The following is a 57,671-nucleotide window of genomic DNA, read 5'->3' as shown; positions in this document are numbered from 1 at the left end:
TTACCGGGTTCGTCCGTTGCCGTTAACGTCAATAACCTGTTTGACCGTGAATACGTTTCCAGCTGCTACAGCGAATACGCTTGCTACTGGGGCGCAGAGCGTCAGGTTGTTGCAACTGCAACGTTCCGTTTCTAACCACCTCCAGGGCGCGGACTTTCCGCGCCCTTTAACATGTTGACGGTTATGCAGGACAACACAACTCATTCTGATACGACCTTTTCTCTCGAACAGGTCGTTTTTCGCGTTCCTGGGCGTACGCTTCTCCATCCACTTTCCTTAACCTTTCCTGCGGGTAAAGTGACCGGACTTATTGGTCATAACGGTTCAGGCAAATCTACGCTGCTGAAAATGCTGGGCCGCCATCAGCCGCCGTCCGAAGGGGAAATCCTGCTGGACAACCAGCCGCTGGCGAGCTGGAACAGTAAAGCGTTTGCCCGCAAAGTCGCCTATCTGCCGCAGCAACTGCCGCCGGCGGAAGGGATGACGGTGCGCGAGTTGGTGGCGATTGGTCGTTACCCGTGGCATGGTGCGTTGGGGCGTTTTGGCGTGGCCGATCGTGAAAAGGTCGATGAAGCCATTGCGCTCGTGGGCTTGAAACCACTAGCACAGCGCTTGGTCGACAGTCTCTCCGGCGGCGAACGTCAGCGCGCATGGATAGCGATGCTGGTGGCGCAGGACAGCCGTTGTCTGCTGCTGGATGAGCCGACCTCAGCGCTGGATATCGCGCACCAAGTTGACGTGCTGGCGCTGGTGCACCGTTTAAGCGAACAACGTGGTCTGACGGTGATTGCCGTGCTGCATGATATCAACATGGCGGCGCGCTACTGCGACTATCTGGTGGCGCTGCGCGGCGGAGAAATGATCGCCCAAGGCACGCCAAATGAACTGATGCGCAGTGAGACGCTGGAAAAAATCTACGGCATCCCTATGGGCATCCTGCCTCATCCAGCCGGTGCCGCACCGGTAAGTTTTGTCTATTGATGACCGCTTCAAATCTGATTAGCCGCCGCCGTTTATTGACGGCGATGGCGCTCTCACCGCTGCTGTGGCAGATGCAAAAAGCGCAGGCTGCGCCTGTTAGCGCCGAACGAATTGTGGCGCTGGAGTGGCTGCCCGTCGAGCTGATGCTGGCGCTGGGCGTCACGCCTTATGGTGTGGCGGATATTCCCAACTACCGGATGTGGGTCAACGAACCGGTGCTGCCGGACTCGGTGATCGATGTCGGGCTGCGTACCGAACCGAACCTTGAACTGCTGACGCAGATGAAGCCATCGATGCTTGTCTGGTCGGCAGGCTATGGCCCTTCGCCGGAAATACTGGCAAAAATCGCCCCTGGCCGGAGTTTTGCCTTCAGCGACGGCAAACAGCCGCTGGCTCAGGCGCGTCGCTCTTTGTTGGACATGGCCGCGATGCTCGACAAAGAGGCGGTGGCGCAGCGTCACTTAGTGGAGTTTGATGGTTTTATCGACTCCCTGAAACCGCGCTTTAAAAACCGGGGCGACCGCCCGCTGCTGATGGTGTCGCTGCTAGACCCGCGCCACATGCTGGTGTTCGGCCCTAACTGCCTGTTCCAAGAAGTGCTCGACAGGCTGGGTGTGAAAAATGCCTGGCAGGGCGAAACCAATTTCTGGGGCAGTACGGTGGTCGGGATCGATCGCTTAGCGGCATTTAAAGACGTTGATGTCCTGTGCTTTGAGCATGGTAACGAAGCCGGTATGCGCCAGCTTACCGCAACGCCGCTGTGGCAGGCGATGCCGTTTGTTCGCGCTAACCGCATCCAGGTTGTCCCGGCGGTTTGGTTCTATGGCGCGACGCTGTCGGCGATGAATTTTGCCCGTATTTTAGATAATGCTCTGGGAGGCAAGGCGTGAAAGCAAAACTGTCGCCATTTGCCGCCATCTTACTGTTCGCACTGTTCGTTGCCGCGCTCGCGTTGACTTGGTTTAACTTCTCTATCGCGCTGCCCAATAACCTGTGGTTTAAGGCAATGCGTCAACCGAATATCGATGCCATCGATCAGATGCTGTTCCACTACAGCCTGCTACCGCGCTTGGCGGTTTCGCTGTTGGTTGGCGCAGGTTTGGGGCTGGTGGGCGTGCTATTCCAGCAGGTGCTGCGGAACCCATTGGCGGAGCCGACTACGCTTGGCGTGGCAACCGGCGCGCAGCTTGGGATGACCGTGACCACGCTGTGGGCGGTGCCGGGGGTACTGACCCCACAGTTCGCGGCGCTAGCGGGAGCCTGTATCGTGGGCGCGCTGGTGTTTGGCGTAGCGTGGGGCAAACGTGTCTCGCCGGTGACCCTGATTTTGGCGGGTCTGGTTGTTAGCCTCTACTGCGGTGCCATCAACCAACTGATGGTGCTGTTCCATCATGACCAGTTGCAAAGCATGTTTTTGTGGAGCACCGGGACGCTAACGCAGACCGACTGGAGCGTAGTCCAGCGCCTGTGGCCGCAGCTGCTGGGCGGCGTGATGTTGACGCTGCTACTGCTGCGCCCATTGACTCTGATGGGACTGGATGACGGCGTAGCCCGTAACCTTGGGCTGGCGCTATCTCTGGCGCGTCTGGGGGCGCTGACGCTGGCGATTGTCATCAGCGCCTTCCTTGTCAATGCGGTTGGGATCATCGGTTTTATCGGCCTGTTTGCGCCGCTGCTGGCGAAAATGCTCGGCGCGCGACGCCTGCTATCGCGCTTGCTGCTGGCGCCGTTGATTGGCGCGCTGATCCTGTGGCTATCCGATCAGCTGATCCTCTGGCTGACTCGCGTATGGATGGAAGTCTCTACCGGTTCGATCACCGCGCTGATTGGCGCGCCGCTGCTATTGTGGTTGCTGCCACGCTTGCGCAGCATGAGCGCACCGTCAATGAACACCAGCGAAAGCGTTGCCAACGAGCGCCATCACGTTCAATGGTTTGCACTGGGTGGGCTGATTATTTTGCTCACGGCGGTCTTTGTCGCGATGGCACTGGGACGCGATGCGCAAGGCTGGCATTGGGCTACCGGCTCTCTGCTCGATGAACTGTTGCAATGGCGCTGGCCGCGTATCGCCTCGGCGCTGATTGCTGGGGTGATGCTGGCGGTAGCAGGCTGCATCATTCAACGTTTAACCGGCAACCCGATGGCGAGCCCTGAAGTGCTGGGGATAAGCTCCGGTGCTGCATTTGGCGTGGTGCTGATGCTATTTATCGTTCCGGGCAATGCCTTTGGCTGGCTGCTGCCCGCCGGGAGCGTTGGTGCGGCGGTGACGCTTATCGTTATCCTGATTGCCGCAGGGCGCGGCGGATTTTCACCGCAGAGAATGCTGTTGGCGGGGATGGCGCTGAGCACGGCCTTTACCATGCTATTGATGATGCTGCAGGCCAGCGGGGATCCGCGAATGGCTCAGATCCTGACGTGGATTTCCGGCTCGACCTATAATGCGACCGGCAAGCAGGTTGCGCAGTCAGCGGTGGCGATGGTTGTGCTGGTGATGTTGGTCCCGCTGTGTCGTCGCTGGCTCACCATTTTGCCGCTCGGCGGCGAAACCGCGCGTTCAATTGGCATGGCGCTGACACCTGCGCGCGTGGGCCTGCTGCTGCTGGCGGCCTGTCTGACGGCGGCGGCCACTTTGACCATCGGGCCGTTAAGCTTCGTAGGGCTTATGGCACCGCATATCGCGCGGATGATGGGCTTCCGTCGGACGATGCCGCATATTGTGATTTCGGCACTGATCGGCGGGTTGCTGCTGGTCTTTGCCGACTGGTGCGGCCGAATGCTGATGTTCCCGTATCAGATCCCCGCAGGGCTGCTGTCGACCTTTATCGGCGCACCGTACTTTATCTATCTGCTAAGAAAGCAGAGCCGATAAAAAAGCCGGATAGCATTTGCGCTTATCCGGCCTTTGAAAAGGGCACCTATGTAGGCCGGGTAAGGCGAAGTCGCCCCCCGGCATTGGTGCCAGACTTACAGCTTAGCGAACACCCGACGCGCTGCGTCGATGGTGTTATTGATATCATCTTCGCTGTGGGCAATTGACATAAAGCCCGCCTCAAACGCCGATGGCGCAAGGTAAACGCCTTCATCAAGCATCAGGTGGAAGAAACGCTTAAAGCGTTCGACATCGCACTTCAGCACATCTTGATAGCAGGTCACTTCTTTCGCATCGGTGAAGAAAATGCCGAACATGCCGCCGACGTTGTTCACCACCAGTGGAATGCCCGTTTCGTTTGCTGCGTCCAGCAGCCCTTGCGCTAGTTGATTGGTCAATTCGGTCAGGGTTTCATGAACCCCTGGCTGGGCGACTTCGGTTAGACAGGCGAAGCCTGCGGCCATGGCGATAGGGTTACCGGAAAGCGTACCAGCCTGGTATACCGGGCCGGTCGGAGCCAGCGCGTCCATGACGTCGCGGCGGCCACCGAATGCGCCAACCGGCATCCCGCCGCCAATGATTTTGCCAAGGCAGGTTAAATCCGGTTCTACGCCGTAGTAATCCTGTGCACCGGCCAGTGCGACACGGAAGCCGGTCATCACTTCGTCAATAATCAGCAGCGCGCCGAATTCATCACACAATTCGCGCAGGCCCGGCAGGAAATCTGGCTGCGGCGGGATGCAGTTCATGTTACCGGCAACCGGCTCAACGATGATGCAAGCGACTTCCTGTGGGAACTGTTCGAACGCGGCGCGGACGGACGCCAGATCGTTGTAGGTGCAGGTAAGGGTATGTTTGGCAAAATCGGCCGGCACACCTGGCGAGTTTGGCTGGCCGAGGGTCAGCGCACCGGAACCGGCTTTGACCAGCAGGCAGTCCGCGTGACCGTGGTAGCACCCTTCAAATTTGATGATTTTATCGCGGCCGGTAAAGCCACGTGCTAGGCGAATTGCGCTCATGGTCGCTTCGGTGCCCGAGTTAACCATACGCACCATGTCCATGGTTGGCACCAGTTCGGTAACCAGTTTCGCCATGGTGACTTCCATCTCAGTTGGCGCGCCGAAGCTCAAGCCACGCTCTGCAGCCTCAATCACCGCATTACGAATAGCAGGGTGGTTGTGACCCAGAACCATCGGCCCCCAAGAACCGACATAATCGATATAGGCTTTGCCATCGACATCATACAGATACGCGCCATCCGCACGTTCGATAAACAGCGGCGTTCCGCCAACGCCGGTGAAGGCACGTACCGGCGAGTTCACGCCGCCGGGAATCAGTTCACGCGCAGCGCTATAGAGATTTTCAGATTTGCTCATTGCCAGGTTCCTGGTAGGTGAAAAAAGTTTTGCCCGTTATTCTAAGTTATTACGTGGAGGTTATGAAATTTTTGGCCATTTGGGCGTGAAGGGGATGCGGGAACGACCCGCATTATGAGCGGGTTGAGTTTTGTCTTAGTGGGAAAATACGTGTGTTAATGATGGCAATATTGACCTCGCAGGGGGTGCCATCGTCCAGATAAACGGTTTCGTCAATTTCCATAACGGCATCATTTTCTTTCAGATTCAGCAGACTCATGATGTCTTCATCGACCAGATTTATCGAGGTTAAATTCTGATCCCGACGCTGGACTTTTTTCCCGGTAATACTTTCGATATAGCTGTATTTGGATATTTCGAGCTGACTTAATTCCATACTGGTGAACATATTGACCGGTAGATGGATATGCTCCAGCGCCACGGGGATATCGTCAAAGCACATCAGGCGTAGGATTTTATATATCTGGTCGCTATTTTTGATGCGTAATGACTGCGCCATTTCGGGCGTGGGAACTTTCATTATGCTGAATTTTATGACTTTTCTGACACCTTTATGGCCGTTCTTTTGCGCCTGGAAATCAAAAGGTGAAAGCGCGTGGAATCGTCCCAAGTGATTACTTTTACCGATTGAGCCCACGAATAAACCTGAGCCTTTCACACGATAAATGCGCTGCTGCTCAATGAGCAGACGTGTGGCTTCGCGCACCGTTGCCCGCGTGATGCCGATATTTTTGGCAATCGCAATCTCGGTGTCCAGTTTATCCCCGGGTAAAAGGTTGTCCGTCTTTATTTTCCTGAGAATGTAATCGACTACCTCTTTTTGCTTCTCTGTGATGCCATCAACCATCGACTTTCTTCCTAACCAATGTGAGCGCTAGCGCTACGGAGTCCTGTTTACAGATATGCCTTACTTTGTTTTCCGCCTACCAGACAGTTCACGTCATATTGTGAGCAAGTTAACGAATTTGATCGAACAAACCCGGCATCTCGATAAAAACCATTTTTGCATATTGTATCTGGACACGTCTATGTGCATCATCAAGATGACTAGACAAGTGAAACATGTATAGACTTGTTTTTTCTAGGCGTAAGAATGCAGGGTGAAGTGAAGATAGATATTCATTTCATTGTATTTTAACGACTATTTATTACTTCTTTGCCGAGTTGGATGTTAGTGGCGTTGATGGGCGTGTCCGAACGATACAACGATAAAAATAAACGATGAGCGCGACATGTCTGTTCATGCTGGGCTGGTGGAAAATCCAGAAACGTTATTCTTGAATGCATAATCTAGGGTAAGAGAGAGACGTATGATCAACAGAAAGCTAGCGAATGCCATTAGGATCCTGAGCATTGATGCGATCCAGAAAGCCAACTCAGGCCACCCGGGTGCACCAATGGGAATGGCTGATATTGCTGAGGTTGTATGGCGTCGCCACCTGCGCCATAACCCGAAAAATCCGCAATGGCCCAACCGCGATCGCTATGTGCAGTCAAACGGTCATGGCTCAATGCTGGTCTACTCTCTGCTGCACCTGACGGGTTACGACCTCGGCATGGATGATATTCGTGATTTCCGCCAGCTGCACTCCCGCACCCCAGGCCACCCAGAGTATGGCTACACCCCCGGTGTTGAAACGACGACCGGCCCACTGGGGCAGGGCGTGGCAAATGCGGTAGGAATGGCGATTGCCGAAAAAGCGCTAGCTGCAGAATTTAATAAGCCGGGCTTTGATATCGTTGACCACCACACTTGGCTATTTCTCGGTGACGGCTGCCTGATGGAAGGCATCTCTCATGAGGCATGTAGTCTTGCTGGAACGTTGGCGCTGGGCAACCTGATTGCCGTTTGGGACGATAACGGCATCTCTATTGACGGTCATGTGGAAGGGTGGTTTGCAGAAGATACCGCCGCACGTTATCGCGCCTACGGCTGGCATGTGATTGAAGGCATTGATGGTCACGATCCGCAGGCCGTAGATGCTGCGGTACAGGAAGCCAAAAGCGTTACCGACAAGCCTAGCCTCCTGTGCTGCAAAACCATTATCGGTTTCGGTTCGCCGAATAAAGCTGATAGCCATGAATGCCATGGCTCGGCGCTGGGCGCTGATGAAGTTGCTCGGGTTCGTGAGCAGCTGCAGTGGCCGTACCCGCCATTCGAAATTCCGGCCGATATTTACGCGGCCTGGGATGCCACAGAAAAAGGCGCGCAGTATCAGCAGGAGTGGGACGCTCTGTTTGCCGCTTATGCGCAGCAGTGGCCGGCGCTGGCAGCCGAGTTTACCCGTCGGATGAAAGGCGATCTCCCGGCCGAGTGGTCGGCGAATATGCAGCAGTATGTGCATGAGTTACAGGCCAATCCGGTGGCACTGGCTACGCGCCAGGTCAGCCAAAACTGTTTGAATTTCTTCGCGGATATGCTGCCGGAACTGATGGGCGGCTCGGCGGATCTTTCCCCGTCTAACCTGACCCGACACCAGAAGTCCGTGGATTTTTCCGCCACAAACGCAGGTGGAAACTATATCTCCTATGGCGTGCGTGAGTTTGGTATGTCAGCCATCATGAATGGTTTGGCACTACATGGCGGGTTTATCCCCTACGGCGGCACGTTCCTGATGTTTATGGAGTACGCACGCAACGCGCTGCGAATGGCGGCGTTGATGAAAATCCGTTCCGTATTTGTCTATACCCACGACACGATAGGTCTTGGTGAAGATGGCCCAACGCACCAGCCTGTTGAACAGCTGGCCTCGCTGCGCCTGACGCCAAATATGGAAACCTGGCGCGGATGCGATCAGGTTGAGGTTGCAGTCTCTTGGCAGCAGGCAATCGAACGCAAAGATGGGCCATCCGCGCTCGTGCTTACTCGCCAGCCACTTGCACAACAGCCCCGCAGTGACGCGCAGCTCAACAATATTTCCCGCGGTGGATATGTGTTAGTGGACTGCGAAGGGACGCCAGAATTGATTTTGATATCAGCAGGCTCAGAAATTGAACTGGCGGTTGCCGCCGCCCAGACATTACGGCAGGAAGGCCGCCGCGTCCGCGTTGTCTCCATGCCATGCACTGAACGCTTTGATAATCAGGATGAGGCATATAAAGAAGCCGTTCTGCCAAAACACGTTCGCTGCCGTTTGGCGATTGAAGCCAGCATTGAAGGGTTCTGGCAACGCTACACCGGATTGGATGGCAAAGTTATCGGCATGAGCTCATTTGGTGAGTCGGCGCCGGCTAGCGTGCTGTTCAAATACTTTGGTTTTACGAAAGAGAATGTGACTGAAACTGCGCGTAGCATGCTTTAGTCGCCACTTTTTTATCATTGAGAACGACAGGTAATATCCATGCCAACATTATCTAACTGGCTGAATAAAAATAAAATTCAGTATGTGGAATCCGTTGCTGACTGGAAAGAAGCGATTCAGATTGCGGCCCGTCCGCTGCTGGATGAAGGCGCAATTTCAGCAGATTACGTTGATACGATAATCAAACAGAAAGAAGAGATCGGGCCGTACTTCGTGATTGCGCCACGTATTGCGATGCCGCATACGCGTCCAGAACACGGTGCAAAAGCACTGGGGCTATCGATTGTGAAGCTGGGGCAGGCGGTCGAATTCAACTCTGAAGAAAACGATCCGGTTGATGCGATTTTTATGTTCTCGGCGCCTGACAGCAACAGCCATATTGAAATGATATCTCAGCTCGCTGAAGTGCTCTGTGATGATGAAGTCATGCAGAGAATCTTCAATAGCCAAAGTTCAGAAGCGTTACAGGGCATCTTGCTCGGTGAAACATCAGCTTCTTGTTAAATATACCCTAATCGAAAAATATGAGGTCAATTATGAAAATTATGGCGGTATGTGGTTCAGGTCTGGGTAGCAGCTTTATGATGGAAATGAACATCAAGAAAGTGCTCAAAAAAATTAATGTCACCGCTGACGTTGAACATTCGGATTTAGGCTCAGTGACGCCCGATCTCGCGGACGTATTTGTCATGGCGAAAGACATCGCTTTCAGCGCAAATTTGCCGGCGGATAAAGTTATTATTATCAATAACATTATTGACTTAAATGAAGTTGAACAAAAAATAAAAGACTACTTCGACCAGCAATAATCAAGTGGGCAAGAAAATACCCTGCGACAGAGGTTAATATGTTTGTTCAAAACTTTTTACAGCTTATTGTTGATATCCTGAAGGTGCCATCAATCCTTGTCGGGTTGGTTGCGTTGTTTGGTTTGGTTGCCCAAAAAAAATCATTCCCCGATGTGATTAAGGGCACCGTTAAAACGATTTTGGGTTTTTTGGTGCTATCCGGGGGCGCTATGGTCCTGGTTGGCTCGTTATCACCATTAGGTGATATCTTTAAGCAAGCCTTTGATGTGCAGGGTATTATCCCAAACAATGAAGCAATGGTTTCCATTGCGCTGGAAAAATATGGTGCACCGACAACGCTTATCATGGCCTTTGGCATGGTGGCGAACATTGTGGTTGCCCGGTTTACCCGTCTTAAATATATCTACCTCTCCGGACATGTGACTTTCTACATGGCCTGTATGGTGGCGATTATTCTTTCTGTCGCCGGTTTCGAGGGCGTGCAGCTTATTTATACCGGTTCACTCGCACTGGGTATGCTGATGGCGTTTTTCCCAGCCATTGCGCAGCCTTACATGCGTAAAATTATTGGTGGTGACCAGGTTGCGCTGGCGCATACCGGTACCATTGGCTATGTCCTTTCCGGTTGGATTGGCTCTAAGGTTGGTAAAGGTTCCAAATCTACCGAAGAAATGAACATGCCTAAGAACCTGAGCTTCTTACGCGACAGCACCATTTCTATCTCGCTGACCATGATGATCATCTATTTGATTCTTTCAGTGTCCGCCGGTAAAGAGTACGTCGAAAGCAATTTCAGCCATGGTCAAAACTACCTCGTTTATTCGTTTATTCAGGCAATTACGTTTGCGGCTGGGGTATTCATTATCCTTCAAGGGGTTCGCTTAATTCTTGCTGAAATCGTTCCTGCATTTACCGGTTTCTCTGAGCGCTTGGTGCCTAACGCTAGGCCGGCACTCGATTGCCCAATCGTCTTCCCGTACGCCCCTAACGCGGTATTGGTCGGATTTATCTCCAGCTTTATCGGCGGGTTGGTCGGTTTGTTTATCCTTGGACAGCTCAAATGGGTGCTGATCCTGCCAGGCGTTGTGCCTCACTTCTTCTGCGGTGCAACGGCAGGGGTGTTTGGTAATGCGACTGGGGGTAAACGCGGCGCTATCATCGGCGCATTCGCCCACGGTATTTTGATTACCTTCTTGCCTGTCGCGCTTATTCCTGTGCTCGGCGCGCTTGGGTTAACCAACACCACGTTCTCCGATACCGATTTTGGCGTCGTCGGCATTATCCTTGGCAACATGGCGCGCTTTATGACGCCAGGCACGATAACCATGACCATTACCGGCATCTTTGCTCTCCTTGTTATCTACAACTTCCTTGGCAAAAAGAAAGTTGCGGTAGAAGAGTAATGATTGAGTCGAAATAAAACATGCCTCCTTCATGGGGGCATGTTCAATATAAACGCCCGTCTAGTCAGGTGCAGGGATCGGATTATGTGGATGTTAACCGGTCTGTTTCTTTCATTGATCTTCTGCACCGCCTTCTATTTCTTCACGCTAACCGATGTTGAACTAAAATTTTACCCCGGTGCAACAAAGCATCACTGAGGCATTTTTTTCGCGACGCCGCGCGCATGTGTGGTTAAAATGCCCTCCCTTCCCATTTGTATTACCAATTAGTGATGACGTGATGAAAGCAGAAATAACTCCTTTGGAGGCACAACGGATCGTTCATTTACGCCGCCGCGATGTGGTGCGCAAATTATTGAACCGGGATAAGACGCCGCTGATGGTGCTGCTGGCGGCCGCCGTGGTGGGTTCCCTCGTGGGATTTGTCGGCGTGGCGTTTGAACATGCGGTGAACTGGGTGCAAAACGCGCGTATCGGGACGCTGGCGCAGGTGGCTAACCACTGGTTTATTGTGTGGCCGTTGGCATTTATTTTGTCCGCCCTGCTGGCGATGGTGGGCTACTGGCTGGTGCGTCGCTTTGCGCCAGAAGCCGGTGGATCGGGTATTCCAGAAATTGAAGGTGCGCTCGAAGAACTCCGCCCAGTGCGCTGGTGGCGGGTGTTGCCGGTGAAGTTCGTTGGCGGTATGGGGACGCTAGGCGCGGGGATGGTGCTGGGGCGTGAAGGGCCAACGGTACAAATCGGCGGCAATATTGGACGCATGGTGGGAGATATCTTCCGTCAACGTGGCGAAGAGTCCCGGCATACGCTGCTGGCGACCGGTGCGGCGGCGGGCCTTTCGGCGGCCTTTAACGCACCGCTGGCGGGCATTTTGTTTATCATTGAAGAGATGCGCCCGCAGTTCCGCTATAGCCTTATCTCTATTAAAGCGGTGTTCGTGGGCGTGATTATGTCGAGCATTGTATTTCGCATCTTCAATGGCGAAACGCCGGTGATTGAAGTCGGAAAGCTGACTAACGCTCCAGTGAACACGCTGTGGCTCTATCTGGTGCTGGGGATTATCTTCGGCTGTGTCGGCCCGTTATTTAATACGTTAGTGCTGAAAACCCAAGATATGTTCTTTCGTATTCACGGCGGAGATATCAAAAAATGGGTGCTGATTGGCGGCCTGATCGGCGGCGGTTGCGGTATTCTTGGGCTGATTCAGCCAGCAGCATCGGGCGGTGGGTTTAGCCTGATCCCGATTGCAGCGGCCGGTAACTACACCGTCGGTGCTCTGCTATTTTTGTTTGTTGCGCGTGTCGTGACCACGCTGCTGTGCTTCTCCTCGGGGGCTCCCGGCGGGATTTTTGCGCCGATGCTGGCGCTGGGTACGCTGCTGGGTACGGCATTTGGGATGGCGGCGATGAATCTTTTCCCGGCCTACCATCTGGAAGCGGGAACCTTTGCCATTGCCGGAATGGGGGCTCTGCTGGCCGCTTCCGTTCGCGCCCCGCTGACGGGAATCGTATTGGTGCTGGAAATGACCGATAATTATCAGCTCATTTTGCCAATGATTATTACCGGACTCGGTGCCACGCTATTAGCCCAGTTCCTCGGTGGACAGCCGCTCTACGCCACGATCCTAGCGCGAACCCTGGCAAAGCAGGAGGCTGAACAAGAGGCGAAAGCACAGCGGTCGGCTCCGGAGAATACTTGAACGATTTACTCGGGTATTAGATAATGACACAAAGAGTCGGGTGAATATTAGCCTGAACCTGCAGTATTAATGGGAGCAAAAAATGAGTGATGACGTAGTGCTGCCGCTGGAGTTTACCGACGCCGCAGCCAAAAAAGTAAAAGTCCTGATCGCGGATGAAGAAAATCCAAACCTGAAACTGCGCGTGTATATTACGGGCGGCGGCTGCAGCGGCTTCCAGTATGGTTTCACCTTTGATGACCAGGTAAACGACGGTGATATGACCATTGAAAGACAGGGCGTAGGCCTGGTGGTCGATCCGATGAGCTTGCAATATCTGGTCGGCGGTTCTGTGGATTATACCGAAGGGCTGGAAGGTTCTCGCTTTGTCGTGACCAACCCGAACGCGACCAGCACCTGTGGTTGTGGTTCTTCGTTCAGCATCTGATTGCTGTTCCTGATGCCGGATGGCGGCATAAATGCCTTATCCGGCCTACGGGAGTGTGCAGTTTGTAGGCCCGATAAGCGCCGCGCCATCGGGCATTACTCCACGCTATTTCCCCTGTTCGTCCAGCGCGAAGGTCGGCAGCTTCAGGTGCCAGCGAATCGCCGCCAGACGAATAGCCAGCGTCACCACCATTCCCATCATACTGGCATTTTCCAAAGGCATGCCGAAGGTATAGTAGGCCGTTGCGTGGACAATCCCGCCCACAATACAGGCTGTGGCATAGATTTCAGTGCGCAGGATCATCGGTACTTCACGTGCCAGCACGTCACGAATAATCCCGCCGCCGACGCCGGTTACCACGCCCATACATATCGCAACCAGTGGCCCTGAGTGGGCGATAAACGCTTTATTGACGCCAATACCGACAAAGACCGCCAGCCCGACGGCGTCCAGAACCGGCAAAACCCATTTAGGTAAACGGCGCGGCTGACGCACCAGTACGATAGTCAGCATACAGGTGACCATTGCCACCACCAGATCCGTAGGGTCTTTTACCCAAAATACCGGGCCGTTGGCCAGCGCCATATCGCGGATGGTGCCGCCACCCACCGCAGTAACCACCCCGAGCACCAAAACACCGAACGGATCCATACGCAGCTTACCCGCAAGCAAAACGCCGGAAACCGCGAAAACCATGGTGCCTACAATATCCAGCCAATAAACAAGCATGACCAATTATCCAATTAATGAACCTGCGCGAGTGCAGTACAGAGTTGTTTTGCGGCGAGGATAATACGTGGGCTTGCCCGTTCAAACCAGTCACTATTGAGAGGAATGATGGGGATTGTGAGCTGGCTGGCCCAGTAGTGCTGTATTTTCGGAATTTGACTCTCGTCGCCGGCGGCAACGATGACCTGCGGCTTACGCATCAGCACTTGTTCACGGCTAACCTGCGGCCAAGCAACGCGGCTGTCGGCGAAGATATTTTCACCGCCGCAAACTTCCAGCACCTGATTTTGAATCGCGCTTTTGTTACTGGTGAAAATGGGGTTAAAACCAAACTGCATAAACACCCGTTTTTTCGGCGCGTTTGCGTACTGCGCTTTTAGCTGTTGGTAGTCATGAAGCAGAGCTGCCGCCGCTTGTTCGGCTTTCTCGGGCGTCGGACTCCATTTCGCCAGTTGGTGCAGCGTGGCGGCAATCTCTTCAATACTGTGGGTATCAACCCATAAAACGGTGATCCCCAGCGTGCGCAGCTGGTTCACTTGGCGCTCGGCGTTACCTTCTTTCCATGCCAATACTAGGTCGGGATGCAGCGCGACAATACGTTCCAGATTGATCCCCTGCCATGAGGAAACCTGTTCAATCTCTTTGGCTTCGGCGGGATAGTCAGACCAGGCGCTGACACCAATAGGAGTGATGCCGGCAGCGAAGGCCAGTTCGGTATTCGCGGGGGAGAGGGAAATAACCCGCGGCGCAGCGGAAAGCCACGCCGGGGCACTAAGCAGCAGGGCGAATAGCCCGGTTATCAGCCGCTTAGCCACGCGCCAGCTTCTGCACCAGCGTTTCTACCATCAGGGTCGATTGCTTCGCCGCAACCGCCAAGAACTCGTCAAAGCTCAGATGGGACTGCTGATCGGCCACGTCGGAAATAGCGCGTACAACCACAAACGGAACGGCAAAGCTATGGCAAACGTGGGCAATCGCCGTCGCTTCCATTTCTACCGCAATGGCCTGCGGGAAGTTGCTACGGATTTTTGCCAGACCTACGGAACCGTTGATGAAGGCATCGCCGCTAACAATCAGGCCGCGCACAGCGTTCAAATCGAGGGATTTAATGCATTCTTCGGCGGCAGCAATCAGCTTATCATCCGCTTTGAAGGCCGCTGGACAACCTGCCATCTGGCCGATTTCATAGCCAAACGCGGTGACGTCTGCGTCGTGATAGCGCGCTTCGTCGGAGACGACGATATCGCCCACTTTCAGAGTTGGTGCGAGGCCGCCTGCGGAACCGGTATTAATGATGACATCCGGCTGGCAGCGTTCCAGCAGCAGGGCCGCGCCCATTGCAGCGGCGACTTTACCAATGCCGGATTTCAGTAACGCGACGTCAACGCCATTCAGCTGGCCGGTGTAGATTTCACTGCCGCCAATGGTGATGGTCTGACGATTTTCGATTTTGTCACGCAGCAGCGTAACTTCTTCTTCCATTGCGCCAATAATGCCGATTTTCATAGATTTACTCGCGATATGCCATGTTTAAAGGCATAGTCTATCATGCGGTTCAGGGGAAGCGCATTGCTTGCAATAAAGAGCTCGTGACGGAGAAGCTATGGCTACGATTGATTTTCGCAATAAAATTAACTGGCGTCGGCGCTATCGTTCACCGCAGGGCGTCAGTTCTGAACATGAGATCCTGCGTATTTTCGAAAGCGATCGTGGACGTATTATTAACTCTCCGGCGATTCGCCGACTGCAGCAAAAAACGCAGGTTTTCCCGCTTGAGCGCAACGCGGCAGTGCGCACGCGCCTGACACATTCAATGGAAGTACAGCAGGTTGGGCGCTACATCGCCAAAGAGATCATTAGCCGCCTAAAAGAGCAAAAGCTGCTCGGAACCTATGGGCTGGACGAACTCACCGGCCCGTTTGAAAGTATTGTTGAGATGGCGTGCCTGATGCACGACATTGGTAACCCGCCGTTTGGTCATTTTGGTGAAGCGGCAATTAACGACTGGTTCAGTCAACGGCTGGCGCCGAAAGATGCTCGCCAGCAGCCGCAAAGCCATGACCGCTGTGATGTCATCGCCCTGCAGCTGCGGGAAGGCGAAGAAGCGCTCAACGTGCTGCGCAGTAAGGTTCGCCAGGATTTGTGCCATTTTGAGGGCAATGCGCAGGGCATCCGCCTGGTGCATACCTTGATGCGTATGAACCTAACCTGGGCGCAGGTGGGATGCATTTTAAAATATACCCGCCCGGCGTGGTGGGCGAACGACGTGCCGAAAACACACAGCTATTTAATGAAAAAACCGGGCTATTATCTGGCCGAAGAGCACTATATTGAGCGCTTACGTAAAGAACTGGATTTGGCCCCTTACAATCGCTTCCCATTAACTTGGATTATGGAGGCGGCCGACGATATTTCTTATTGCGTTGCCGATCTTGAGGATGCGGTAGAAAAAAGAATATTCAGCGTTGAGCAGCTTTACCAACATTTATATGAAGCATGGCCTGAGCATACTAAAGGTTCGCTGTTTTCACAGGTCGTGGAAAACGCTTGGGATAAATCTCGTGCTAATTCGTTAAGTCGAAGCGCGGAAGATCAGTTTTTCATGTATTTGCGGGTAAATACATTAAATAAACTGGTGCCTTATGCGGCCCAGCGATTTATAGATAATCTACCGCAAGTTTACGATGGTGATTTTAACCATGCGCTGCTGGAAGATGAAAGTAGCTACAGCAAACTACTTGCCTTATACAAAAATGTGGCAAGGAAACATGTGTTTAGCCATCCTGAAGTTGAGCAGTTGGAATTACAGGGTTATCGGGTGATTGGTGGCCTGTTGGATATTTATTCACCACTGTTAAAATTATCGCTGAGTGAATTTAGTGAGCTGGTGGAACAGGAGAGAGTGCGTCATCTACCAATAGAATCGCGGCTTTTTTGCAAGCTCTCAACACGTCATCGTTTGGCATACGTTGAGGCGGTTAATAAAATTTCGCGTGCATCCGTGGAATTTCCGGTAATGGAATATTATTATCGCTGTCGCCTGATTCAGGACTATATCAGCGGTATGACCGATCTCTACGCGTGGGATGAATATCGACGGTTGATGGCGGTGGAATAATCAGAAGTTTTGTAAAGATGCTCAATAAATTTTTACTTTTCCCATGTGTAGTTGCAGGGAACTTAGTGCCATAAAGTGAATCTGATTAGTCACGAACATCGTAACTTTGCGTAATCTGAAATTGAGATTGAAACACATGAAAAAAACCACGTTAGCAATGAGTGCACTGGCTCTTAGTTTAAGTCTGGCTCTGTCTCCGTTGTCCGCTAGCGCGGCCGAGACGGCATCTTCCACTGCATCCGCAGCGCAACCTATGCCAAGCCTAGCGCCGATGCTGGAAAAGGTTATGCCATCTGTCGTCAGCATTAATGTTGAAGGCAGCACAACGGTAAATACCCCGCGTATGGGGCGTAACTTCCAGCAGTTCTTTGGTGACAATTCGCCGTTCTGCCAGGATGGTTCTCCGTTCCAGAGCTCACCTTTCTGTCAGGGTGGCGCGGGTCCAAACGGCGGTAATGGCGGCGATCAACAGCAGCAACAGAAATTTATGGCGCTGGGTTCCGGCGTGGTGATTGACGCGGCCAAAGGTTACGTCGTGACCAACAACCACGTGGTGGATAACGCCAGCGTCATTAAAGTACAGCTTAGCGATGGCCGTAAGTTTGATGCGAAAGTAGTGGGTAAAGACCCGCGCTCTGATATCGCGCTGATTCAGATTCAGGACCCCAAAAACCTAACCGCGATTAAGCTGGCGGATTCCGATGCCCTGCGCGTTGGTGACTATACTGTGGCTATCGGTAACCCGTTTGGTCTGGGTGAAACCGTGACCTCGGGTATTGTGTCGGCGCTTGGCCGTAGCGGTCTGAATCTGGAAAACTACGAGAACTTTATTCAGACTGATGCCGCGATTAACCGTGGTAACTCAGGCGGCGCGTTGGTTAACCTGAACGGTGAGCTTATCGGGATCAACACCGCGATCCTCGCACCGGACGGTGGCAACATCGGTATCGGTTTTGCTATCCCAAGTAACATGATGAAAAACCTCACCGACCAGATGGTGAAATTCGGCCAAGTTAAGCGCGGTGAGCTGGGCATTATGGGGACCGAGTTGAACTCTGAACTGGCGAAAGCCATGAAGGTTGATGCTCAGCGTGGCGCCTTCGTAAGCCAGGTCATGCCGAATTCCTCTGCGGCGAAAGCGGGCATTAAAGCCGGTGACGTGATTACCGCCCTGAACGGTAAACCGATCAGCAGCTTTGCCGCCCTGCGTGCGCAGGTTGGTACAATGCCAATTGGCAGCAAAATCAGCCTCGGCCTACAGCGTGATGGCAAACCGCTGACGGTCGAAATTGAACTGCAGCAGAGTAGCCAGAATCAGGTGGATTCCAGCTCTATCTTCAGCGGTATTGAAGGTGCTGAGATGAGCAATAAAGGCCAAGACAAAGGCGTAGTGGTGAGCTCTGTGAAAGCAGGCACTCCGGCGGCGCAGATTGGCCTGAAGAAGGGTGATGTGATTGTCGGCGCTAACCAGCAGGCGGTGAAAAATATCGCCGAGTTGCGCAAAATCCTCGACAGCAAACCTTCTGTACTGGCGCTGAATATTCAGCGTGGCGATAGTTCTATCTATCTGCTGATGCAGTAATCTCCCCTCTAAACCCTTTCCCCTGATGGGGGAAGGGTTTCTCTTTGCGTTATGTGAAGCCTCCCACAACTCCATAGATCTCAACCGTGCTTTGTGCATTTGCACAGTGCGGGCCTTTCCCATCTTTCCTATCATGTAACCTGCTCACAGGAGGGGTTCATGGCTAGCTGGCATCTCGATACTAAAATGGCGCAGGATATCGTGGCGCGCACCATGCGCATTATCGATACCAACATCAACGTAATGGACGCCCGTGGGCGCATTATTGGCAGCGGCGATCGCGAGCGTATTGGTGAATTGCACGAAGGCGCGTTGCTGGTGCTGTCTCAGGGACGCGTTGTTGACATTGATGATGCGGTCGCTCGCCATCTGCACGGGGTGCGCCAGGGGATTAACCTGCCGCTGCGTCTGGAAGGGGAGATCGTCGGCGTTATCGGTCTAACCGGTGAGCCGGAGACGCTGCGTAAGTACGGTGAGCTGGTCTGTATGACGGCAGAGATGATGTTGGAGCAATCGCGGCTGATGCATCTGCTGGCGCAGGATAGCCGCCTGCGTGAAGAGTTGGTGATGAACCTGATTCAGGCTGAGGAAAATACGCCAGCGCTGACCGAATGGGCACAGCGCTTGGGTATCGATCTCAATCAGCCGCGCGTGGCCGCGGTGGTGGAGGTCGACAGCGGACAGCTAGGTGTCGATAGCGCGATGGCTGAACTGCAGCAGCTGCAAAATGCGCTGACCACGCCGGAGCGCAATAATCTAATAGCGATTGTGTCGTTGACCGAAATGGTAGTGCTGAAACCGGCGTTGAATCAGTTTGGCCGCTGGGATGCTGAAGATCACCAAAAACGGGTTGAGCAGTTGATTTCGCGGATGAAGGAAAACGGGCATTTGCGCTTCCGCGTCGCACTGGGCAACTACTTTACTGGACCGGGCAGCATTGCTCGTTCCTATCGTACCGCACGCACCACCATGATGGTCGGCAAACAGCGCATGCCCGAGAGTCGCAGCTATTTTTATCAGGATTTGATGCTGCCGGTGCTACTGGATAGTCTGCGGGGCGGCTGGCAGGCCAATGAACTCTCGCGCCCGCTTATGCGTTTGAAAGCGATGGATAATAACGGCCTGCTGCGTCGGACGCTGGCCGCGTGGTTTCGCCACAACGTCCAGCCGCTGGCGACTTCGAAGGCGCTGTTTATTCACCGTAATACGTTGGAGTATCGGTTGAATCGAATTTCGGAGCTGACGGGGTTGGATCTGGGGAATTTTGACGACAGGCTGTTGCTGTATATCGCCTTACAACTGGATGAGCAGCGGTAGGTAAACGTGCCGCGTAGGCCTGATAAGCGTAGCGCTATCAGGCTCCACCGCGCACATTGCCGGATGGCGGCGTGGCCTTATCCGGCCTACACGGCTCAGACACCCCGTAGGCCTGATAAGCGTCGCGCCATCAGGCAAAAATGCCGGGTGGCGGCGTCGCCTTACCCGGCCTACGAACACATCATACGCTGTTACTTACGCGTCAGTTTTTCCAGATCGGCTTCAATTTCACTGATCTTATTGGTGACGACGCTTTCCAGATGACGCAGATCGTCTAGGATCTTACGCTTGAGGTCGACTTCGGTACGATCGCGCTGGCAGATTTGATCCAATTCATCAATCACATAGCGGAGGTTAGGGCTGATTTCCTGCACCTCTTTAAAACCTTGTCCTACGCCATCGGCGGCCACGGTTTTACGTTGGCGTGGATACTTGAACTTCACGCTCTTGGCGAAAAATTCCCCTTTATCCTTCTGGAAATAGATTTTTAGGATATCGTTATTGGCTTCCTGCCGGAGGCTGTAACGATCGATTTCATCGGGATTGGTAATGCCCAAACTTTTCAGATTATCGTACATAGCGGCACCCTTGATCTAAATTAACTATTGAATAATTAACGAAAAAATCATTTTCCGCCAGCTTACGAATAAAAAAAAGCGGGGTAGCCCCCGCTTTTACACATCGTATTAATCGATGGTACGTAGCAGTTCGTTGATGCCCACTTTGCCGCGGGTTTTCGCATCCACTTTCTTCACGATAACTGCGCAGTACAGGCTGTACTTGCCGTCTTTTGATGGCAGGTTGCCGGACACCACCACGGAGCCCGCAGGTACGCGGCCGTAGAAGACTTCGCCAGTTTCACGGTCGTAGATTTTGGTGCTCTGGCCCAGGTACACGCCCATGGAGATAACGGAACCTTCTTCAACAATCACGCCTTCTACAACTTCGGAACGTGCGCCGATGAAGCAGTTGTCTTCAATGATGGTTGGGTTAGCCTGCAGTGGTTCCAGAACGCCACCGATGCCGACGCCGCCGGACAGGTGAACGTTTTTACCAATCTGCGCACAGGAGCCGACGGTCGCCCAGGTATCAACCATGGAACCTTCGTCAACGTATGCGCCGATGTTCACATAGGATGGCATCAGCACGGTGTTGCGCGCGATGTATGCGCCCTGGCGTACGGCTGCCGGTGGTACCACGCGGAAACCTTCTTTCTGGAAACGCGCTTCGTCGTAGTCAGCGAATTTCATTGGTACTTTATCGAAGTAGCGGCTTTCTGCACCGTCGATAACCTGGTTATCGTTAATACGGAAAGAGAGCAGAACCGCTTTCTTTAGCCATTGGTGAGTGACCCACTGGCCATCGATTTTTTCAGCGACACGCAGCGCACCGGAATCCAGCAGAGAAATAACCTGATTCACCGCTTCGCGGGTTACGGTATCCACATTTGCCGGCGTGATGTCGGCGCGACGCTCAAAGGCGGACTCAATAACGTTCTGTAATTGCTGCATTGTTTACTCTTTCCATTTACTAATAAAAAATCGTTACCCTTTATCGTTTGGATTGAGGGCTGCTGTCAACCGTTGTTGCACTTCTTGTTGCAGCACATTATTAAGGGCACGCCGGTCGGCGGTGGCGATTATAAATAAATCTTCTACTCGTTCACCAATTGTCGTAATTCTCGCCCCGTGAAGTGAAATACCGAGGTCGGCGAACACCTGTCCAACACGTGCGAGCAGGCCCGGCTGATCGAGCGCAATCAGTTCCAGGAACGACCGTTTGTCGGTATGGGTCGGCAGGAAATTGACTTCGGTATCGACCGAGAAGTGACGCAGTTTTGCCGCTTGCCTGCGCGGTTGTGGTGCCTGCCAGCTGCGCTGGGTAATCGCCTGTTCAAGCCCCAAACGAATGGCCTCATGGCGATCGCTGGAGAGCGGACTGCCGTCCGGCTCAAGCACGATAAACGAGTCCATTGCCATGCCGTCGCGGGTGGTGAAGATCTGCGCATCGTGCACGCTAAGGTTGCGGCGGTCGAGTTCGGCGCAGACGGCGGCAAAGAGGTAAGGGCGATCAGGGCTCCAAATAAAGATTTCTGTGCCGCCACGCGTGGCCTGCGGGCTCAGCAGGATCATCGGCTGATTGAGATCATGCTTGAGCAGGTGGCGGGCATGCCATGCCAGCTGATTTGGCGTATGGCGAACAAAGTAGTTGGCGCGACAGCGGTTCCAGATTTGGTGCAGCGCTTCCTCATTGATATTGTCCATCCGCAGCAGCGCCAGCGCCTGCATTTGATGATGGCGTACGCGCTCGCGCATATCCGGCGTGTTCTGCATGCCACGGCGCAGCTGTTTTTCGGTCGCGAAGTAGAGTTCGCGCAACAGGCTCTGCTTCCAGCTATTCCACAGGGTTTCATTGGTCGCGCAGATGTCCGCCACCGTCAGACACACGAGGAAGCGCAAACGATGCTCAGTCTGCACCTCTTCGGCGAACTGTTTAATCACTTCCGGGTCCTGAATGTCACGCCGCTGGGCGGTGACTGACATCAGCAGATGCTGGCGCACCAGCCATGCAACTAACTGGGTTTCACGTGAGTTCAGACCGTGCAGCTCGGCAAATTTGAGCACGTCCTGAGCGCCCAGCACCGAGTGGTCACCGCCGCGGCCTTTCGCGATGTCGTGGAACAACGCGGCAATCAGAATCAACTCTGGGTGGTTCAACCGTGGCCAGAGATCGACGCACAGCGGGTGACGCGGGCGGGTCTCCTCACGGGCAAAACTTTCCAGCTTCAGCAACACGCGGATGGTGTGTTCATCCACGGTATAAGCGTGGAATAGATCGAACTGCATCTGCCCAACAATATGCGACCACTGCGGCATGTAGGCCCACAGCACGCTGTGGCGATGCATGGGCAGCAAACCACGGCTGACGGCGCCTTGATGACGCAGCATGCTCAGGAACAACTCGCGGGCTTCCGGGATATAGCACAGCGGTTGACTCAGGTGGCGGCGAGCATGGCGTAGATGCCGCAACGTGGTCGAGTAAATACCGGTAATGCTGCTGTTACGCACCATGATGTGGAACATCCGCAGAATGGCCTGCGGCTCACGGATGAATAACGTGTCGTCGCGCAGGTCAATCAGCGTGCCACGCAGTTGGAAATCGTCATCGATAGCCCGTGGTTTTTCATCTTCGGTCAGCGCGAGAATGGCTTCATCGAACAGCTGCAACAGCATGTGATTAAGCTCGCCCACCCGGCGGGTGACGCGGTAGAAGTCCTTCATCATGTGTTCGATAGGCTGATTGCCTTCACCGGCATATTTCAGCCGCTGCGCCACGCTCAGTTGGCGGTCGAACAGCAGACGGTTATCGTAGCGATTAAGCTCAAGATGCAGAGCAAAACGAATGCGCCACAGCAGATGTAGACATTCGTTTAGCTCGTTACGTTCCGCTTCGGTTAGGAAGCCAAAGCTGACCATTTCATCAAGCGAGGTGGCGCCAAAGTGGCGACGCGCGACCCACTGAATGGTGTGAATATCCCGCAGGCCGCCGGGGCTGCTTTTGATGTCTGGCTCGAGATTGTAGCTAGTGCCATGGTAGCGCTGGTGGCGGGCTTCCTGTTCGGCGACCTTGGCTGGGAAGAAGGTTTCTGACGGCCAGAAGCCCTCGCTGAAGACGTTTTTTTGCAGTTCGAGGAATAGCGCAACGTCGCCAATCAGCAGGCGGGATTCAATGAGGTTGGTGGCGACGGTTAAATCCGATAGCCCTTCCAGCAAGCACTCTTCTAACGTTCGTACGCTATGGCCGACTTCCAGCTTGAGATCCCAAAGCAGCGTCAGCAGTTCGCCAATTTTTTGCGCCTGCTCATCGGGCAGTTTTTGGCGGCTTAGGATTAGCAAATCAACGTCGGACAGCGGATGCAGTTCGCCACGGCCATAGCCGCCAACGGCAACTAGGGCGGCATCTTCGACTTCACCAAAACCGTATAACAGCCATAGGCGTTGAAGGAGTTGGTCAATAAACTCAGTGCGGGCCTCAACCAATTGCTCTGCGGAGATCCCGCTGTCGAATGCTTCCCCTAGCCAACGCTGAAAATTATCGAGGCGAGTTTTAATCTCCACGCAGTTCAGCGTGTCCTGTGGCCAATCCACCGGGTTTTCCGGCTGATTAGGCAGGGTGGGGTGAATTGCGCATGCCAGTTCAGGTAAGGAGTTCGTCATCAGACCACCCATAAGAAAAAACTATCACCCATAAAAAAAGCCGGCAATCGCCGGCTTTTCGTTATTCGTTGTGCGAGATTATCGCCGGGATGGTGTCATCCTTGCGTAACGTCAGTATTTCGCAGCCGTTGTCGGTTACCACAATAGTATGCTCGTACTGTGCAGACAAGCTACGGTCTTTGGTTTTTACCGTCCAGCCATCTTTCATGGTACGGATTTCTTTCTTGCCGGCGTTCACCATCGGTTCGATGGTGAAGGTCATGCCCTGCTTTAATACCACGTCGGTTTCGCGTGAGTCGTAGTGCAGTACCTGCGGTTCTTCGTGGAAGCCGCGACCGATGCCGTGTCCACAGTATTCGCGCACCACGGAGAAACCTTCTGCTTCGACGAATTTCTGGATAGCTGCGCCAATTTCGCGCAGGTTAACGCCTGGCTTCACCATTCTCAGCGCGACGTACAGGCTCTCTTTGGTCACGCGGCACAGACGCTCGCCGAGGATCGTCGGTTTGCCGACGATAAACATTTTCGAGGTGTCGCCGTGGAACTCATCTTTGATGACGGTGACGTCGATATTGACGATGTCGCCGTCTTTCAGATGCTTTTCATCATCCGGAATACCGTGACACACCACTTCGTTAATCGAGATGCAGACCGATTTCGGGAAGCCGTGATAGTTCAGGCATGCGGAGATGGCTTTCTGCTCGTTGACAATATAATCGTTACAGATGCGATCCAATTCACCGGTGGTGACGCCAGGTTTGACGTGCGGTTCAATCATTTCCAGCACTTCAGCGGCTAAACGGCCGGCAACGCGCATTTTTTCAATATCTTCAGGGGTCTTAATAGAAATAGCCATGGAATATGTCCATCAGTGTCGATTTTTTCGACAATAATTGAGTATTAGTGTTGTCAATGTTAACAGCCAGGAGCCATCCCTGCCAAATTGAGAATGATTCTGAACTTCGCCTTTCGTGCCCTGCGGAACAACAACAACTGTTGGTGTCTTCGCCGCTTTTATGGTATAAAGCGCGCCGAACTTCCGTTCATTGTTTTGGCCGGAAGCGACAAATCTCACTTTGTGTAAATAACACACACGTATCGACACATGTTCCGGGGTGCCCTTAGGGGTCGGTAACATGGGATACGTGGAGGCTTAACCCCAACTTTATCTATAGAGGTTTTTACCATGGCAACTGTTTCCATGCGCGACATGCTCAAGGCTGGTGTTCACTTTGGTCACCAGACCCGTTACTGGAACCCGAAAATGAAGCCTTTCATCTTCGGCGCTCGTAACAAAGTTCACATCATCAACCTTGAGAAAACTGTACCAATGTTCAACGAAGCCCTGGCTGAGCTGAGCAAGATCTCTTCCCGTAAAGGTAAGATTCTGTTTGTTGGTACTAAACGCGCTGCAAGCGAAGCTGTGAAAGATGCTGCTAACAGCTGCGACCAGTTCTTCGTGAACCATCGCTGGTTGGGCGGTATGCTGACTAACTGGAAAACGGTTCGTCAGTCCATCAAACGTCTGAAAGATCTGGAAACTCAGTCTCAGGACGGTACTTTCGAAAAGCTGACCAAGAAAGAAGCGCTGATGCGTACTCGTGAGCTTGAGAAACTGGAAAACAGCCTGGGCGGTATCAAAGACATGGGCGGCCTGCCGGACGCACTGTTCGTAATCGATGCTGACCACGAGCACATTGCTATCAAAGAAGCGAACAACCTGGGTATCCCAGTATTCTCTATCGTTGATACCAACTCTGATCCAGATGGCGTTGACTTCGTTATCCCTGGTAACGACGATGCAATCCGTGCTGTAACCCTGTACCTGAGCGCTGTAGCGGCTACCGTTCGCGAAGGCCGTTCTTCTGACCTGGCTTCCCAGGCTGAAGAAAGCTTCGTAGAAGCTGAGTAATAAGGCACGCTCGTTAGAGCCCTTATAGACCAGGTAGTATCACGTTTGGTTAGGGGGCCTGTCTATGGCCCCCTTTTTTACTTTTAAATCTGTGCGGTTTTGCCGGGCAGATCAAATCTTCCGAGGATTTTAGAATGGCTGAAATTACCGCATCCCTGGTAAAAGAGCTGCGTGAGCGTACTGGCGCAGGCATGATGGATTGCAAAAAAGCACTGACTGAAGCTAACGGCGACATCGAGCTGGCAATCGAAAACATGCGTAAATCTGGCGCGATCAAAGCAGCTAAAAAAGCAGGCAACGTTGCTGCTGACGGCGTGATCAAAACCAAAATCGAAGGCAACTTCGGCGTGATTCTGGAAGTTAACTGCCAGACTGACTTCGTTGCTAAAGACGGTGGTTTCCAGGCGTTCGCAGACAAAGTTCTGGACGCAGCTGTTGCTGGCAAAGTGACTGACGTTGAAGTCCTGAAAGCACAGTTCGAAGAAGAGCGTGTTGCACTGGTTGCTAAAATCGGTGAAAACATCAACATCCGTCGCGTTGCAATCCTGGAAGGCGACGTTCTGGGCAACTACCAGCACGGTGCTCGCATCGGTGTTCTGGTTGCGGCTAAAGGCGCTGATGAAGAGCTGGTTAAACACCTGGCAATGCACGTTGCTGCAAGCAAACCAGAATTCGTTAAGCCAGAAGACGTATCTGCTGACGTGGTAGAGAAAGAATACCAGGTACAGCTGGACATCGCGATGCAGTCTGGTAAGCCGAAAGAAATCGCTGAGAAAATGGTTGAAGGCCGCATGAAGAAATTCACCGGTGAAGTCTCCCTGACCGGTCAGCCTTTCGTTATGGACCCAAGCAAAAACGTTGGCCAACTGCTGAAAGAGCACAACGCTGACGTGACTGGCTTCATCCGCTTTGAAGTGGGCGAAGGCATCGAGAAAGTCGAAAACGACTTCGCAGCAGAAGTTGCTGCAATGTCTAAAAAGTCTTAATGGCTTAAAGGAGCCGCCTAAGGGCGGCTCTCTTTTGTGCAGTACCGATGTATGCAGTAATGAAAATCGTCATGTGGAAATCAGCCAGCTCCTATAGGGGCTTATTGGCAAGGATCGCATGATGTCACCTGAATTTTTACCATCCCATTCGTGACACTCTCAGGAAAGAAAATGGCTACCAACGCAAAACCTGTCTACAAACGTATTCTGCTTAAGCTTAGCGGTGAAGCATTGCAGGGGACTGAAGGCTTCGGTATTGACGCAAGTATTCTTGACCGCATGGCGCAGGAAATTAAAGAACTTGTTGAGCTGGGCATCCAGGTGGGTGTCGTCATTGGTGGTGGCAACCTGTTCCGTGGCGCAGGGCTGGCAAAAGCGGGTATGAACCGCGTAGTGGGCGACCACATGGGCATGCTGGCAACGGTAATGAACGGCCTAGCAATGCGTGACGCACTGCATCGCGCCTATGTGAACGCTCGTCTGATGTCAGCAATTCCGCTGAACGGCGTGTGCGACAACTACAGCTGGGCAGAGGCTATCAGCCTGCTGCGTAACAACCGCGTCGTGATTCTGTCCGCCGGTACCGGCAACCCGTTCTTTACCACCGACTCCGCAGCCTGCCTGCGCGGCATCGAAATCGAAGCCGATGTGGTGCTGAAAGCAACCAAAGTTGACGGCGTATTCACCGCAGACCCGGCGAAAGATCCGTCTGCCACCATGTACGAGCAGCTGTCCTACAGCGACGTGCTGGAACAAGAACTGAAAGTCATGGATCTGGCAGCCTTTACGCTAGCCCGTGACCATAAATTGCCAATTCGCGTATTTAACATGAACAAACCGGGCGCACTGCGTCGCGTGGTCATGGGCGAAAAAGAAGGCACTTTGATTACGGAATAATTTCCGTTGCGGCCATTTCCGGGTAAGATTCGCCTTTGCCCGGCCGAATTTAGATATTCTGTGGCCTGAATTATACGAGACTATACTTAGCGCATTCGTTGTAATGCGCCATGGTCTGACTGAGACTAGTTTTCAAGGATTCGTAACGTGATTAGCGATATCAGAAAAGATGCTGAAGTACGCATGGAAAAATGCGTAGAAGCGTTCAAAACCCAAATCAGCAAAATTCGCACGGGTCGTGCTTCTCCTAGCCTGCTGGACGGCATTGTGGTTGAGTATTACGGCACCCCTACGCCGCTGCGTCAGCTGGCAAGTGTAACCGTAGAAGATTCCCGTACGCTGAAAATCAACGTGTTTGACCGCTCTTTGGGCCCGGCCGTTGAAAAAGCGATTATGGCTTCCGACTTGGGTCTGAACCCAAGCTCTGCAGGCACCGACATCCGTGTTCCGCTGCCGGCACTGACCGAAGAGCGTCGTAAAGACCTGACCAAAATCGTTCGTGGCGAAGCAGAACAGGCGCGCGTTTCCGTGCGTAACGTTCGTCGTGATGCGAACGACAAAGTGAAGGCGCTGCTGAAAGATAAAGAGATCAGCGAAGATGACGATCGCCGTTCTCAGGAAGACGTGCAGAAAATGACTGACGCAGCTATCAAGAAAGTTGATGCGGCGCTGGCAGACAAAGAAGCTGAGCTGATGCAGTTCTAAGACTGTGTAGGTTGTGCGATTAACGCCGTACAGGAAGCGTAACTGCTTTGCTGGCGGCGTTTTGCTTTTTATCCATCTGGGATCTCTCATGAAGCGATTAACTGTACTGGGCTCAACCGGTTCGATTGGCTGCAACACGCTGGACGTCGTGCGCCATAACCCCGATAAATTCGCGGTGGCCGCGCTGGTGGCGGGTAAAAACGTCGAGCGTATGGTTGAACAGTGCTTGGAGTTTGCTCCGCGCTATGCGGTGATGGATGACGCAGTTAGCGCCCACGCCGTAAAGCTGGCATTGCGCGAACAGGGTAGCCAGACCGAAGTATTAAGCGGTCAGCAGGCTGCGTGCGATGTGGCGGCACTGGATGACGTCGATCAGGTCATGGCGGCGATTGTCGGCGCAGCTGGCCTGTTGCCGACGCTGGCGGCAATCCGTGCCGGCAAAGTGATTCTGCTGGCGAATAAAGAGTCGTTAGTGACCTGCGGGCGTCTGTTCCTTGAGGCAGTCAAGCAGCACAATGCGCAACTGTTGCCGGTTGATAGTGAACATAACGCCATCTTTCAGAGTTTGCCGCAAAGCTTTCAGCGTGACTTAGGGTACGCTGATTTGGCGCAGCATGGAGTGTCATCCATTCTGCTAACCGGATCAGGTGGCCCGTTCCGTGAAACGCCAATTGCTGAACTGCGCGCAATGACGCCCGATCAAGCTTGTCGTCATCCGAATTGGTCGATGGGACGTAAAATCTCCGTCGACTCGGCCACCATGATGAATAAAGGTCTGGAATACATCGAAGCCCGCTGGCTGTTTAATGCATCAGCGCAGCAGATGGAAGTACTGATTCATCCTCAATCGGTGATTCATTCAATGGTGCGATATCAGGACGGAAGCGTGCTGGCGCAGTTGGGTGAGCCTGATATGCGGACGCCAATTGCGAATACCATGGCTTGGCCAAACCGTGTCGTTTCCGGCGCTAAGCCGCTGGACTTCTGCAAGATGGGCTCTCTGAGCTTTAGCGAGCCAGATTATGCGCGTTATCCGTGCCTGAAGCTGGCGATGGATGCCTTCGAGCAGGGACAAGCGGCGACTACCGCGCTGAATGCGGCAAACGAGATTGCCGTTGCGGCATTCCTTGATGGGCAAATTCGCTTCACCGATATTGCCGCCGTTAACCTAGCCGTGCTGGAACACCTCGACCTCAACGAACCTCAGAGCGTGGAGGCGGTTCTGGAGATTGATGCTAGCGCGCGCGTGGAAGCGGCAATGCAGGTGACGCATTTTATCCGGTAATGAGAGCAGAATCAGTATCCAAACCCATCACGGCATTTGTGAGCATCTGGCTTCAGTGATATAGTCTGCGCCACTTAGTAGCACTGCGTTTTGGCTTTGCTATCGGGATAGCCGTGATTTAGCACGGCTTTTTTGCGACACAAAGATACGTAAAATTCGTCAGGGTTGCCTGAAGGATAAAGTGTATAGCTGTATTTCAGGGTACCGCTCATCCCTTTTCATGGATTAAAAACGCGTTATGTTGTCTGCTAATCAACCAACCAGCGAGAACTTGTCCACCCACGGTTGCCGTCATGTGGCGATCATTATGGATGGCAATGGCCGCTGGGCGAAAAAGCAAGGTAAGATTCGCGCCTTTGGACACAAAGCCGGGGCGAAATCTGTACGCCGTGCTGTAGCCTACGCTGCGAGTCATGGTATTGAGGCACTAACGTTATACGCATTCAGCAGTGAAAACTGGAATCGCCCTGAACAAGAGGTGAGTGCGTTGATGGAGCTGTTCGTCTGGGCTCTGGACAGTGAAGTAAAAAGCCTGCACCGCCATAACGTTCGGCTGCGAATTATTGGCGATACCCGTCGATTTAATTCACGCCTGCAAGAGCGGATCCGTAAAGCGGAGGCGCTGACGGAGAAAAACACGGGGTTAACATTGAACATCGCTGCTAATTACGGCGGTCGATGGGATATTATTCAGGGAGTTCAGCGCTTAGCCGAACAGGTCCAGGAAGGGGAACTTCGCCCCGATCAAATTAGTGAAGAACTGCTGAATCAGCAGATCTGCATGCATGAACTGGCTCCCGTAGATTTAGTGATTAGGACCGGGGGAGAACATCGGATCAGTAACTTTCTTATCTGGCAAATTGCCTATGCTGAACTTTACTTTACAGATGTTCTTTGGCCCGATTTCGATGAACAAGACTTTGAGGGTGCGCTGCATGCTTTTGCTAATCGAGAGCGACGTTTCGGCGGCACCGAGCCTGGTGGCGACAAAGCCTGATGGGGGTAGCTTTTGCTGAAGTATCGCCTGATTTCTGCATTGATTTTAATACCGGTTGTAATTGCAGCCTTGTTTTTGCTGCCGCCCGGCGGCTTTGCCATTGTTACGCTGGTTGTCTGTATGCTGGCGGCATGGGAATGGGGGCAATTTAGCGGTTTCACCTCGCGCTCTCAGCGCGTGTGGTTGGCGGTATTGTGTGGCCTACTGCTGGCGGTGATGCTGTTTTTGATTCCGGAATATCATCATAATATCCACCAACCGGTCGTGGAAGTGTCGCTTTGGGGCTCCCTTGTCTGGTGGGTTGTGGCACTGGTTCTCGTCCTTTCTTACCCTGCGTCTGCCGCATTTTGGCGTCAGTCAAAGGCGTTACGTCTGATTTTCGGTATCGTCACAATTGTCCCATTCTTCTGGGGCATGCTGGCGCTTCGCTCTTGGCATTATGACGAAAATCATTACAGCGGAGCGTTGTGGCTGCTTTACGTCATGATCCTCGTATGGGGCGCGGACTCCGGGGCGTACATGTTTGGTAAGCTGTTTGGCAAACATAAGCTAGCACCGAAAGTTTCGCCGGGGAAAACCTGGCAGGGCTTTATTGGTGGTCTGGTTACCGCTGCGGTGATTTCCTGGGCCTATGGAGTATGGGCTAATCTGGACGTTGCACCATCCGTCCTGTTAACCTGTTCCATCATTGCCGCGCTGGCTTCCGTATTGGGCGATCTCACTGAGAGCATGTTCAAGCGTGAAGCAGGGATTAAAGACAGCGGGCATCTGATCCCAGGTCACGGTGGGATACTTGACCGAATTGACAGCCTGACGGCGGCGGTTCCTGTCTTTGCCTGCCTGCTGCTACTGGTATTCAGGACGATTTAACGGATGGACTTATGCTGAGCATTCTCTGGAACCTAGCCGCTTTTATTATCGCGTTAGGGGTATTGATCACTGTACACGAATTTGGTCATTTCTGGGTTGCTCGGCGCTGTGGCATCCGTGTAGAACGCTTCTCTATTGGTTTTGGTAAAGCGTTATGGCGCCGCGTTGATAAACGCGGCACCGAATTTGTTGTCGCACTTATCCCTCTCGGTGGCTATGTCAAAATGCTCGACGAACGCGTCGATGCGGTAGCCCCTGAATTGCGCCACATGGCGTTCAATAACAAAACGGTCGGCCAGCGCGCTGCCGTGATTGCCGCCGGCCCCATCGCTAACTTCCTCTTTGCTATCTTCGCCTACTGGCTGGTGTTTATCATCGGTGTCCCTGGTGTTCGTCCGGTTGTTGGTGAAATAACCGCCAATTCGATCGCAGCGGAAGCACAAATTGCACCAGGCACGGAACTAAAAGCAGTTGATGGTATCGAAACGCCTGACTGGGAAGCTGTGCGTATGGCGTTAGTGGCTAAAATCGGTGACGAAAGCACCACTCTCACCGTTGCCCCTTTCGGGAGTGACCAGCGACAGGATAGAATCCTCGACCTGCGTCACTGGGCGTTCGAGCCAGATAAACAAGATCCGGTGACCTCGCTGGGGATTCGTCCCCGCAGCGCACAGATTGAGCCAGTACTTGCAGAGGTGCAATCTGACTCTGCGGCACGTAAAGCTGGTTTACAAGTCGGCGATCGGATCGTTACAGTCAACGGTCAACCGCTGACGCAATGGCTGACGTTTGTTACGCTGGTGCGTGATAATCCGGGCAAGGCGTTGCAGCTGGGGATCGAAAGGCAGGGGAGTCCCTTGTCTTTAACTCTGATACCAGATACAAAACACGGTAGCGGAAAGGTGGAAGGGTTTGCAGGGATAGTGCCAAAAATTATCCCGCTGCCTGAGGAATACAAAACAGTGCGCCAGTATGGGCCCTTCAGTGCGATTGTCGAAGCCACGGAAAAAACCGGGCAGTTGATGAAGCTGACGGTCAGTATGCTGGGAAAATTGATAACCGGTGACGTCAAACTGAACAACCTCAGTGGGCCGATTTCTATCGCCCAAGGGGCTGGGATGTCTGCGGAGTTTGGGCTGATTTACTACCTGATGTTTCTCGCGCTCATCAGCGTGAATTTAGGCATAATCAACCTGTTCCCGCTCCCCGTATTAGATGGGGGACATTTGCTGTTTTTAGCGATTGAGAAGCTAAAAGGCGGCCCGGTATCCGAGCGAGTTCAAGACTTTAGTTATCGTATCGGCTCTGTATTGCTGATGCTGTTAATGGGGCTTGCACTTTTCAATGATTTCTCTCGGTTGTAAGAGAGATAGTTAGGAAGAACGCATAATAACGATGGCGATGAAAAAGTTGCTTATAGCGACGCTGCTGTTTAGCAGCGCGACCGTATACGGTGCTGACGGGTTCGTGGTGAAAGATATTCATTTCGAAGGCTTGCAGCGAGTCGCTGTTGGTGCGGCTCTTCTCAGTATGCCAGTACGTCCTGGCGATACCGTCACTGATGATGACATCAGTAACACTATTCGCGCCCTGTTTGCGACGGGCAACTTTGAGGACGTGCGCGTCCTGAGAGATGGCGATGTGTTATTGGTACAGGTCAAAGAACGCCCAACGATTGCCAGCATCACTTTCTCCGGTAACAAATCGGTGAAAGATGACATGCTCAAGCAAAACCTTGAAGCTTCTGGTGTCCGCGTTGGTGAATCCCTCGATCGTACAACCCTCTCCGATATCGAGAAAGGGCTGGAAGATTTCTACTACAGCGTCGGTAAATATAGCGCGAGCGTGAAGGCGGTGGTCACACCGTTGCCGCGTAACCGTGTCGACCTGAAGTTGGTCTTCCAAGAAGGGGTTTCCGCGAAGATCCAGCAGATCAATATCGTGGGTAACCATGCGTTCAGCACGGAAGATCTGATTTCTACTTTCCAACTGCGCGATGAAGTGCCGTGGTGGAACGTGGTTGGCGATCGTAAATACCAGAAACAGAAGCTGGCGGGTGACCTTGAAACCCTCCGTAGCTACTACTTAGATCGTGGCTATGCTCGTTTCAACATCGATTCCACGCAGGTGAGCCTGACGCCAGATAAAAAAGGCATCTACATCACCGTTAACATCACCGAAGGCGACCAGTACAAACTGTCTGGCGTGCAGGTGACGGGGAATCTGGCAGGGCATTCGGCTGAAATCGAAGGGCTGACCAAGATCGAGCCGGGCGAGCTGTATAACGGCGCGAAAGTGACCAAAATGGAAGATAACATTAAGAAACTTCTTGGTCGCTATGGCTATGCCTATCCGCGCGTACAGTCGCAGCCGGAAATTAACGACACGGATAAAACCGTTAAGCTGCACATCAACGTTGATGCGGGTAACCGTTTCTACGTGCGCAACATTCGCTTCGAAGGTAACGACACTTCCAAAGACGCCGTCCTGCGTCGCGAAATGCGCCAGATGGAAGGGGCATGGTTGGGCGGTGATTTAGTTGACCAGGGTAAAGATCGTCTGAACCGTCTGGGCTACTTTGAAACTGTCGATACCGATACCCAGCGTGTACCGGGCAGCCCGGACCAAGTAGACGTTGTCTACAAGGTGAAAGAACGTAACACCGGTAGCTTCAACTTTGGTATCGGTTACGGTACGGAAAGTGGCGTGAGCTTCCAGGCGGGCGTTCAGCAGGATAACTGGTTAGGTACCGGTTACTCTGTCGGTATTAACGGTACCAAGAACGACTACCAGACCTATACAGAGCTTTCTGTGACCAACCCGTACTTTACGGTTGATGGCGTTAGCCTTGGTGGTCGTGTCTTCTACAATGACTTTAAAGCTGATGATGCAGACCTCTCCTCATATACCAACAAAAGTTATGGTGTAGATGGGACGTTAGGCTTCCCGATTAACGAATACAACTCACTGCGTGCGGGTCTGGGCTATGTCCACAACGACCTGTCCAACATGGAACCGCAGGTGGCGATGTGGCGTTATCTGGACTCTATCGGCCAGACGGCAGGTAAAACCAGCGACGATAACGGGTTCTCGGCAAACGACTTCACCTTCAACTACGGTTGGACGTATAACAAACTTGACCGCGGTTACTTCCCGACGGACGGTTCGCGCGTCAACCTGAACGGTAAAGTCACGATCCCAGGCTCCGATAACGAGTTCTACAAAGTGACCATGGATACGGCGTCCTACTTCCCAATTGATGATGACCATCAGTGGGTGGTTCTGGGTCGTACCAAGTGGGGCTACGGTGACGGGATTGGCAGCAAAGAACTGCCGTTCTATGAAAACTTCTATGCCGGTGGTTCAAGCACCGTGCGTGGTTTCCAGTCCAACACCATCGGTCCTAAAGCGGTTTACTATGGCGCATCAGGTTTGGATAACTGTGACCAGCCTAGCGGGCCTAATAGCTTCTGTAAGTCTGATGATGCTGTCGGTGGTAACGCCATGGCTGTTGCAAGCCTTGAGCTGATTGTACCAACGCCATTTATTAGCGATAAGTATGCGAACTCGGTCCGTACCTCCTTCTTCTGGGATGCCGGTACCGTTTGGGATACAAACTGGCAGAATACGGCCTCAATGAAAGCGGCAGGCGTTCCTGACTATAGCGATCCGAGCAATATCCGTATGTCCGCAGGTATCGCATTACAATGGATGTCCCCATTAGGGCCGTTGGTCTTCTCCTACGCCCAGCCGTATAAGAAATATACTGGAGATAAATCTGAGCAGTTCCAGTTTAACATTGGTAAAACTTGGTAATTGCTCATTGCAATGGAATGCACGTTCAGTTTAGTTTTGCTGGCATAAGGCGATAGCGTCAAGGTGGCCCCCGGGCCACCAAAAGAACAGTACCCTCGGGTACATATGGGATGGTAAGGAGTATTATTGTGAAAAAGTGGTTAGTCGCAGCAGGTCTGGGTTTAGCAATGGCCGCATCTGCTCAGGCAGCAGACAAAATTGCAATTGTTAATATGGGTAACCTGTTCCAGCAAGTTGCACAGAAAACCGGCGTTTCCAGCACCCTGGAAAACGAATTCAAAGGCCGTGCTGGCGAACTTCAGCGTATGGAAGGCGACCTGCAGTCTAAAATGCAGCGTCTGCAGTCTATGAAAGCTGGTGCCGATCGCACCAAGCTGGAAAAAGACATCTCTGCACAGCGCCAGTCTTTCTCTCAGAAAGCACAGTCCTTCGAGCAGGATCGTCAGCGTCGTACCAACGAAGAACGTGGCAAACTGGTTACTCGTATCCAGACCGCTGTGAAATCCGTTGCTGCTAGCCAGAGCATCGACCTGGTGGTTGACGCTAACGCCGTTGCATTCAACAGCAGCGATGTGAAAGACATCACCGCTGATGTACTGAAACAGGTTAAATAAGTAATGCCTTCAATTCGACTGGCTGATTTAGCTCAGCAGTTGGATGCGGAATTACACGGTGATGGCGATATCGTCATCACCGCTGTCGCGTCCATGCAATCCGCTAAGGCGGGTCATGTCACGTTCTTGGTTAACCCTAAGTACCGTGAACACCTGTCCGCTTGCGAAGCGTCGGCGATTGTCCTGACGCAAGATTTACTGCCTTTTGCCAAAGGCGCAGCGCTGGTAGTGAAGAATCCCTACCTGACCTACGCACGTATGGCGCAAATTTTAGATACCACGCCACAGCCGGCGCAGGATATCGCCCCGAGCGCGGTTGTGAGTCCTTCGGCCACGCTTGGCAACAATGTCTCTATCGGCGCGAATGCCGTTATTGAATCAGATGTTGTGCTTGGCGATAACGTTGTGATTGGGGCGGGGTGTTTTGTTGGTAAAAAGACCAAAATTGGTGCTGGTTCACGCCTGTGGGCGAACGTAACCATTTACCATGAAGTCGAGATCGGTGAGAATTGCTTGATCCAATCTAGCACCGTAATTGGTTCTGATGGTTTTGGCTACGCCAACGATCGTGGCAACTGGGTGAAAATTCCTCAGCTTGGCCGCGTGATCATTGGCGATCGCGTAGAGATCGGCGCATGTACGACTATCGACCGTGGTGCGCTTGACGACACGCAAATTGGTAACGGTGTTATTATTGATAACCAGTGCCAGATTGCGCACAACGTGGTGATTGGCGACAATACCGCGGTTGCGGGCGGTGTTATCATGGCCGGTAGCCTTAAAATTGGTCGTTACTGCATGATTGGCGGTGCCAGCGTGATTAACGGTCATATGGAAATTTGCGACAAGGTCACCGTAACCGGTATGGGTATGGTGATGCGTCCAATTACCGAACCTGGCGTGTATTCATCTGGTATCCCGCTCCAGCCGAATAAGGCGTGGCGCAAAACGGCCGCACTGGTGATGAATATTGATGAAATGAGCAAGCGTCTCAAGGCTTTGGAACGCAAGCTGAATAATCAAGACTAAATTTCATCTTATCGCCTTTCGTTTCCCGGCCTGTCGGCATTCTTGTAATCCGGCAGGCCGTGTTATTATTGCCCCTTAGTATATTTTTGACAGGAAGAGTATTTTGACAACTGACACTCATACTCTGCACATTGAAGAGATTTTAGAACTTCTGCCACACCGCTTCCCGTTCTTACTGGTCGATCGCGTGCTGGATTTTGAAGAAGGTCGTTTTCTGCGCGCAGTGAAAAATGTTTCCGTAAATGAGCCGTTTTTCCAGGGACACTTCCCTGGCAAGCCGATTTTACCGGGCGTGCTGATTCTGGAAGCAATGGCGCAGGCCACCGGTATTCTGGCGTTTAAAAGCGTTGGTAAACTGGAACCAGGCGAGCTGTACTACTTTGCTGGCATCGACGAAGCGCGCTTCAAGCGTCCAGTCGTGCCTGGCGATCAGATGATTATGGAAGTCACCTTCGAGAAAACCCGCCGTGGCCTGACTCGCTTTAAAGGCGTTGCCTTGGTCGACGGTAAAGTGGTTTGCGAAGCGACAATGATGTGTGCGCGTAGCCGGGAGTCCTAATCCGTGATTGATAAAACCGCCTTTATCCATCCTACCGCCATTGTGGAAGAGGGTGCCGTTATCGGCGCTAATGCCCACATTGGCCCGTTTTGTATTGTGGGGCCAAACGTCGAAATCGGCGAAGGCACCGTACTGAAGTCTCACGTTGTTGTTAACGGGCACACCAAAATTGGCCGTGATAACGAGATCTATCAGTTCGCCTCTATCGGGGAAGTTAACCAGGATCTGAAATATGCTGGTGAGCCGACTCGCGTGGAAATTGGCGATCGCAACCGCATCCGCGAAAGCGTCACCATTCACCGTGGCACAGAACAGGGCGGTGGATTGACGAAGGTGGGCAGCGATAACCTGCTGATGATCAACGCCCACGTGGCGCACGATTGTACCGTAGGCGACCGCTGCATCCTGGCGAATAACGCCACTCTCGCCGGTCACGTAACGCTTGATGATTTTGTGATCATCGGCGGCATGACCGCAGTGCACCAGTTCTGCACAATCGGTGCGCACGTGATGGTTGGCGGCTGTTCTGGCGTTGCTCAGGACGTTCCGCCATACGTTATTGCTCAGGGCAACCACGCAACCCCGTTTGGCGTCAACATCGAAGGCCTGAAGCGTCGTGGCTTTAGCCGTGAATCGATCACCGCTATCCGTAACGCTTACAAAGCGTTGTACCGCAGTGGCAAAACGCTGGACGAAGTTAAACCGGAAATCGCCGAGTTGGCGAAGCAGTATCCGGAAGTGCAGCCATTTAGCGATTTCTTCGCCCGCTCCACGCGCGGCCTGATTCGTTAATGACTGAGCAGCGTCCCTTAACGATTGCCCTAGTCGCCGGAGAAACCTCCGGCGATATTCTTGGAGCAGGTCTCATTCGCGCCCTCAAGGCGCGAGTACCCAACGCCCGTTTTGTTGGTGTTGCTGGCCCGCTGATGCAGGCCGAAGGCTGTGAAGCTTGGTACGAAATGGAAGAGCTGGCGGTGATGGGCATTGTCGAAGTGTTGGGGCGACTGCGTCGCCTGCTGCACATCCGCGCCGATCTCACCAAACGCTTTACCGATCTTAAACCCGACGTCTTTGTCGGCATCGATGCCCCCGATTTTAATATCACGCTTGAAGGTAACTTGAAGCAGCAAGGTATTAAGACCATTCATTACGTCAGCCCCTCAGTGTGGGCCTGGCGACAGAAACGCGTCTTCAAAATTGGCAGAGCCACCGACCTGGTGCTTGCTTTTCTGCCTTTTGAAAAAGCGTTTTATGACAAATTTAACGTCCCGTGCCGCTTTATCGGTCATACCATGGCAGATGCCATGCCGTTGGATCCGGATAAAAACGCCGCGCGGGATACGCTGGGCATTGCCCATGACGTTCACTGCCTAGCCATGCTGCCCGGCAGTCGGGGTGCCGAAGTGGAGATGCTCAGCGCCGATTTCTTAAAAACCGCTCAGTTGCTGCGTCAGCATTACCCTGACTTAGAAGTGGTTGTGCCGCTGGTCAATGCTAAGCGCCGCGAGCAGTTTGAACGGATTAAGGCAGAGGTCGCTCCAGACCTGTCGGTGCATATGCTGGACGGTATGGCGCGTGAGGCGATGATTGCCAGCGATGCCGCTTTGCTGGCCTCCGGTACGGCGGCGCTTGAGTGTATGCTCGCCAAGTGTCCGATGGTGGTGGGCTATCGTATGAAGCCGTTCACCTTCTGGCTGGCGAAACGTCTGGTGAAAACCGATTATGTCTCTTTGCCGAATCTGTTGGCCGGACGTGAGCTGGTGAAGGAGTTGCTGCAGGATGAATGTCAGCCGCAGCTGCTTGCCGAGGCGCTGCAGCCCCTGCTGGCGAATGGCCGAACTAGCCATGCCATGCATGACACCTTCCGCGAACTGCACCTGCAAATTCGCTGCAATGCGGATGAACAAGCGGCGGATGCGGTGCTGGAGTTAGCACAATGATTGAATTTGTTTATCCCCATACCCATTTAGTTGCCGGTGTGGATGAAGTCGGCCGCGGCCCGCTGATAGGGGCTGTTGTGACCGCGGCGGTGATCCTCGATCCTTCCCGCCCGATTATCGGTTTGAATGACTCCAAGAAGCTAAGCGAAAAACGTCGGCTGGCGCTGTTTGATGAAATCAAAGCAAATGCGCTGTGCTGGAGCTTGGGTCGTGCCGAACCGCATGAAATCGACGAACTGAATATTCTGCATGCCACCATGTTGGCGATGCAGCGCGCGGTGGCTGGGTTGTCTATTACCCCGGAATATGTGCTGATTGACGGTAATCGCTGTCCAGCATTGCCGATGCCCTCCCTAGCGGTCGTAAAAGGCGACAGTCGGGTTGCTGAGATCAGCGCGGCGTCTATCCTCGCTAAAGTAACGCGAGATGCTGAAATGGCGGAGCTTGACAAAGTGCTGCCACAGTACGGGTTTGCTCAGCACAAAGGCTATCCTACTGCAGCGCATCTGGCGGCACTGGCGCAATATGGTGCCACCGAGCATCACCGACGCAGTTTTGCTCCCGTCAAACGCGCGCTGGGACTGATGTCCTGATCCACGCGTCGAGATAAGTAAACCGGAATTTAAAAATGGCTGAACCACGTTTCGTGCATCTGCGGGTGCATAGCGACTACTCCATGATCGATGGGCTGGCAAAAACCGGGCCGCTGGTAAAAAAGGCGGCCTCATTGGGTATGCCTGCACTGGCGATCACCGATTTTACCAACCTGTGCGGCCTGGTGAAGTTCTACGGAGCGGGCCACGGTGCCGGGATTAAACCGATTGTCGGCGCTGATTTTCATGTTCAAAGCGAACTGTTCGGCGACGAACTGGCCCAACTTACCGTTCTGGCGGCCAATAACACGGGCTACCAGAATCTGACGCTGCTGATTTCAAAAGCCTATCAGCGCGGCTATGGTGCGGCGGGGCCGATTATCGACCGCGACTGGCTGGTTGAATTAAAAGAAGGGCTGATTTTGCTCTCCGGCGCACGGATGGGCGACGTTGGCCGCGCCTTGCTGCGCGGTAACATGGCCTTGGCCGAACAGTGTGTGGCGTTTTATGAAGAGCATTTTCCTGACGCCTATTTCCTCGAACTTATCCGTACCGGCAGACAAGATGAAGAAGCCTATCTGCATGCGGCGGTGGGCTTAGCGGAGACGCGCGGTCTGCCGGTAGTGGCAACCAACGACGTTCGTTTCCTCGAGCCAGGTGACTTTGATGCGCACGAAATTCGTGTGGCTATCCACGATGGTTTCACACTCGACGACCCAAAACGCCCGCGTAACTACTCTTTGCAGCAATACATGCGCAGCGAAGATGAGATGTGCGAGCTGTTCTCTGATATCCCGGAAGCGTTGGTAAATAGCGTAGAAATTGCCAAACGCTGTAACGTGACGGTCCGTCTCGGCGAATACTTCCTGCCACAGTTCCCGACCGGTGAGATGACCACTGAGGATTTCCTCGTGGCGAAATCGCACGAAGGTTTGGAAGAGCGTCTGGAATTCCTGTTCCCCGATCCGCAAGTACGGGCAGAGAAACGCCCGCCTTACGATGAACGTCTGGAGATTGAACTTAAAGTTATCAACCAGATGGGCTTCCCCGGCTACTTCCTGATCGTAATGGAGTTTATCCAGTGGTCGAAGGATAACGGCGTGCCGGTAGGACCAGGACGTGGTTCCGGTGCTGGTTCGCTTGTGGCATATGCGCTAAAAATCACCGACCTTGACCCACTGGAATTTGACCTCCTGTTCGAACGTTTCCTTAACCCGGAACGTGTCTCGATGCCCGACTTCGACGTTGACTTCTGTATGGAGAAACGTGACCAGGTTATCGACCACGTGGCAGAAATGTACGGGCGTGACGCGGTATCGCAGATCATTACCTTTGGTACCATGGCGGCGAAAGCGGTTATCCGTGACGTAGGCCGTGTACTGGGCCATCCGTATGGCTTTGTCGATCGCATCTCTAAACTGGTGCCGCCAGATCCGGGCATGACGCTGGCGAAAGCCTTTGAAGCTGAACCTCAGTTGCCAGAAATTTATGAGGCGGATGAAGAGGTTCGTGCGCTGATCGACATGGCGCGCAAGCTTGAAGGTGTCACTCGTAACGCCGGTAAACACGCCGGGGGCGTGGTTATTGCGCCAACCAAAATTACCGACTTTGCGCCGCTTTATTGCGATGAGCAGGGTCTGCATCCGGTTACCCAGTTCGATAAGAACGACGTGGAATATGCCGGCCTTGTGAAGTTCGACTTCCTCGGCTTGCGTACGCTCACCATCATCAACTGGGCGCTGGAGATGATCAACGCCCGCCGCGAACGTAACGGTGAACCGCCGCTGGATATTGCCGCTATCCCGCTGGATGACAAGAAAAGCTTCGACATGCTGCAACGCTCGGAAACCACGGCGGTATTCCAGCTTGAATCCCGCGGCATGAAGGATCTGATTAAACGCCTGCAGCCTGACTGCTTCGAAGATATGATTGCCCTCGTGGCCCTGTTCCGTCCGGGCCCGTTGCAATCAGGGATGGTAGATAACTTTATCGACCGTAAGCACGGCCGTGAAGAGATCTCTTATCCCGATGTGCAGTGGCAGCATGAGTGCCTGAAGCCAGTGTTGGAACCGACCTACGGCATTATCCTGTATCAAGAACAGGTCATGCAGATTGCCCAGGAGCTCTCCGGCTACACCCTCGGCGGCGCAGATATGTTGCGTCGTGCAATGGGTAAGAAAAAGCCAGAAGAGATGGCCAAACAGCGTGGCACCTTTGAAGAAGGGGCGAAAAGTCGCGGTGTTGACGGCGAACTGGCGATGAAAATCTTCGATCTGGTAGAGAAATTCGCCGGTTACGGATTTAACAAATCCCACTCCGCTGCCTATGCTTTAGTGTCCTATCAGACACTGTGGCTGAAAGCGCACTATCCCGCCGAGTTTATGGCGGCGGTGATGACCGCCGATATGGACAACACCGAGAAGGTGGTTGGCTTGGTGGATGAGTGTTGGCGAATGGGGTTGAAAATCCTGCCGCCAGATATCAATTCCGGTTTATATCATTTCCACGTGAATCATGACGGGGAAATCGTGTATGGTATCGGCGCGATTAAAGGCGTTGGTGAAGGCCCGATTGAAGCGATCATTGAAGCGCGCAACAACGGGGGCTATTTCCGCGAGCTGTTTGACCTGTGCGCGCGCACCGACACCAAAAAGCTCAATCGCCGGGTCCTAGAAAAATTGATTATGTCCGGGGCGTTCGACCGACTCGGGCCGCACCGCGCAGCGCTGATGAATTCGCTGGGTGACGCGTTAAAAGCCGCCGATCAGCACGCGAAAGCGGAGGCTATCGGTCAGGCGGATATGTTCGGCGTGTTGGCCGAAGAGCCGGAGCAGATAGAGCAGTCGTATGCAAACTGTCAGCCTTGGCCTGAACACACGGTACTGGAAGGTGAACGGGAAACGTTAGGTTTATACTTAACCGGCCACCCGATTAACCAGTATCTGAAAGAAATTGAGCGCTATGTCGGCGGCTATCGGCTCAAAGACATGCATCCGACAGAACGTGGTAAAGTCACCACGGCTGCGGGGCTCGTGATTGCTGCAAGGGTTATGGTCACCAAGCGCGGCAATCGTATCGGCATCTGTACCATCGATGACCGTTCCGGGCGGCTAGAGGTGATGTTATTCACCGAAGCTCTGGAAAAATACCAGCATCTGCTGGAAAACGACCGCATACTTATCGTCAGCGGACAGGTCAGCTTTGATGACTTCAGCGGCGGCCTTAAAATGATGGCCCGCGAAGTGATGGACATTGACGAAGCCCGGGAAAAATACGCTCGCGGGCTTGCTATCTCGCTGACGGACAGGCAAATTGATGACCAGCTTTTAAACCGACTCCGTCAGTCTCTGGAACCCCATCGTTCGGGAACCATTCCAGTACATCTCTACTATCAGAGGGCGGATGCACGTGCGCGGTTGCGTTTCGGTGCAACCTGGCGTGTCTCTCCGAGCGATCGTTTACTCAACGATCTGCGTAGCCTCATCGGTTCGGAGCAGGTGGAACTGGAGTTTGACTAATACAGGAATACTATGAGTCTGAATTTCCTAGATTTTGAACAGCCGATTGCAGAGCTGGAAGCAAAAATCGATTCTCTGACTGCGGTTAGCCGTCAGGATGAGAAACTGGATATTAACATCGACGAAGAAGTGCATCGTCTGCGCGAAAAAAGCGTAGAGTTGACGCGCAAAATCTTTGCCGATCTCGGCGCATGGCAGGTAGCCCAACTGGCGCGCCATCCACAGCGTCCGTACACCCTGGATTATGTCCGTCTGGCGTTTGATGAATTTGACGAACTGGCAGGCGATCGCGCATATGCCGACGACAAAGCTATCGTTGGTGGTATCGCCCGTCTGGACGGTCGTCCTGTGATGATCATTGGTCATCAGAAAGGCCGTGAAACCAAAGAAAAAATCCGTCGCAACTTCGGCATGCCGGCACCGGAAGGTTACCGTAAAGCCCTGCGTCTGATGGAAATGGCTGAACGCTTCAACATGCCGATTGTGACCTTCATCGATACCCCGGGTGCATACCCAGGTGTAGGTGCGGAAGAGCGCGGTCAGTCCGAGGCTATCGCCCGCAACCTGCGTGAAATGTCGCGTCTGAGCGTACCGGTCATCTGCACCGTCATTGGTGAAGGTGGTTCTGGCGGCGCACTGGCTATCGGCGTGGGTGATAAAGTGAATATGCTGCAGTACAGCACCTATTCAGTTATCTCTCCGGAAGGTTGTGCATCTATTCTGTGGAAAAGCGCCGACAAAGCACCGTTGGCGGCAGAAGCGATGGGTATTATTGCCCCGCGTCTAAAAGAGCTGAAGCTTATCGATTCCATTATCCAGGAACCGCTGGGCGGCGCGCACCGCAACCCGGAAGCTATCGCGGCATCGTTGAAAGCGCAAATCCTTGCCGATCTTGCGGATCTCGATGTGCTGAGCAAAGAAGATCTGCTCAACCGCCGTTATCAGCGTCTGATGACTTACGGCTACGCGTAATACGAACATAAGACGTTCCTGAAAAGGGCCACAGTTTGTGGCCCTTTTTTATTACCTGTAGCCTACCTGCGCTATGATAGGAGAAGGTTTTCCAGGAGGAACGGATGAATATTATTGCCATTATGGGGCCGCACGGCGTCTACTACAAAGATGAGCCGATTAAAGAGCTGGAGGCTGCACTTGTCGCTCAGGGCTTCAAAATTATCTGGCCACAGAACAGCGCCGACCTGCTGAAATTAATTGAACATAACCCGCGTATCAGCGGGGTGATATTTGATTGGGATGAATACAGCGTCGATCTCTGCGGTGAGATTAATCAGCTTAATGAATACCTGCCGCTTTACGCCTTTATTAATGCTCACTCCACAATGGATGTTAGCGCACATGATATGCGCATGGCGCTGTGGTTCTTTGAATACGGATTAGGTCAGGCTGACGATATTGCAACCCGCATTCGGCAGTACAACGACGAGTATCTCGAGAACATCATGCCGCCGTTTACCAAAGCGCTCTTTACCTATGTCACCGAGGGGAAGTACACCTTCTGTACTCCGGGGCATATGGCGGGCACGGCGTACCAGAAAAGCCCGGTAGGCTGCCTATTCTATGATTTCTTTGGCGCTAACACGCTAAAAGCGGATGTCTCTATCTCAGTTACCGAGTTAGGGTCGCTGCTTGACCACACCGGGCCGCACCTCGAGGCGGAGGAGTACATTGCCCGCACCTTTGGCGCTGAACAGAGCTATATGGTCACCAACGGCACCTCAACTTCGAATAAAATCGTTGGCATGTACGCCGCGCCTAGCGGCAGTACGCTGCTGATTGACCGTAACTGCCATAAATCACTGGCGCACCTGCTGATGATGAACGACGTGGTGCCGTTGTGGCTAAAGCCAACGCGCAATGCGCTGGGGATTCTGGGCGGGATCCCGAAGCGGGAGTTTACTCGCGATAGTCTGCAACAGAAGGTCAATAGCACCGAAAATGCGCAATGGCCGGTGCATGCGGTGATCACCAACTCTACCTATGATGGCCTGCTGTACAACACCAACTGGATAAAGCAGACCTTGGATGTGCCGTCGATTCACTTTGACTCCGCTTGGGTGCCGTACACTCACTTCCACCCAATCTACCAAGGCAAAAGTGGGATGAGCGGCGAACGCGTGCCGGGAAAAGTGTTTTTCGAAACGCAGTCCACCCACAAAATGCTGGCGGCGCTGTCCCAAGCTTCGCTGATCCATATTAAAGGCGATTACGACGAAGATACCTTCAACGAAGCCTTTATGATGCATACCTCCACTTCACCGAGCTATCCGATCGTTGCCTCTATTGAAACTGCGGCCGCGATGCTGCGCGGTAATCCCGGCAAGCGGTTGATCAACCGCTCGGTAGAGCGGGCGCTGCACTTCCGCAAAGAGGTACAACGGCTACGCGAAGAGTCTGATAGCTGGTTCTTCGATATCTGGCAGCCGGAAGAGATTGATGAGGCCGAGTGCTGGCCGGTTTCGCCAGGTGAAGATTGGCATGGCTTTAGTGACGCCGATGCCGATCATATGTTCCTCGATCCGGTTAAGGTGACCATTCTGACGCCGGGGATGGACGAGCAGGGAAACATGAGCGACGAGGGGATCCCGGCGGCGCTGGTGGCAAAATATCTCGACGAGCACGGTGTGGTTGTGGAGAAAACGGGCCCCTATAACCTGCTGTTCCTGTTCAGTATCGGTATCGATAAAACGCGTGCGATGGGGCTGCTTCGTGGGCTGACGGAATTTAAACGGGCGTACGATCTTAACCTGCGGGTGAAAAACATGCTTCCGGATCTCTATGCGGAAGATCCTGATTTTTACCGCAATATGCGCATTCAGGATCTGGCGCAGGGTATCCATCGCCTCATTCGCCAACACGATCTGCCAAGCCTGATGCTGCGCGCGTTCGACGTTTTACCGGAGATGAAGCTGACGCCGCACCGCGCGTGGCAAAAGCAGATCAAAGGTGAGGTAGAAACCATTGCGCTGGAAGATCTGGTGGGGCGTATTTCCGCAAATATGATCCTGCCTTATCCGCCAGGTGTTCCGCTGCTGATGCCGGGCGAGATGATCACCGCCGAGAGCCGTTCCGTGCTCGATTTCTTGTTGATGCTCTGTTCCGTTGGACGACATTATCCGGGCTTTGAAACCGATATTCATGGTGCAAAACGCGATGAAAACGGTGTCTACCGTGTGAGAGTCCTAAAAACCCCGGTGGGGGTTGCGTGATGGCGGCCTGCACGGTTAAGTTGTTGCAAAAAGGTTAACGGAGAAAACGATGCTGGGATTAAAACAGATTCATCACATTGCGATTATTGCCACTGATTATGCGAAGAGTCGCTCTTTTTACTGTGACATTTTGGGATTTACGCTGCAGAGCGAAGTGTATCGGGAGGCGCGTGATTCGTGGAAAGGCGATTTGGCGTTAAATGGTCAGTATACAATTGAGCTGTTTTCTTTCCCGTTCCCACCGGCGCGTCCGAGTCGCCCAGAGGCATGTGGGCTGCGCCATTTGGCCTTTAGCGTTGATGATATCGATGCGGCCGTTGCGCATCTGACGGCCCACGGCGTGGCCTGCGAGGACATTCGTATCGACCCGTTTACCGATAAACGCTTTACCTTTTTCAACGATCCTGATGGCCTGCCGCTGGAACTCTATCAGCAGTAGGGCTTGTCAGCGCCAGCCCGGGCGGGTAACGTGCCGGGCAAGGCTCTCTTTCATAAAATGACGATGACTCAACCTTCCGTTGTGCAACAGCTTTCCCCTCACCGCCAATTTTTGGTGGCGTTTAGCGGTGGCCTGGATTCGACGGTGCTACTGCACCAGTTGGTGTGCTGGCGTCAATCGGACCCGACGATATTGCTGCGGGCCATTCATATCCATCACGGTATTAGTGCTAACGCCGATAGCTGGGCGGCTCACTGCCAGCGGATGTGCGCTGAATGGCAGGTGCCACTGGTGGTCGAACGAGTGAAGCTTGCACAAAGCGGAATTGGGCTCGAGGCCGAGGCCAGAGCAGCGCGCTACCGTGCGTTTCGCGACGCGCTTAAACCGGGTGACGTTCTGGTGACGGCACAGCATCTCGACGATCAAAGTGAAACCCTGCTACTGGCGCTTAAACGCGGCAGCGGCCCGGCCGGGCTATCAGCGATGCCGGTCAACGCTGCATTTGCCAATACGCGACTGATTCGCCCGCTGTTGCAGCAATCGCGCGCTTCACTTCAGCAGTGGGCGGATAACTACGCGTTGACGTGGATTGAAGATGAGAGCAATCAGGATGATGCCTACGATCGCAACTTCCTGCGTCTGCGGGTTATGCCGCTGTTAAATGCTCGCTGGCCGCATTTTGCCGAGGCTGTATCGCGTAGTGCGGCGCTGTGTGGCGAGCAGGAACAACTGCTGGATGAGCTGCTGGCGGATGAGCTCTCACAACTGCTGTCGGCGGAGGGCGCTCTGGATATTGCCCCTCTGCTCGAGATGAGCGCAGCCAAGCGCGCGGCGCTCTTGCGGCGTTGGTTAGCTTGGCACCATGCGCCGATGCCATCACGCGAAATGATGGTGCGCATTTGGCAGGAAGTGGCGCTGGCGCGAGAAGATGCCGCGCCATGTCTGCGTCTGGGTGACTTTGAAATACGTCGCTTTCGCCAGCAGCTTTGGTGGATAAAGGCGCAGGCTGGACAAACAGAAACGGTACTGGCCTGGGTCGATACCCACTCGGCGCTGGTTCTGCCGGATAATCTCGGCACTTTGCATCTGATTGCGGGGGGCAATATCCGTGCACCCCATCGCGATGAAAGCGTGTCGGTGCGCTTTAAAGCGCCGGGAATGCTGCATATTGTCGGGCGTCACGGCGGACGTAAACTGAAGAAAATCTGGCAGGAGCTGGGCGTACCGCCTTGGCTACGTGATACCACGCCGCTGCTGTTTTACGGTGAAACGTTAATTGCAGCCGCTGGGCATTTTGTCACTCAAGAAGGCGCAGTCGATGCTGAAAGGGGTGTGATGTTACGGTGGGAGAAAACGGGCGGTTAAACCGCCCGCTTCTGAATTATGACTCGCTGACAACCACGGTGCCGATTTCGGGGTGGCTGAAGCTGGTTATGCGGTCAAGCCGCAATTCGCGTAGCTCACCTGCGCTGTCGACAACCAAGTATTCCACGTTTTTACGGGAAACCAGATCGTGTGCCTTGGCCTGCAGCACTTCGCCATCTTTCAGTTCCAGCGCCAGCACGAGATGGTGCTGGCAGGCAAGCTCGAGATTGTCATAGTCATCGCAATTGATGGGTTGATACGTATCATTCATTGACATAATCGCTCACCAGTAAGTTTGCCGCTGCATACGCAGCTTTGTCCCTGACTGACGCAGAAATGGCGTCATCCGCCGCAACTTCGTTCAAGACCTTCAGTACACAGCCTAGTGCATCCGGGATATATCCCAAATCGCCGCTGGCAATTTCCGCATAGCGTTGACGAATTAATTCACAATAGTTGCCCACATGCCCCCCTGTCAGCGCTTCAATTAAGCCTATGAAGATAATCTCCGTTTAGCAAGGTGACTATATCATACTCATTTAAGCATTATCAGCGAGATGAGCGGCGGCAGATGTAATTCGGGACAGCCTTTTGCGCCTGATTTCGCTACAATGAGCCCCATTTTTCGCAGGAGTTATCTGATGGCGCTGAAAGCAACAATTTATAAAGCGGTGGTCAATGTAGCGGATATCGACCGCAACCAGTTTCTGGACGCGTCTTTAACGCTGGCCCGCCACCCGTCTGAAACCCAGGAACGCATGATGCTGCGTCTGCTGGCGTGGATTAAATACGCCGATGAGCGTCTGCAGTTTACCCGTGGCCTCTCCTCTGAGGATGAGCCGGAAGTGTGGTTGCGTAACGATCACCTAGGTATCGACCTGTGGATTGAGCTGGGCCTGCCGGATGAACGGCGGATTAAAAAAGCCTGTAGTCAGTCTCAGGAAGTGGCACTGTTTACCTATAACAGCCGCTCGGCTGAAATCTGGTGGCAGCAAAACCAAAACAAGCTGGCGGGCTTTAAAAACCTGAGTATCTGGTATCTGGATGACGAGCAACTGGCGAAACTTAGTGCTTTTGCCGAGCGTACGATGACGTTGCAAGCGACGTTGCAGGAAGGCGCAATCTGGCTTTCCGATGCTCAGAATAATCTGGAACTACATTTCACGGCCTGGCAGACGCCTGCATGATTACGCTTTCCGGTCAGGTGAGCATTTCGGATGATGAGCTAACGATCACCGCTATCCGCTCCCAAGGGGCGGGCGGTCAGCATGTGAATAAGACCTCTACGGCGATTCATTTGCGTTTTGACATCCGGGCTTCGAGCCTGCCAGAGTATTACAAAGAGCGTCTGCTGGCCGCTAGCCACCACTTAATTTCTGCTGACGGTGTGATTATTATTAAGGCGCAGGAATATCGTAGCCAAGAAATGAACCGTGAAGCGGCGATAGCTCGTTTGGTGGCAGTCATTCAGATGCTCACGACAGAACAAAAAAGCCGGCGCCCAACGCGCCCAACGCGTGCATCAAAAGAGCGGCGGTTGAACACGAAAGCACAAAAGTCATCAGTAAAATCGATGCGCGGCAAGGTTCGCTACTAAGCTGAATAGAGATTTTATAAGAATAAGGAAATGAGAGTGAAAAAAGCGATATTGGCCATGGCGGCCACGGGGATGCTGTTTGGGCTGTTCGGATGTAATAATTCGGATATGACGGCGCTAAAACCGACTCACTCCGCAGAATTAACGCCAATGCAGCAAAGCTGGCGCGGCGTCATTCCGTGTGCCGATTGTGAAGGCATTGAGACCACGCTGTTCTTGGATAAGGACGGTACTTGGGTGATGAACGAGCATTATCAGGGCGTAAGCCGCGAGCCGTCTTCGTTCGGTTCTTACGGCACCTGGGCGCGTACTGCCGATAAGCTGGTGCTTACCGACAGCTTAGGAGAGAAATCCTACTATCGGCCGAAAGGGGACAAGCTGGAGATGCTTGATCGTGAAGGTAATGCGATTGAGACCAAGCTGAACTATACGCTTGAGCCGGTCAAAGCTAGCCTGCCGACGACGCCGATGACGATGCGTGGTATGTACTTCTATATGGCAGATGCCGCTACCTTTACCGACTGTGCTACCGGCAAGCGTGTCGCGGTTGCCAGCAGTGCACAGCTGGAGCGTGACTACCTTAACGCGCGGGGCAACGACAGCAAGCCGGTGCTGGTGGTGGTGGAAGGACATTTCACCCAAGAACCAAATCCGGATACCGGCGTGATGGTGAAAACGCTGGCGGCGGATAAAGCCGGCAAGTTTGAGCCTGGGAAAGACTGCACCATTAAGTAATGGCATCCTGTAGGCCGGATAGGACGCCTGGCGTCGCTATCCGGCAATGTGCCTGTGGTGCCTGATGGCGCTTCGCTTATCAGGCCTACAGAGAGCAATAAAAAGCCTCGCATAGTGCGAGGCTTTTTTGTAGCCGGACAAGGCGTTAATGCCGACTCCGGGAGGAGGGCATACGCAATCAGCCCTTAATGGCTTTCACCAAGTAATCTACGATATCGCCAGTTTTGATCAGCTGCTTATCGCCGTTACGACGGTATTTGTATTCGATATCGTCGTTGTCGAGGTTACGGTCACCCAGCACGATAGTATGTGGAATACCGATAAGCTCCATATCAGCAAACATCACGCCAGGACGCTCTTTACGATCGTCCATCAGCACTTCAATGCCCTGCGCGCGCAGCTCGGCGTACAGCTTCTCTGCCAGCTCCTGCACACGATAAGACTTGTGCATGTTCATTGGCAGGATGGCAACCTGGAACGGCGCGATAGCGTCCGGCCACAGAATGCCGCGATCGTCAAAGTTCTGCTCGATAGCTGCTGCCACCACACGAGTCACCCCGATACCGTAGCAGCCCATGGTCAGAACCTGATTACGACCATCTTCGCCCTGTACGGAGGCTTTCATCGCTTCAGAGTACTTGGTACCCAATTGGAAAATGTGACCGACTTCGATGCCGCGCTTAATCAGCAGGGTGCCTTTACCATCCGGGCTCGGATCGCCGGCGACCACGTTACGGATATCAGCCACTTCTGGCGTCGTTACGTCGCGGTCCCAGTTGATGCCGAAGTAGTGTTTGCCATCGATGTTTGCGCCAGCGGCGAAATCGCTCATTACTGCGACGGTGCGGTCGATAACCACTGGAATCGGCATGTTAACCGGGCCCAGAGAACCAGGACCAGCCTGCACCAGTTCACGGATTTCCGCTTCAGTGGCGAAGGTCAGTGGGCTGGCAACCAGCGGCAGTTTTTCCGCTTTCACTTCGTTCAGCTCGTGATCGCCGCGAACCAGCAGGGCAACCAGCGGAGACTTGCTACCTTCAACCGCTTTCACCAGCAGGGTTTTTACGGTTTTTTCGATTGGCAGGTTGAATTGCTCAACCAACTCGGCGATGGTTTTGGCGTTTGGCGTCTCAACCAGCGTCATTTCCTGGGTCGCTGCGGCGCGTGGCGCTTTCGGCGCGACGGCTTCAGCGAACTCGATGTTTGCCGCGAAATCGGAGGAGTCAGAGAAGATCACGTCATCTTCGCCGCTCTGTGCCAGCACCTGGAATTCGTGAGATGCGCTACCGCCGATAGAGCCGGTATCTGCCTGTACTGCACGGAAGTCCAGACCCATGCGGCTGAAGATTTTGCTGTACGCTGCGTACATCGCATCGTAGGTTTCCTGAAGGGATTCCTGAGAAGTATGGAAAGAGTAGGCATCTTTCATCAGGAACTCACGGGAACGCATCACACCAAAACGTGGGCGCACTTCGTCACGGAATTTGGTCTGGATCTGGAAGAAGTTCAGCGGCAGCTGTTTGTAAGAGCTCAGCTCGTTACGAATCAGGTCGGTGATGACTTCTTCGTGCGTTGGGCCAAGGACGAACGAACGGTCGCCACGATCAACAAAACGCAGCAGTTCCGGGCCATACTGTTCCCAGCGACCGCTCTCCTGCCACAGCTCAGCGGGCTGAACCACGGGCATAGACACCTCGATTGCACCGGCGTTGTTCATTTCTTCACGCACGATGTTTTCGACTTTTTTCAGGACGCGCAGACCGGTTGGCAGCCAGGCATATAACCCGGAGGCCAGTTTGCGGATCATCCCGGCGCGCAGCATCAGCTGGTGGCTGATGACCTCGGCGTCGGCAGGTGTCTCCTTCAGAGTGGAGAGCAGGTATTGGCTAGTACGCATGTTGTTACGGTTCCAGTTGGACGACAAAACAGGCTCAAAACGGGCCTGGCACAAAAACAAAGTGATTTAGTTTACCAGCGAGAAAGAGATGTCAAAAGAGAGCGCGGAGAAATTACCGAGTTTCTAGAGCAAAGACTTCAAATCCCGACGACGTTACGCGCCAGCGGACATTAAAATCGAGCAGCCAGACGGCGTAGGTTTTTCCCTCTACCTCATTTTTACGATAGGCCGGGCGCGGGTCTTGCGCGAGCACCTCGGTAATAAACTGACGTAGATGCGGGTAACGTTTCTCAAGCCCGACAAGTTGCTGGGCAATCTCGTGACTAAAGGTGATATCAACGCCGGCCGTTGGTGCGTCTTGCGCATAGCTCGCGCGTGCATCCGGCAGAGATTCGGCGAACGGCAAATAGGGTTTGATATCGACCACCGGGGTGCCGTCGACTAAATCCAGTCCGCCAAGCTCTAAAATGACATGCTCTTTATGGCAGCGAATACCGCGCAGCTCGACCAGCGACATCCCGATAGGGTTCGGACGGAAGGTTGAGCGGGTTGCAAATACGCCCATCCGTGCGTTGCCGCCGAGCCGGGGAGGGCGCACCGTTGGGCGCCAGCCGCCTTCCATTGTCTGATGGAAAACAAACAGCACCCACAGATGGCTGAACGCCTCCAAGCCGCGCACCGCGTCGGCTTGGTTGTAGGGTGGCAGCAGATGCAGCTCTCCGCTACAGCTTTTGACCAGCCCCGGCTGGCGAGGTACGGCAAACTTCTCTTTATAAGGAGAGCGGATAACGCCTATTTGCTCAAATGAGAATGGGCTCATTTCGCACTAACGTTAAGCGCAGACCCGATACAGACGGCCTGACGGTAGCAGCCTGGTGCACCGCTGGTGACTTCACAGCTGTGCAGCAGTACGGCGTTCGCCTTCATTTTCGAGGCATTAATCTGCATGCGTTTGCGTGCAGTGGGAATATTGGGTGGTGAATCTTGGTTTGTGGCCTGACACGAGTCACCCGAGACTTCGCCTAAGTCACGGAACGGCTTGCCGACCAGATCTTCTGCGTTGGTAATAATTCGGACGGGCGTTGCGCGTTGCGCTTTCGGTTTTGCGGTCTCCGTTTTGACTGGAGTCGCAGTGCTTTGAACAGGCTCAACAGGAGATCTGTTTAACATGGAGCAGCCACCTAACAGGAGTGCTAATAAACAGACCGGTAAAGCACGCATACGTATTTCCTCAATAAGGGTAGACCAAGGGGGCTATTGAATCAGGTGCTTGCATAAATGACAAGACGGGCATGCGCCCGTCTTAAAAGATACTGTTTAGTGGTAATAGAATTACCAGCCTTTAACTGCGCCGCCGTTAAAGATTTTGTTCGCTGCTTCGTACACTTCGTCAGACTGGTACGCCTGAACGAATTTTTTCACGTTTTCCGCATCTTTGTTGTCTTCACGGGAGACGATCATGTTTACGTACGGAGAGTCTTTACCTTCAACGAAGATACCGTCTTTTGCCGGGGTCAGGCCGATCTGGCTAGCGTAGGTAGTGTTGATAACGGCCAGGGCAATCTGTGCATCGTCCAGAGAACGTGGCAGCTGCGGTGCTTCCAGCTCAACAATCTTCAGGTTTTTCGGGTTCTCAACGATATCCAGAGAGGTTGGCAGCAGGCCCACGTCGTCTTTCAGCTTGATCAGGCCTTCTTTTTGCAGCAGCAGCAGGGAACGACCGAGGTTAGTTGGGTCGTTAGGTACCGCGACCTGAGAGCCAGGCTGCAGTTCGTCCAGGGATTTGATTTTCTTGGAGTAGCCCGCGATTGGATACACGAAGGTGTTCCCTACGGAAACCAGTTTGTAGCCACGGTCTTTGATCTGCTGATCCAAGTATGGTTTATGCTGGAAGGCGTTGGCGTCGATGTCGCCTTTGCTCAGCGCTTCGTTCGGTAAAACGTAGTCGTTGAAGGTTACCAGTTCTACATCCAGACCGTATTTTTCTTTCGCCACTTTTTGTGCAACTTCAGCAACCTGCTGTTCTGCACCGACGATCACGCCGACTTTAATGTGGTTTGGATCTTTCTCATCCTGGCCGCAACCAACAAGAGCCAGAGAACCGATCAGGGCCCCAACTGCCGCAAAGGTTTTAAAATTGAACGCCATGTCTATATCCTTAAACTTATGAGTTGTGTTGTGTGTAACGCTATTTATGAGTGACTGCCCGAACGATACGATCGCCAGATAGTTGAATTAAATAAACCAGAACGACCAGCAATACCAGTACTGTATTCATCACGACCGCATTATAACCAATGTAACCGTACTGGTAGCCAATCTGCCCCAGACCACCGGCACCAACGGCACCGCCCATCGCAGAATAACCAACCAGCGTAATCAGGGTAATGGTTGCAGCATTCACTAAGCCGGGCATCGCTTCCGGCAGCAGGACTTTGCAGATGATTTGCATCGGCGTTGCGCCCATAGCACGAGAGGCTTCAATCAGACCGGTCGGGATTTCCAGCAGGGCGTTTTCCACCATACGGGCGATAAACGGCGCGGCACCGACGGTCAGCGGCACAATCGCGGCCTGCAGGCCGATGGATGTACCAACGATGACTCGGGTAAAGGGAATCATCCACACGAGCAGAATAATGAACGGGATAGAACGGAAGATATTGACCAGCGCGGAGAGCACGCGGTAAATCTTGCCGTTCTCGATGATTTGCCCTGGACGTGTGACATATAAAAGAACGCCAACCGGCAGGCCAAGGACGAAACCGAAAAAGCCCGACACAAACGTCATGGCCAGCGTTTCCCAGACGCCGCGCGCCAGTAACCACATCATGGCCTCAGACATATCCCAATACCTCTACTTTTACATGGTGTTGCTGCAACCAGCCAATAGCCGCTTGCGTATCTTCAGGTGTGCCGTGCATTTCGGTCAGCATGATGCCGAACTTCACGCCGCCTGCGTAATCCATCTGCGCGCTAATAATGTTGTTGTTGACGTTAAAGCGACGCGCGGTTTCTGACAGTAGCGGAGCATCGACTGATTGACCGGTGAACTCCATACGCAGCATCGGTACGCTATCGGCAGTTTGCTGCTCTTTAAGACGCGCCTGATAATCCTCTGGAATATCCAGATGCAGCGTGGCTTGAATAAACTGCTGGGCCAGCGGGGTCTTCGGATGAGAGAACATTTCGCTCACCGTGTCTTGCTCAATTAGCTCACCGTTACTGATGACGGCAACACAGTCACAAATGCGCTTCACCACATCCATTTCATGGGTGATAAGCAAAATGGTGAGGCCAAGACGACGGTTAATGTCTTTCAGCAATTCCAGAATAGAACGGGTTGTTGCCGGATCTAATGCGCTGGTGGCTTCATCGCACAGCAGAACTTTCGGGTTACTGGCCAGCGCACGGGCAATCGCGACACGCTGTTTTTGACCACCGGAAAGGTTTGCCGGATAGCTGTCGTGTTTATCCGCAAGCCCTACGAGTTCCAGCAGTTCAGTCACGCGGCGTTTGATTTCATCTTTAGGCGTATTGTCGAGTTCCAGCGGCAGCGCAACGTTACCAAAGACGGTACGTGAAGAGAGCAGGTTAAAGTGCTGGAAAATCATGCCAATCTGGCGACGTGCTTTGGTCAGTGCTGACTCAGATAAGGCAGTCAGATCCTGACCGTCAACCTGAACGCTGCCCTCGGTTGGGCGCTCAAGCAGGTTGACGCAGCGAATCAGCGTACTTTTGCCTGCACCGGATGCGCCAATGACGCCATAAATTTGTCCGGCGGGCACATGCAGGCTGACGTTATTCAGCGCCTGTATTGTACGGTGGCCCTGCTGGAACACTTTGGTGATGTTTGAAAGTTTAATCATTAGATTATTTATTATCGGTTAGGTGTTATCCACGGCATTTTGTTCTGCCAGAGACGGGCGATGACCGTCAACAAAATGGATGTTAAGGCATCTAGACGGCTAAATCAATCTTCTTTATGCGATCGCCGCTTTCTTGCCTAGCGAAACATGCGATACTAAAGAAACATGCCTTATTCAGGAGCAACACGGTGGCAAAGTCCGTACCCGCAATTTTTCTCGATCGTGATGGCACGATTAATGTCGATCATGGCTACGTCCATGAAATTGATGATTTCGAATTTATCGATGGCGTCATTGACGCAATGCGTGAATTAAAAGAAATGGGTTATGCCCTGATTCTGGTCACTAACCAGTCTGGTATCGCTCGCGGGAAATTTACCGAGGCGCAGTTTGAAACGCTGACGGAATGGATGGACTGGTCGCTGGCCGATCGCGGTGTTGATCTAGATGGTATCTATTTCTGCCCACACCACCCACAGGGTACAGTGGAAGAGTACCGCCAGGTATGTGATTGCCGTAAACCGCATCCGGGAATGTTGAAGTCGGCACAAGAGTACCTGCACATTGATATGGCTTCTTCTTATATGGTTGGTGACAAATTAGAAGATATGCAGGCAGCTGCTGCTGCGAACGTGGGGACGAAAGTGCTGGTGCGTACCGGTAAACCGGTGACTGAAGAAGCGGAACAAAGCGCCGATTGGGTGATTAATAGCCTGGCAGAACTGCCTGCAGCTATCAAAAAGCGGAAATAAGCGGCAAAAAGGTGAAAAGGTGAGCGGTTGAAAGAAAAATGCATATTTCCTCTTGTCAGCCTGAAATTACCCCCTATAATGCGGCCCCACTGAGACGGAACAACGGATTACAAGCCGCCGGGTCAGCGAGGTTCTCCTGAGAATCTCGGCAGAGAAAAGCGAAATTAAACGCTTGACTCTGAAAGAGGAAAGCGTAATATACGCCACCTCGCAACAGTGAGCGAAAGCCGTGTTGCACTGCTC

General features: G+C 53.2%; 54 protein-coding genes (1 of these 54 running past the window's edge). 37 read left to right on the top strand and 17 right to left on the bottom strand.

Annotated elements, in window-relative coordinates; translation table 11 throughout:
• The 4 genes in view from fhuA to fhuB are tightly spaced (at most 48 nt apart) and all read left to right on the top strand, a layout consistent with a single transcriptional unit that may run on beyond the window.
• A protein-coding gene (gene fhuA / locus AB4K05_RS16445) for a ferrichrome porin FhuA (protein ID WP_368481018.1) crosses the window boundary here: on the top strand, positions 1-135 show its end. It extends 2,085 nt beyond the left edge of the window; only the last 135 of its 2,220 coding nucleotides appear in the window; its start codon lies off the left edge, out of view; it ends in the stop codon at positions 133-135.
• 48 nt (positions 136-183) lie between these two features.
• Complete coding sequence (fhuC, locus tag AB4K05_RS16440; protein ID WP_368481017.1) at positions 184-981, top strand: Fe3+-hydroxamate ABC transporter ATP-binding protein FhuC; 798 nt, start codon at positions 184-186, stop codon at positions 979-981.
• On the top strand, positions 981-1,871 hold the full coding sequence (fhuD, locus tag AB4K05_RS16435; RefSeq protein WP_368481016.1) for a Fe(3+)-hydroxamate ABC transporter substrate-binding protein FhuD: 891 nt from the start codon (positions 981-983) through the stop codon (positions 1,869-1,871). The genes fhuC and fhuD overlap by 1 nt, the downstream gene beginning before the upstream one ends.
• On the top strand, positions 1,868-3,850 hold the full coding sequence (gene fhuB, locus AB4K05_RS16430; protein ID WP_368481015.1) for a Fe(3+)-hydroxamate ABC transporter permease FhuB: 1,983 nt from the start codon (positions 1,868-1,870) through the stop codon (positions 3,848-3,850). Before fhuD ends, fhuB begins: the two co-directional genes overlap by 4 nt.
• Positions 3,851-3,945: 95 nt before the next feature.
• On the opposite strand, the gene hemL is transcribed toward fhuB, so the two are convergent.
• Both hemL and AB4K05_RS16420 read right to left on the bottom strand, forming a co-directional pair.
• Entirely contained in the window at positions 3,946-5,226 is a 1,281-nt protein-coding gene (gene hemL / locus AB4K05_RS16425) for a glutamate-1-semialdehyde 2,1-aminomutase (RefSeq protein WP_368481014.1), read from the bottom strand.
• Positions 5,227-5,338: 112 nt separating this feature from the next.
• Positions 5,339-6,073 (bottom strand): GntR family transcriptional regulator, encoded by a 735-nt coding sequence (locus AB4K05_RS16420; RefSeq protein WP_368481013.1) that lies wholly within the window; start codon positions 6,071-6,073, stop codon positions 5,339-5,341.
• A gap of 463 nt (positions 6,074-6,536) precedes the next feature.
• On the opposite strand from AB4K05_RS16420, the gene tkt reads away from it, so the two are divergent.
• From tkt to erpA, 6 genes are all read left to right on the top strand, one after another.
• Positions 6,537-8,528, top strand: a complete 1,992-nt coding sequence (gene tkt / locus AB4K05_RS16415; RefSeq protein WP_368481012.1) for a transketolase — start codon at positions 6,537-6,539, stop codon at positions 8,526-8,528.
• A 39-nt stretch (positions 8,529-8,567) separates the two neighbouring features.
• Positions 8,568-9,032 carry a PTS sugar transporter subunit IIA gene (locus tag AB4K05_RS16410; protein ID WP_368481011.1) on the top strand — a complete coding sequence of 155 codons (465 nt, stop codon included), beginning with the start codon at positions 8,568-8,570 and terminating at the stop codon, positions 9,030-9,032.
• 32 nt (positions 9,033-9,064) lie between these two features.
• On the top strand, positions 9,065-9,337 hold the full coding sequence (locus AB4K05_RS16405) for a PTS sugar transporter subunit IIB (RefSeq protein ID WP_368481010.1): 273 nt from the start codon (positions 9,065-9,067) through the stop codon (positions 9,335-9,337).
• Positions 9,338-9,375: 38 nt separating this feature from the next.
• Positions 9,376-10,740 carry a PTS ascorbate transporter subunit IIC gene (locus AB4K05_RS16400; RefSeq protein ID WP_368481009.1) on the top strand — a complete coding sequence of 455 codons (1,365 nt, stop codon included), beginning with the start codon at positions 9,376-9,378 and terminating at the stop codon, positions 10,738-10,740.
• Positions 10,741-11,020: 280 nt separating this feature from the next.
• Positions 11,021-12,439 carry a H(+)/Cl(-) exchange transporter ClcA gene (gene clcA, locus AB4K05_RS16395; protein WP_368481008.1) on the top strand — a complete coding sequence of 473 codons (1,419 nt, stop codon included), beginning with the start codon at positions 11,021-11,023 and terminating at the stop codon, positions 12,437-12,439.
• Between the two features lie 82 nt (positions 12,440-12,521).
• Positions 12,522-12,866: an iron-sulfur cluster insertion protein ErpA gene (gene erpA / locus AB4K05_RS16390; protein WP_368481007.1), complete on the top strand. Its 345-nt coding sequence runs from the start codon at positions 12,522-12,524 to the stop codon at positions 12,864-12,866.
• 105 nt (positions 12,867-12,971) lie between these two features.
• Here erpA and AB4K05_RS16385 read toward each other — a convergent pair whose 3' ends face one another.
• From AB4K05_RS16385 to mtnN, 3 genes are read right to left on the bottom strand one after another with little or no spacing between them, the layout of a single operon-like run.
• Positions 12,972-13,595, bottom strand: coding sequence for a TRIC cation channel family protein (locus AB4K05_RS16385; protein WP_368481006.1), 624 nt, complete (start codon positions 13,593-13,595; stop codon positions 12,972-12,974).
• 14 nt (positions 13,596-13,609) lie between these two features.
• Positions 13,610-14,410 carry a vitamin B12 ABC transporter substrate-binding protein BtuF gene (btuF, locus tag AB4K05_RS16380; protein WP_368481005.1) on the bottom strand — a complete coding sequence of 267 codons (801 nt, stop codon included), beginning with the start codon at positions 14,408-14,410 and terminating at the stop codon, positions 13,610-13,612.
• Positions 14,403-15,101, bottom strand: coding sequence for a 5'-methylthioadenosine/S-adenosylhomocysteine nucleosidase (gene mtnN, locus AB4K05_RS16375; RefSeq protein ID WP_368481004.1), 699 nt, complete (start codon positions 15,099-15,101; stop codon positions 14,403-14,405). Before mtnN ends, btuF begins: the two co-directional genes overlap by 8 nt.
• Positions 15,102-15,198: 97 nt before the next feature.
• Here mtnN and dgt point away from each other — a divergent pair, with 97 nt between their 5' ends.
• The 3 genes from dgt to cdaR all read left to right on the top strand — a co-directional run bounded on the left by dgt (position 15,199) and on the right by cdaR (position 19,612).
• On the top strand, positions 15,199-16,713 hold the full coding sequence (gene dgt / locus AB4K05_RS16370; protein ID WP_368481003.1) for a dGTPase: 1,515 nt from the start codon (positions 15,199-15,201) through the stop codon (positions 16,711-16,713).
• A 136-nt stretch (positions 16,714-16,849) separates the two neighbouring features.
• Entirely contained in the window at positions 16,850-18,295 is a 1,446-nt protein-coding gene (gene degP, locus AB4K05_RS16365; RefSeq protein ID WP_368481002.1) for a serine endoprotease DegP, read from the top strand.
• Between the two features lie 159 nt (positions 18,296-18,454).
• Positions 18,455-19,612 (top strand): DNA-binding transcriptional regulator CdaR, encoded by a 1,158-nt coding sequence (gene cdaR / locus AB4K05_RS16360; RefSeq protein WP_333499079.1) that lies wholly within the window; start codon positions 18,455-18,457, stop codon positions 19,610-19,612.
• Between the two features lie 191 nt (positions 19,613-19,803).
• On the opposite strand, the gene AB4K05_RS16355 is transcribed toward cdaR, so the two are convergent.
• The 4 genes from AB4K05_RS16355 to map all read right to left on the bottom strand — a co-directional run bounded on the left by AB4K05_RS16355 (position 19,804) and on the right by map (position 24,685).
• Positions 19,804-20,190 carry a DUF3461 family protein gene (locus AB4K05_RS16355; RefSeq protein ID WP_368481001.1) on the bottom strand — a complete coding sequence of 129 codons (387 nt, stop codon included), beginning with the start codon at positions 20,188-20,190 and terminating at the stop codon, positions 19,804-19,806.
• A gap of 108 nt (positions 20,191-20,298) precedes the next feature.
• On the bottom strand, positions 20,299-21,123 hold the full coding sequence (dapD, locus tag AB4K05_RS16350) for a 2,3,4,5-tetrahydropyridine-2,6-dicarboxylate N-succinyltransferase (RefSeq protein ID WP_052285401.1): 825 nt from the start codon (positions 21,121-21,123) through the stop codon (positions 20,299-20,301).
• Positions 21,124-21,156: 33 nt separating this feature from the next.
• Complete coding sequence (gene glnD, locus AB4K05_RS16345) at positions 21,157-23,829, bottom strand: bifunctional uridylyltransferase/uridylyl-removing protein GlnD (RefSeq protein ID WP_368481000.1); 2,673 nt, start codon at positions 23,827-23,829, stop codon at positions 21,157-21,159.
• Between the two features lie 61 nt (positions 23,830-23,890).
• On the bottom strand, positions 23,891-24,685 hold the full coding sequence (gene map, locus AB4K05_RS16340) for a type I methionyl aminopeptidase (protein ID WP_368480999.1): 795 nt from the start codon (positions 24,683-24,685) through the stop codon (positions 23,891-23,893).
• 330 nt (positions 24,686-25,015) lie between these two features.
• On the opposite strand from map, the gene rpsB reads away from it, so the two are divergent.
• The 20 genes from rpsB (at position 25,016) to tilS (ending at position 48,581) form a co-directional block, all read left to right on the top strand.
• A complete protein-coding gene (rpsB, locus tag AB4K05_RS16335; protein ID WP_368480998.1) occupies positions 25,016-25,741 on the top strand; it encodes a 30S ribosomal protein S2 in 726 nt (241 codons plus the stop codon).
• Positions 25,742-25,875: 134 nt separating this feature from the next.
• On the top strand, positions 25,876-26,727 hold the full coding sequence (gene tsf / locus AB4K05_RS16330; RefSeq protein ID WP_368480997.1) for a translation elongation factor Ts: 852 nt from the start codon (positions 25,876-25,878) through the stop codon (positions 26,725-26,727).
• A gap of 171 nt (positions 26,728-26,898) precedes the next feature.
• Positions 26,899-27,624: a UMP kinase gene (gene pyrH / locus AB4K05_RS16325; protein ID WP_052285405.1), complete on the top strand. Its 726-nt coding sequence runs from the start codon at positions 26,899-26,901 to the stop codon at positions 27,622-27,624.
• 147 nt (positions 27,625-27,771) lie between these two features.
• Positions 27,772-28,329, top strand: a complete 558-nt coding sequence (gene frr, locus AB4K05_RS16320) for a ribosome recycling factor (protein WP_368480996.1) — start codon at positions 27,772-27,774, stop codon at positions 28,327-28,329.
• Between the two features lie 88 nt (positions 28,330-28,417).
• Positions 28,418-29,614: a 1-deoxy-D-xylulose-5-phosphate reductoisomerase gene (gene ispC / locus AB4K05_RS16315; protein ID WP_368480995.1), complete on the top strand. Its 1,197-nt coding sequence runs from the start codon at positions 28,418-28,420 to the stop codon at positions 29,612-29,614.
• Between the two features lie 238 nt (positions 29,615-29,852).
• Positions 29,853-30,611 carry a (2E,6E)-farnesyl-diphosphate-specific ditrans,polycis-undecaprenyl-diphosphate synthase gene (ispU, locus tag AB4K05_RS16310; protein ID WP_368480994.1) on the top strand — a complete coding sequence of 253 codons (759 nt, stop codon included), beginning with the start codon at positions 29,853-29,855 and terminating at the stop codon, positions 30,609-30,611.
• A gap of 12 nt (positions 30,612-30,623) precedes the next feature.
• Positions 30,624-31,481, top strand: a complete 858-nt coding sequence (gene cdsA, locus AB4K05_RS16305) for a phosphatidate cytidylyltransferase (protein WP_368480993.1) — start codon at positions 30,624-30,626, stop codon at positions 31,479-31,481.
• Between the two features lie 11 nt (positions 31,482-31,492).
• Positions 31,493-32,845, top strand: coding sequence for a sigma E protease regulator RseP (rseP, locus tag AB4K05_RS16300; RefSeq protein WP_368480992.1), 1,353 nt, complete (start codon positions 31,493-31,495; stop codon positions 32,843-32,845).
• A 31-nt stretch (positions 32,846-32,876) separates the two neighbouring features.
• Positions 32,877-35,297 carry an outer membrane protein assembly factor BamA gene (gene bamA, locus AB4K05_RS16295; RefSeq protein ID WP_368480991.1) on the top strand — a complete coding sequence of 807 codons (2,421 nt, stop codon included), beginning with the start codon at positions 32,877-32,879 and terminating at the stop codon, positions 35,295-35,297.
• A gap of 128 nt (positions 35,298-35,425) precedes the next feature.
• Complete coding sequence (gene skp, locus AB4K05_RS16290) at positions 35,426-35,911, top strand: molecular chaperone Skp (protein WP_368480990.1); 486 nt, start codon at positions 35,426-35,428, stop codon at positions 35,909-35,911.
• Between the two features lie 3 nt (positions 35,912-35,914).
• Positions 35,915-36,940 carry a UDP-3-O-(3-hydroxymyristoyl)glucosamine N-acyltransferase gene (gene lpxD, locus AB4K05_RS16285; protein ID WP_368480989.1) on the top strand — a complete coding sequence of 342 codons (1,026 nt, stop codon included), beginning with the start codon at positions 35,915-35,917 and terminating at the stop codon, positions 36,938-36,940.
• 103 nt (positions 36,941-37,043) lie between these two features.
• The gene (gene fabZ, locus AB4K05_RS16280; protein WP_062772193.1) at positions 37,044-37,499 is read left to right on the top strand and encodes a 3-hydroxyacyl-ACP dehydratase FabZ; all 456 of its coding nucleotides are present in this window, start codon (positions 37,044-37,046) and stop codon (positions 37,497-37,499) included.
• Positions 37,500-37,502: 3 nt separating this feature from the next.
• Positions 37,503-38,291, top strand: a complete 789-nt coding sequence (gene lpxA, locus AB4K05_RS16275) for an acyl-ACP--UDP-N-acetylglucosamine O-acyltransferase (protein WP_368480988.1) — start codon at positions 37,503-37,505, stop codon at positions 38,289-38,291.
• Positions 38,291-39,439 carry a lipid-A-disaccharide synthase gene (gene lpxB, locus AB4K05_RS16270; RefSeq protein WP_368480987.1) on the top strand — a complete coding sequence of 383 codons (1,149 nt, stop codon included), beginning with the start codon at positions 38,291-38,293 and terminating at the stop codon, positions 39,437-39,439. The genes lpxA and lpxB overlap by 1 nt, the downstream gene beginning before the upstream one ends.
• Positions 39,436-40,032, top strand: coding sequence for a ribonuclease HII (rnhB, locus tag AB4K05_RS16265; protein ID WP_368480986.1), 597 nt, complete (start codon positions 39,436-39,438; stop codon positions 40,030-40,032). The genes lpxB and rnhB overlap by 4 nt, the downstream gene beginning before the upstream one ends.
• A gap of 35 nt (positions 40,033-40,067) precedes the next feature.
• A complete protein-coding gene (gene dnaE, locus AB4K05_RS16260) occupies positions 40,068-43,550 on the top strand; it encodes a DNA polymerase III subunit alpha (RefSeq protein ID WP_368480985.1) in 3,483 nt (1,160 codons plus the stop codon).
• 12 nt (positions 43,551-43,562) lie between these two features.
• Entirely contained in the window at positions 43,563-44,522 is a 960-nt protein-coding gene (accA, locus tag AB4K05_RS16255; protein ID WP_368480984.1) for an acetyl-CoA carboxylase carboxyl transferase subunit alpha, read from the top strand.
• A gap of 104 nt (positions 44,523-44,626) precedes the next feature.
• The gene (locus AB4K05_RS16250; RefSeq protein ID WP_368480983.1) at positions 44,627-46,777 is read left to right on the top strand and encodes a lysine decarboxylase LdcC; all 2,151 of its coding nucleotides are present in this window, start codon (positions 44,627-44,629) and stop codon (positions 46,775-46,777) included.
• 49 nt (positions 46,778-46,826) lie between these two features.
• Positions 46,827-47,216 (top strand): VOC family protein, encoded by a 390-nt coding sequence (locus AB4K05_RS16245; RefSeq protein WP_368480982.1) that lies wholly within the window; start codon positions 46,827-46,829, stop codon positions 47,214-47,216.
• 57 nt (positions 47,217-47,273) lie between these two features.
• The gene (gene tilS / locus AB4K05_RS16240; protein ID WP_368480981.1) at positions 47,274-48,581 is read left to right on the top strand and encodes a tRNA lysidine(34) synthetase TilS; all 1,308 of its coding nucleotides are present in this window, start codon (positions 47,274-47,276) and stop codon (positions 48,579-48,581) included.
• A gap of 16 nt (positions 48,582-48,597) precedes the next feature.
• On the opposite strand, the gene rof is transcribed toward tilS, so the two are convergent.
• Entirely contained in the window at positions 48,598-48,858 is a 261-nt protein-coding gene (gene rof, locus AB4K05_RS16235; protein ID WP_061282442.1) for a Rho-binding antiterminator, read from the bottom strand.
• On the bottom strand, positions 48,845-49,045 hold the full coding sequence (locus AB4K05_RS16230) for a YaeP family protein (protein ID WP_368480980.1): 201 nt from the start codon (positions 49,043-49,045) through the stop codon (positions 48,845-48,847). The genes rof and AB4K05_RS16230 overlap by 14 nt, the downstream gene beginning before the upstream one ends.
• 177 nt (positions 49,046-49,222) lie before the next feature.
• On the opposite strand from AB4K05_RS16230, the gene AB4K05_RS16225 reads away from it, so the two are divergent.
• From AB4K05_RS16225 to nlpE, 3 genes are read left to right on the top strand one after another with little or no spacing between them, the layout of a single operon-like run.
• The gene (locus tag AB4K05_RS16225; protein WP_368480979.1) at positions 49,223-49,768 is read left to right on the top strand and encodes a YaeQ family protein; all 546 of its coding nucleotides are present in this window, start codon (positions 49,223-49,225) and stop codon (positions 49,766-49,768) included.
• On the top strand, positions 49,765-50,178 hold the full coding sequence (gene arfB, locus AB4K05_RS16220; protein ID WP_368480978.1) for an alternative ribosome rescue aminoacyl-tRNA hydrolase ArfB: 414 nt from the start codon (positions 49,765-49,767) through the stop codon (positions 50,176-50,178). The genes AB4K05_RS16225 and arfB overlap by 4 nt, the downstream gene beginning before the upstream one ends.
• Positions 50,179-50,214: 36 nt before the next feature.
• On the top strand, positions 50,215-50,913 hold the full coding sequence (gene nlpE, locus AB4K05_RS16215; RefSeq protein ID WP_368480977.1) for an envelope stress response activation lipoprotein NlpE: 699 nt from the start codon (positions 50,215-50,217) through the stop codon (positions 50,911-50,913).
• A 178-nt stretch (positions 50,914-51,091) separates the two neighbouring features.
• Here the strand turns inward: nlpE and proS are convergent, their stop codons facing one another.
• The 6 genes from proS to metN form a co-directional block, all read right to left on the bottom strand.
• Positions 51,092-52,810, bottom strand: a complete 1,719-nt coding sequence (proS, locus tag AB4K05_RS16210) for a proline--tRNA ligase (RefSeq protein WP_368480976.1) — start codon at positions 52,808-52,810, stop codon at positions 51,092-51,094.
• Positions 52,811-52,922: 112 nt separating this feature from the next.
• Positions 52,923-53,630, bottom strand: coding sequence for a tRNA (N6-threonylcarbamoyladenosine(37)-N6)-methyltransferase TrmO (gene tsaA, locus AB4K05_RS16205; protein WP_368480975.1), 708 nt, complete (start codon positions 53,628-53,630; stop codon positions 52,923-52,925).
• Positions 53,627-54,031, bottom strand: a complete 405-nt coding sequence (gene rcsF, locus AB4K05_RS16200) for an Rcs stress response system protein RcsF (RefSeq protein ID WP_368480974.1) — start codon at positions 54,029-54,031, stop codon at positions 53,627-53,629. The genes tsaA and rcsF overlap by 4 nt, the downstream gene beginning before the upstream one ends.
• A 111-nt stretch (positions 54,032-54,142) precedes the next feature.
• Positions 54,143-54,958 carry a methionine ABC transporter substrate-binding lipoprotein MetQ gene (metQ, locus tag AB4K05_RS16195; protein ID WP_368480973.1) on the bottom strand — a complete coding sequence of 272 codons (816 nt, stop codon included), beginning with the start codon at positions 54,956-54,958 and terminating at the stop codon, positions 54,143-54,145.
• Positions 54,959-54,998: 40 nt separating this feature from the next.
• Entirely contained in the window at positions 54,999-55,652 is a 654-nt protein-coding gene (locus AB4K05_RS16190) for a methionine ABC transporter permease MetI (protein ID WP_368480972.1), read from the bottom strand.
• Positions 55,645-56,676, bottom strand: a complete 1,032-nt coding sequence (gene metN, locus AB4K05_RS16185; protein ID WP_368480971.1) for a methionine ABC transporter ATP-binding protein MetN — start codon at positions 56,674-56,676, stop codon at positions 55,645-55,647. Before metN ends, AB4K05_RS16190 begins: the two co-directional genes overlap by 8 nt.
• 188 nt (positions 56,677-56,864) lie before the next feature.
• On the opposite strand from metN, the gene gmhB reads away from it, so the two are divergent.
• The gene (gmhB, locus tag AB4K05_RS16180; protein ID WP_368480970.1) at positions 56,865-57,428 is read left to right on the top strand and encodes a D-glycero-beta-D-manno-heptose 1,7-bisphosphate 7-phosphatase; all 564 of its coding nucleotides are present in this window, start codon (positions 56,865-56,867) and stop codon (positions 57,426-57,428) included.
• The last annotated feature ends 243 nt before the right edge of the window (positions 57,429-57,671 follow it).

The organism is Kluyvera sp. STS39-E, assembly GCF_040932435.1.
GTDB lineage: Bacteria > Pseudomonadota > Gammaproteobacteria > Enterobacterales > Enterobacteriaceae > Kluyvera.
This window is presented reverse-complemented; position numbering and strand designations above follow the sequence as displayed.

Coding starts and splice junctions, on each gene's coding strand:
- AB4K05_RS16400 (WP_368481009.1), top strand. CDS start 9,376: ATGTTTGTTCAAAACTTTTTACAGCTTATTGTTGATATCCTGAAGGTG.
- degP (WP_368481002.1), top strand. CDS start 16,850: ATGAAAAAAACCACGTTAGCAATGAGTGCACTGGCTCTTAGTTTAAGT.
- tsaA (WP_368480975.1), bottom strand. CDS start 53,630: ATGAGCCCATTCTCATTTGAGCAAATAGGCGTTATCCGCTCTCCTTAT.
- AB4K05_RS16410 (WP_368481011.1), top strand. CDS start 8,568: ATGCCAACATTATCTAACTGGCTGAATAAAAATAAAATTCAGTATGTG.
- hemL (WP_368481014.1), bottom strand. CDS start 5,226: ATGAGCAAATCTGAAAATCTCTATAGCGCTGCGCGTGAACTGATTCCC.
- AB4K05_RS16385 (WP_368481006.1), bottom strand. CDS start 13,595: ATGCTTGTTTATTGGCTGGATATTGTAGGCACCATGGTTTTCGCGGTT.
- rof (WP_061282442.1), bottom strand. CDS start 48,858: ATGTCAATGAATGATACGTATCAACCCATCAATTGCGATGACTATGAC.
- metN (WP_368480971.1), bottom strand. CDS start 56,676: ATGATTAAACTTTCAAACATCACCAAAGTGTTCCAGCAGGGCCACCGT.
- lpxB (WP_368480987.1), top strand. CDS start 38,291: ATGACTGAGCAGCGTCCCTTAACGATTGCCCTAGTCGCCGGAGAAACC.
- dapD (WP_052285401.1), bottom strand. CDS start 21,123: ATGCAGCAATTACAGAACGTTATTGAGTCCGCCTTTGAGCGTCGCGCC.
- rcsF (WP_368480974.1), bottom strand. CDS start 54,031: ATGCGTGCTTTACCGGTCTGTTTATTAGCACTCCTGTTAGGTGGCTGC.
- proS (WP_368480976.1), bottom strand. CDS start 52,810: ATGCGTACTAGCCAATACCTGCTCTCCACTCTGAAGGAGACACCTGCC.
- AB4K05_RS16405 (WP_368481010.1), top strand. CDS start 9,065: ATGAAAATTATGGCGGTATGTGGTTCAGGTCTGGGTAGCAGCTTTATG.
- rpsB (WP_368480998.1), top strand. CDS start 25,016: ATGGCAACTGTTTCCATGCGCGACATGCTCAAGGCTGGTGTTCACTTT.
- AB4K05_RS16250 (WP_368480983.1), top strand. CDS start 44,627: ATGAATATTATTGCCATTATGGGGCCGCACGGCGTCTACTACAAAGAT.
- cdaR (WP_333499079.1), top strand. CDS start 18,455: ATGGCTAGCTGGCATCTCGATACTAAAATGGCGCAGGATATCGTGGCG.
- dnaE (WP_368480985.1), top strand. CDS start 40,068: ATGGCTGAACCACGTTTCGTGCATCTGCGGGTGCATAGCGACTACTCC.
- pyrH (WP_052285405.1), top strand. CDS start 26,899: ATGGCTACCAACGCAAAACCTGTCTACAAACGTATTCTGCTTAAGCTT.
- AB4K05_RS16355 (WP_368481001.1), bottom strand. CDS start 20,190: ATGTACGATAATCTGAAAAGTTTGGGCATTACCAATCCCGATGAAATC.
- clcA (WP_368481008.1), top strand. CDS start 11,021: ATGAAAGCAGAAATAACTCCTTTGGAGGCACAACGGATCGTTCATTTA.
- dgt (WP_368481003.1), top strand. CDS start 15,199: ATGGCTACGATTGATTTTCGCAATAAAATTAACTGGCGTCGGCGCTAT.
- AB4K05_RS16190 (WP_368480972.1), bottom strand. CDS start 55,652: ATGTCTGAGGCCATGATGTGGTTACTGGCGCGCGGCGTCTGGGAAACG.
- tsf (WP_368480997.1), top strand. CDS start 25,876: ATGGCTGAAATTACCGCATCCCTGGTAAAAGAGCTGCGTGAGCGTACT.
- map (WP_368480999.1), bottom strand. CDS start 24,685: ATGGCTATTTCTATTAAGACCCCTGAAGATATTGAAAAAATGCGCGTT.
- AB4K05_RS16420 (WP_368481013.1), bottom strand. CDS start 6,073: ATGGTTGATGGCATCACAGAGAAGCAAAAAGAGGTAGTCGATTACATT.
- lpxD (WP_368480989.1), top strand. CDS start 35,915: ATGCCTTCAATTCGACTGGCTGATTTAGCTCAGCAGTTGGATGCGGAA.
- rseP (WP_368480992.1), top strand. CDS start 31,493: ATGCTGAGCATTCTCTGGAACCTAGCCGCTTTTATTATCGCGTTAGGG.
- arfB (WP_368480978.1), top strand. CDS start 49,765: ATGATTACGCTTTCCGGTCAGGTGAGCATTTCGGATGATGAGCTAACG.
- fhuD (WP_368481016.1), top strand. CDS start 981: ATGACCGCTTCAAATCTGATTAGCCGCCGCCGTTTATTGACGGCGATG.
- AB4K05_RS16245 (WP_368480982.1), top strand. CDS start 46,827: ATGCTGGGATTAAAACAGATTCATCACATTGCGATTATTGCCACTGAT.
- metQ (WP_368480973.1), bottom strand. CDS start 54,958: ATGGCGTTCAATTTTAAAACCTTTGCGGCAGTTGGGGCCCTGATCGGT.
- bamA (WP_368480991.1), top strand. CDS start 32,877: ATGGCGATGAAAAAGTTGCTTATAGCGACGCTGCTGTTTAGCAGCGCG.
- tkt (WP_368481012.1), top strand. CDS start 6,537: ATGATCAACAGAAAGCTAGCGAATGCCATTAGGATCCTGAGCATTGAT.
- accA (WP_368480984.1), top strand. CDS start 43,563: ATGAGTCTGAATTTCCTAGATTTTGAACAGCCGATTGCAGAGCTGGAA.
- fhuC (WP_368481017.1), top strand. CDS start 184: ATGCAGGACAACACAACTCATTCTGATACGACCTTTTCTCTCGAACAG.
- ispC (WP_368480995.1), top strand. CDS start 28,418: ATGAAGCGATTAACTGTACTGGGCTCAACCGGTTCGATTGGCTGCAAC.
- erpA (WP_368481007.1), top strand. CDS start 12,522: ATGAGTGATGACGTAGTGCTGCCGCTGGAGTTTACCGACGCCGCAGCC.
- ispU (WP_368480994.1), top strand. CDS start 29,853: ATGTTGTCTGCTAATCAACCAACCAGCGAGAACTTGTCCACCCACGGT.
- tilS (WP_368480981.1), top strand. CDS start 47,274: ATGACGATGACTCAACCTTCCGTTGTGCAACAGCTTTCCCCTCACCGC.
- rnhB (WP_368480986.1), top strand. CDS start 39,436: ATGATTGAATTTGTTTATCCCCATACCCATTTAGTTGCCGGTGTGGAT.
- mtnN (WP_368481004.1), bottom strand. CDS start 15,101: ATGAAAATCGGCATTATTGGCGCAATGGAAGAAGAAGTTACGCTGCTG.
- AB4K05_RS16225 (WP_368480979.1), top strand. CDS start 49,223: ATGGCGCTGAAAGCAACAATTTATAAAGCGGTGGTCAATGTAGCGGAT.
- glnD (WP_368481000.1), bottom strand. CDS start 23,829: ATGACGAACTCCTTACCTGAACTGGCATGCGCAATTCACCCCACCCTG.